Annotated in this window: 61 protein-coding genes (1 of these 61 cut by a window edge); 21 read left to right on the top strand and 40 right to left on the bottom strand. The window is 40.7% G+C overall.

All coding sequences use genetic code 11. The features are described from left to right. Positions 1–411: 411 nt before the first annotated feature. Entirely contained in the window at positions 412–534 is a 123-nt protein-coding gene (locus ACWIUD_RS03720) for a hypothetical protein (RefSeq protein WP_454146833.1), read from the top strand. On the opposite strand, the gene recO is transcribed toward ACWIUD_RS03720, so the two are convergent. After that, a complete protein-coding gene (gene recO, locus ACWIUD_RS03715) occupies positions 517–1,134 on the bottom strand; it encodes a recombination protein RecO (protein ID WP_454146831.1) in 618 nt (205 codons plus the stop codon). The genes ACWIUD_RS03720 and recO overlap by 18 nt on opposite strands. Positions 1,135–1,208: 74 nt before the next feature. On the opposite strand from recO, the gene ACWIUD_RS03710 reads away from it, so the two are divergent. From ACWIUD_RS03710 to ACWIUD_RS03685, 6 genes are read left to right on the top strand one after another with little or no spacing between them, the layout of a single operon-like run. Further along, on the top strand, positions 1,209–1,931 hold the full coding sequence (locus ACWIUD_RS03710; protein ID WP_454146829.1) for an inositol monophosphatase family protein: 723 nt from the start codon (positions 1,209–1,211) through the stop codon (positions 1,929–1,931). Positions 1,932–1,954: 23 nt separating this feature from the next. Beyond that, positions 1,955–2,848, top strand: coding sequence for an acetyl-CoA carboxylase, carboxyltransferase subunit beta (gene accD / locus ACWIUD_RS03705; RefSeq protein WP_454136078.1), 894 nt, complete (start codon positions 1,955–1,957; stop codon positions 2,846–2,848). Next, the gene (locus tag ACWIUD_RS03700) at positions 2,808–3,260 is read left to right on the top strand and encodes a 23S rRNA (pseudouridine(1915)-N(3))-methyltransferase RlmH (protein ID WP_454146827.1); all 453 of its coding nucleotides are present in this window, start codon (positions 2,808–2,810) and stop codon (positions 3,258–3,260) included. Before accD ends, ACWIUD_RS03700 begins: the two co-directional genes overlap by 41 nt. Positions 3,261–3,273: 13 nt before the next feature. After that, the gene (dksA, locus tag ACWIUD_RS03695) at positions 3,274–3,630 is read left to right on the top strand and encodes an RNA polymerase-binding protein DksA (protein ID WP_454146825.1); all 357 of its coding nucleotides are present in this window, start codon (positions 3,274–3,276) and stop codon (positions 3,628–3,630) included. After that, positions 3,627–4,643, top strand: a complete 1,017-nt coding sequence (locus ACWIUD_RS03690) for a hypothetical protein (protein WP_454146823.1) — start codon at positions 3,627–3,629, stop codon at positions 4,641–4,643. The genes dksA and ACWIUD_RS03690 overlap by 4 nt, the downstream gene beginning before the upstream one ends. 11 nt (positions 4,644–4,654) lie before the next feature. Then, the gene (locus ACWIUD_RS03685; protein WP_454146821.1) at positions 4,655–4,831 is read left to right on the top strand and encodes a hypothetical protein; all 177 of its coding nucleotides are present in this window, start codon (positions 4,655–4,657) and stop codon (positions 4,829–4,831) included. Here ACWIUD_RS03685 and ACWIUD_RS03680 read toward each other — a convergent pair. The 4 genes from ACWIUD_RS03680 to ACWIUD_RS03665 are packed head-to-tail and all read right to left on the bottom strand — an operon-like array spanning position 4,792 to position 7,479. Further along, positions 4,792–5,091 (bottom strand): hypothetical protein, encoded by a 300-nt coding sequence (locus tag ACWIUD_RS03680; RefSeq protein ID WP_454146819.1) that lies wholly within the window; start codon positions 5,089–5,091, stop codon positions 4,792–4,794. The genes ACWIUD_RS03685 and ACWIUD_RS03680 overlap by 40 nt on opposite strands. Then, positions 5,088–5,522 (bottom strand): hypothetical protein, encoded by a 435-nt coding sequence (locus tag ACWIUD_RS03675; RefSeq protein WP_454146817.1) that lies wholly within the window; start codon positions 5,520–5,522, stop codon positions 5,088–5,090. Before ACWIUD_RS03675 ends, ACWIUD_RS03680 begins: the two co-directional genes overlap by 4 nt. A gap of 58 nt (positions 5,523–5,580) precedes the next feature. After that, positions 5,581–5,733, bottom strand: coding sequence for a hypothetical protein (locus ACWIUD_RS03670; protein ID WP_454146815.1), 153 nt, complete (start codon positions 5,731–5,733; stop codon positions 5,581–5,583). 9 nt (positions 5,734–5,742) lie between these two features. Then, complete coding sequence (locus ACWIUD_RS03665; RefSeq protein ID WP_454146813.1) at positions 5,743–7,479, bottom strand: ATP-binding protein; 1,737 nt, start codon at positions 7,477–7,479, stop codon at positions 5,743–5,745. A gap of 65 nt (positions 7,480–7,544) precedes the next feature. Here ACWIUD_RS03665 and ACWIUD_RS03660 point away from each other — a divergent pair, with 65 nt between their 5' ends. Beyond that, positions 7,545–8,861, top strand: coding sequence for an aminotransferase class V-fold PLP-dependent enzyme (locus tag ACWIUD_RS03660; protein ID WP_454146811.1), 1,317 nt, complete (start codon positions 7,545–7,547; stop codon positions 8,859–8,861). On the opposite strand, the gene ACWIUD_RS03655 is transcribed toward ACWIUD_RS03660, so the two are convergent. The 3 genes from ACWIUD_RS03655 to ACWIUD_RS03645 are packed head-to-tail and all read right to left on the bottom strand — an operon-like array spanning position 8,842 to position 11,614. Then, positions 8,842–9,300, bottom strand: a complete 459-nt coding sequence (locus ACWIUD_RS03655; protein ID WP_454146809.1) for a hypothetical protein — start codon at positions 9,298–9,300, stop codon at positions 8,842–8,844. The genes ACWIUD_RS03660 and ACWIUD_RS03655 overlap by 20 nt on opposite strands. Before the next feature lie 27 nt (positions 9,301–9,327). Further along, the gene (gene rny, locus ACWIUD_RS03650; RefSeq protein ID WP_454146853.1) at positions 9,328–10,851 is read right to left on the bottom strand and encodes a ribonuclease Y; all 1,524 of its coding nucleotides are present in this window, start codon (positions 10,849–10,851) and stop codon (positions 9,328–9,330) included. After that, the gene (locus ACWIUD_RS03645; RefSeq protein WP_454146807.1) at positions 10,748–11,614 is read right to left on the bottom strand and encodes a 5-formyltetrahydrofolate cyclo-ligase; all 867 of its coding nucleotides are present in this window, start codon (positions 11,612–11,614) and stop codon (positions 10,748–10,750) included. Before ACWIUD_RS03645 ends, rny begins: the two co-directional genes overlap by 104 nt. Before the next feature lie 59 nt (positions 11,615–11,673). Between ACWIUD_RS03645 and ACWIUD_RS03640 the strand changes: the two genes are divergently transcribed. From ACWIUD_RS03640 to ACWIUD_RS03630, 3 genes are all read left to right on the top strand, one after another. Further along, entirely contained in the window at positions 11,674–12,408 is a 735-nt protein-coding gene (locus ACWIUD_RS03640) for a plasminogen-binding N-terminal domain-containing protein (protein ID WP_454146805.1), read from the top strand. Between the two features lie 11 nt (positions 12,409–12,419). Further along, positions 12,420–13,787: an FAD-linked oxidase C-terminal domain-containing protein gene (locus ACWIUD_RS03635; RefSeq protein WP_454146803.1), complete on the top strand. Its 1,368-nt coding sequence runs from the start codon at positions 12,420–12,422 to the stop codon at positions 13,785–13,787. A gap of 67 nt (positions 13,788–13,854) precedes the next feature. Next, the gene (locus tag ACWIUD_RS03630; protein ID WP_454146801.1) at positions 13,855–14,025 is read left to right on the top strand and encodes a hypothetical protein; all 171 of its coding nucleotides are present in this window, start codon (positions 13,855–13,857) and stop codon (positions 14,023–14,025) included. Here the strand turns inward: ACWIUD_RS03630 and ACWIUD_RS03625 are convergent. The 8 genes from ACWIUD_RS03625 to ACWIUD_RS03590 form a co-directional block, all read right to left on the bottom strand. After that, the gene (locus tag ACWIUD_RS03625) at positions 13,961–14,194 is read right to left on the bottom strand and encodes a hypothetical protein (protein ID WP_454146799.1); all 234 of its coding nucleotides are present in this window, start codon (positions 14,192–14,194) and stop codon (positions 13,961–13,963) included. The genes ACWIUD_RS03630 and ACWIUD_RS03625 overlap by 65 nt on opposite strands. A gap of 8 nt (positions 14,195–14,202) precedes the next feature. Continuing rightward, positions 14,203–14,856, bottom strand: coding sequence for a metallophosphoesterase family protein (locus ACWIUD_RS03620; protein ID WP_454146797.1), 654 nt, complete (start codon positions 14,854–14,856; stop codon positions 14,203–14,205). After that, positions 14,841–16,034, bottom strand: a complete 1,194-nt coding sequence (locus ACWIUD_RS03615; RefSeq protein ID WP_454146795.1) for an ATP-binding protein — start codon at positions 16,032–16,034, stop codon at positions 14,841–14,843. Before ACWIUD_RS03615 ends, ACWIUD_RS03620 begins: the two co-directional genes overlap by 16 nt. Positions 16,035–16,060: 26 nt before the next feature. Continuing rightward, positions 16,061–16,837, bottom strand: coding sequence for a 3-methyl-2-oxobutanoate hydroxymethyltransferase (gene panB / locus ACWIUD_RS03610; protein ID WP_454146793.1), 777 nt, complete (start codon positions 16,835–16,837; stop codon positions 16,061–16,063). A gap of 81 nt (positions 16,838–16,918) precedes the next feature. Continuing rightward, positions 16,919–17,749: a hypothetical protein gene (locus ACWIUD_RS03605; RefSeq protein WP_454146791.1), complete on the bottom strand. Its 831-nt coding sequence runs from the start codon at positions 17,747–17,749 to the stop codon at positions 16,919–16,921. A 101-nt stretch (positions 17,750–17,850) separates the two neighbouring features. Further along, positions 17,851–19,203, bottom strand: coding sequence for an NADP-specific glutamate dehydrogenase (gene gdhA / locus ACWIUD_RS03600; RefSeq protein ID WP_454146789.1), 1,353 nt, complete (start codon positions 19,201–19,203; stop codon positions 17,851–17,853). Between the two features lie 121 nt (positions 19,204–19,324). After that, on the bottom strand, positions 19,325–19,495 hold the full coding sequence (locus tag ACWIUD_RS03595) for a hypothetical protein (protein WP_454146787.1): 171 nt from the start codon (positions 19,493–19,495) through the stop codon (positions 19,325–19,327). A gap of 13 nt (positions 19,496–19,508) precedes the next feature. Further along, a complete protein-coding gene (locus ACWIUD_RS03590) occupies positions 19,509–20,534 on the bottom strand; it encodes an SPASM domain-containing protein (protein ID WP_454146785.1) in 1,026 nt (341 codons plus the stop codon). A 126-nt stretch (positions 20,535–20,660) separates the two neighbouring features. Between ACWIUD_RS03590 and ACWIUD_RS03585 the strand changes: the two genes are divergently transcribed. Together ACWIUD_RS03585 and ACWIUD_RS03580 are read left to right on the top strand one after the other, a co-directional pair. Continuing rightward, positions 20,661–21,092, top strand: coding sequence for a helix-turn-helix domain-containing protein (locus ACWIUD_RS03585; protein ID WP_454146783.1), 432 nt, complete (start codon positions 20,661–20,663; stop codon positions 21,090–21,092). 222 nt (positions 21,093–21,314) lie between these two features. Further along, a complete protein-coding gene (locus ACWIUD_RS03580) occupies positions 21,315–21,851 on the top strand; it encodes a 50S ribosomal protein L25/general stress protein Ctc (RefSeq protein ID WP_454146781.1) in 537 nt (178 codons plus the stop codon). Here ACWIUD_RS03580 and ACWIUD_RS03575 read toward each other — a convergent pair. After that, positions 21,838–21,999, bottom strand: a complete 162-nt coding sequence (locus tag ACWIUD_RS03575; RefSeq protein WP_454146779.1) for a hypothetical protein — start codon at positions 21,997–21,999, stop codon at positions 21,838–21,840. The two genes, ACWIUD_RS03580 and ACWIUD_RS03575, sit on opposite strands and share 14 nt — an antisense overlap. 26 nt (positions 22,000–22,025) lie before the next feature. On the opposite strand from ACWIUD_RS03575, the gene pth reads away from it, so the two are divergent. From pth to ACWIUD_RS03560, 3 genes are all read left to right on the top strand, one after another. Next, complete coding sequence (gene pth, locus ACWIUD_RS03570; RefSeq protein ID WP_454146777.1) at positions 22,026–22,679, top strand: aminoacyl-tRNA hydrolase; 654 nt, start codon at positions 22,026–22,028, stop codon at positions 22,677–22,679. 93 nt (positions 22,680–22,772) lie between these two features. Further along, entirely contained in the window at positions 22,773–25,277 is a 2,505-nt protein-coding gene (locus tag ACWIUD_RS03565; RefSeq protein ID WP_454146775.1) for a hypothetical protein, read from the top strand. 30 nt (positions 25,278–25,307) lie between these two features. Then, complete coding sequence (locus ACWIUD_RS03560; RefSeq protein WP_454146773.1) at positions 25,308–25,541, top strand: hypothetical protein; 234 nt, start codon at positions 25,308–25,310, stop codon at positions 25,539–25,541. Here the strand turns inward: ACWIUD_RS03560 and ACWIUD_RS03555 are convergent. The 4 genes from ACWIUD_RS03555 to ACWIUD_RS03540 are packed head-to-tail and all read right to left on the bottom strand — an operon-like array spanning position 25,442 to position 30,885. Further along, on the bottom strand, positions 25,442–26,521 hold the full coding sequence (locus ACWIUD_RS03555; RefSeq protein ID WP_454146771.1) for a cytochrome-c peroxidase: 1,080 nt from the start codon (positions 26,519–26,521) through the stop codon (positions 25,442–25,444). The two genes, ACWIUD_RS03560 and ACWIUD_RS03555, sit on opposite strands and share 100 nt — an antisense overlap. Before the next feature lie 12 nt (positions 26,522–26,533). After that, positions 26,534–27,346 (bottom strand): outer membrane beta-barrel protein, encoded by an 813-nt coding sequence (locus tag ACWIUD_RS03550; RefSeq protein ID WP_454146769.1) that lies wholly within the window; start codon positions 27,344–27,346, stop codon positions 26,534–26,536. Next, on the bottom strand, positions 27,256–27,690 hold the full coding sequence (locus tag ACWIUD_RS03545; protein WP_454146767.1) for a hypothetical protein: 435 nt from the start codon (positions 27,688–27,690) through the stop codon (positions 27,256–27,258). Before ACWIUD_RS03545 ends, ACWIUD_RS03550 begins: the two co-directional genes overlap by 91 nt. A gap of 12 nt (positions 27,691–27,702) precedes the next feature. After that, complete coding sequence (locus tag ACWIUD_RS03540) at positions 27,703–30,885, bottom strand: TonB-dependent receptor plug domain-containing protein (RefSeq protein WP_454146765.1); 3,183 nt, start codon at positions 30,883–30,885, stop codon at positions 27,703–27,705. A gap of 250 nt (positions 30,886–31,135) precedes the next feature. Between ACWIUD_RS03540 and ACWIUD_RS03535 the strand changes: the two genes are divergently transcribed. Further along, the gene (locus ACWIUD_RS03535) at positions 31,136–32,188 is read left to right on the top strand and encodes an LptF/LptG family permease (RefSeq protein WP_454146763.1); all 1,053 of its coding nucleotides are present in this window, start codon (positions 31,136–31,138) and stop codon (positions 32,186–32,188) included. On the opposite strand, the gene ACWIUD_RS03530 is transcribed toward ACWIUD_RS03535, so the two are convergent. Continuing rightward, on the bottom strand, positions 32,157–32,306 hold the full coding sequence (locus ACWIUD_RS03530) for a hypothetical protein (RefSeq protein WP_454146761.1): 150 nt from the start codon (positions 32,304–32,306) through the stop codon (positions 32,157–32,159). The two genes, ACWIUD_RS03535 and ACWIUD_RS03530, sit on opposite strands and share 32 nt — an antisense overlap. Before the next feature lie 3 nt (positions 32,307–32,309). Between ACWIUD_RS03530 and ACWIUD_RS03525 the strand changes: the two genes are divergently transcribed. Next, complete coding sequence (locus ACWIUD_RS03525; protein ID WP_454146759.1) at positions 32,310–32,477, top strand: hypothetical protein; 168 nt, start codon at positions 32,310–32,312, stop codon at positions 32,475–32,477. A gap of 29 nt (positions 32,478–32,506) precedes the next feature. Here ACWIUD_RS03525 and ACWIUD_RS03520 read toward each other — a convergent pair whose 3' ends face one another. Beyond that, positions 32,507–32,725 (bottom strand): hypothetical protein, encoded by a 219-nt coding sequence (locus ACWIUD_RS03520; RefSeq protein ID WP_454146757.1) that lies wholly within the window; start codon positions 32,723–32,725, stop codon positions 32,507–32,509. A gap of 94 nt (positions 32,726–32,819) precedes the next feature. Further along, positions 32,820–33,086: a hypothetical protein gene (locus ACWIUD_RS03515; RefSeq protein ID WP_454146755.1), complete on the bottom strand. Its 267-nt coding sequence runs from the start codon at positions 33,084–33,086 to the stop codon at positions 32,820–32,822. A gap of 11 nt (positions 33,087–33,097) precedes the next feature. Between ACWIUD_RS03515 and ACWIUD_RS03510 the strand changes: the two genes are divergently transcribed. Together ACWIUD_RS03510 and ACWIUD_RS03505 are read left to right on the top strand one after the other, a co-directional pair. Further along, positions 33,098–33,274, top strand: a complete 177-nt coding sequence (locus tag ACWIUD_RS03510) for a hypothetical protein (RefSeq protein WP_454146753.1) — start codon at positions 33,098–33,100, stop codon at positions 33,272–33,274. Beyond that, positions 33,204–33,467: a hypothetical protein gene (locus tag ACWIUD_RS03505; RefSeq protein ID WP_454146751.1), complete on the top strand. Its 264-nt coding sequence runs from the start codon at positions 33,204–33,206 to the stop codon at positions 33,465–33,467. The genes ACWIUD_RS03510 and ACWIUD_RS03505 overlap by 71 nt, the downstream gene beginning before the upstream one ends. A gap of 133 nt (positions 33,468–33,600) precedes the next feature. Here ACWIUD_RS03505 and ACWIUD_RS03500 read toward each other — a convergent pair whose 3' ends face one another. The 13 genes from ACWIUD_RS03500 to ACWIUD_RS03440 form a co-directional block, all read right to left on the bottom strand. Beyond that, complete coding sequence (locus ACWIUD_RS03500; RefSeq protein WP_454146749.1) at positions 33,601–33,975, bottom strand: DUF4156 domain-containing protein; 375 nt, start codon at positions 33,973–33,975, stop codon at positions 33,601–33,603. Positions 33,976–33,991: 16 nt separating this feature from the next. Further along, entirely contained in the window at positions 33,992–34,228 is a 237-nt protein-coding gene (locus ACWIUD_RS03495; protein ID WP_454146747.1) for a YfhL family 4Fe-4S dicluster ferredoxin, read from the bottom strand. A gap of 48 nt (positions 34,229–34,276) precedes the next feature. Next, positions 34,277–34,876: a hypothetical protein gene (locus ACWIUD_RS03490; RefSeq protein WP_454146745.1), complete on the bottom strand. Its 600-nt coding sequence runs from the start codon at positions 34,874–34,876 to the stop codon at positions 34,277–34,279. Then, a complete protein-coding gene (locus ACWIUD_RS03485; protein WP_454146743.1) occupies positions 34,861–36,066 on the bottom strand; it encodes a tetratricopeptide repeat protein in 1,206 nt (401 codons plus the stop codon). Before ACWIUD_RS03485 ends, ACWIUD_RS03490 begins: the two co-directional genes overlap by 16 nt. Next, positions 36,063–36,629 (bottom strand): hypothetical protein, encoded by a 567-nt coding sequence (locus ACWIUD_RS03480; protein ID WP_454146741.1) that lies wholly within the window; start codon positions 36,627–36,629, stop codon positions 36,063–36,065. Before ACWIUD_RS03480 ends, ACWIUD_RS03485 begins: the two co-directional genes overlap by 4 nt. Continuing rightward, entirely contained in the window at positions 36,626–37,294 is a 669-nt protein-coding gene (locus tag ACWIUD_RS03475; protein ID WP_454146739.1) for a hypothetical protein, read from the bottom strand. Before ACWIUD_RS03475 ends, ACWIUD_RS03480 begins: the two co-directional genes overlap by 4 nt. 119 nt (positions 37,295–37,413) lie before the next feature. Continuing rightward, entirely contained in the window at positions 37,414–37,611 is a 198-nt protein-coding gene (locus tag ACWIUD_RS03470; RefSeq protein WP_454136030.1) for a DUF4006 family protein, read from the bottom strand. Between the two features lie 11 nt (positions 37,612–37,622). Further along, the gene (locus tag ACWIUD_RS03465; protein ID WP_454146737.1) at positions 37,623–38,477 is read right to left on the bottom strand and encodes a c-type cytochrome; all 855 of its coding nucleotides are present in this window, start codon (positions 38,475–38,477) and stop codon (positions 37,623–37,625) included. Continuing rightward, positions 38,477–38,683: a cytochrome c oxidase, cbb3-type, CcoQ subunit gene (locus tag ACWIUD_RS03460; RefSeq protein ID WP_454146735.1), complete on the bottom strand. Its 207-nt coding sequence runs from the start codon at positions 38,681–38,683 to the stop codon at positions 38,477–38,479. The genes ACWIUD_RS03465 and ACWIUD_RS03460 overlap by 1 nt, the downstream gene beginning before the upstream one ends. Before the next feature lie 10 nt (positions 38,684–38,693). Further along, positions 38,694–39,404, bottom strand: a complete 711-nt coding sequence (gene ccoO / locus ACWIUD_RS03455; protein WP_454146733.1) for a cytochrome-c oxidase, cbb3-type subunit II — start codon at positions 39,402–39,404, stop codon at positions 38,694–38,696. A 16-nt stretch (positions 39,405–39,420) separates the two neighbouring features. Beyond that, positions 39,421–40,890 (bottom strand): cytochrome-c oxidase, cbb3-type subunit I, encoded by a 1,470-nt coding sequence (gene ccoN, locus ACWIUD_RS03450; protein ID WP_454146731.1) that lies wholly within the window; start codon positions 40,888–40,890, stop codon positions 39,421–39,423. Positions 40,891–41,029: 139 nt separating this feature from the next. Further along, positions 41,030–41,212: a hypothetical protein gene (locus tag ACWIUD_RS03445; protein WP_454146729.1), complete on the bottom strand. Its 183-nt coding sequence runs from the start codon at positions 41,210–41,212 to the stop codon at positions 41,030–41,032. Next, positions 41,161–42,063 carry a response regulator gene (locus ACWIUD_RS03440; RefSeq protein WP_454146727.1) on the bottom strand — a complete coding sequence of 301 codons (903 nt, stop codon included), beginning with the start codon at positions 42,061–42,063 and terminating at the stop codon, positions 41,161–41,163. The genes ACWIUD_RS03445 and ACWIUD_RS03440 overlap by 52 nt, the downstream gene beginning before the upstream one ends. A gap of 94 nt (positions 42,064–42,157) precedes the next feature. On the opposite strand from ACWIUD_RS03440, the gene ACWIUD_RS03435 reads away from it, so the two are divergent. Next, on the top strand, positions 42,158–42,568 hold the full coding sequence (locus tag ACWIUD_RS03435) for a hypothetical protein (protein ID WP_454146725.1): 411 nt from the start codon (positions 42,158–42,160) through the stop codon (positions 42,566–42,568). Here ACWIUD_RS03435 and flgK read toward each other — a convergent pair. The 3 genes from flgK to ACWIUD_RS03420 form a co-directional block, all read right to left on the bottom strand. Next, positions 42,487–44,307, bottom strand: a complete 1,821-nt coding sequence (flgK, locus tag ACWIUD_RS03430) for a flagellar hook-associated protein FlgK (protein ID WP_454146723.1) — start codon at positions 44,305–44,307, stop codon at positions 42,487–42,489. The two genes, ACWIUD_RS03435 and flgK, sit on opposite strands and share 82 nt — an antisense overlap. Position 44,308: 1 nt before the next feature. After that, positions 44,309–44,740, bottom strand: a complete 432-nt coding sequence (locus ACWIUD_RS03425) for a hypothetical protein (protein WP_454146721.1) — start codon at positions 44,738–44,740, stop codon at positions 44,309–44,311. Positions 44,741–44,877: 137 nt separating this feature from the next. Next, positions 44,878–44,910, bottom strand: the 3' end of a protein-coding gene (locus ACWIUD_RS03420; RefSeq protein WP_454146719.1) for a flagellar biosynthesis anti-sigma factor FlgM. The gene runs 195 nt beyond the window's last position; the window shows 33 of its 228 coding nt (coding positions 196–228); its start codon lies beyond the right edge, outside the window — the gene reads right to left on this strand; it ends in the stop codon at positions 44,878–44,880.

The following is a 44,910-nucleotide window of genomic DNA, read 5'->3' as shown; positions in this document are numbered from 1 at the left end:
AAATTATTTTAATATTCCGTCATTGCGAGAAAATGCGTAGCATTTTCGTGGCAATCCACAACAAAATCAATCGTGCGACAGCACCGAATCTCGCCCGCTTCGTGGTGCAAAAAATCGGATTCAAGGTTGCAGTAGTGCAACCGCCGATTTTTTGCTAGAAGCGGAAAAGCGAGGCACTCCCCCTAAAAGCGAAAAGCGGCAGCTTTTGGCGCGTAGGGGGAGCGGGGCGGGGGGTGCAGCCCTTTTGCGAGAAAATAAGAGATTTTAAAGTGGTTTTTGGCGTTAGATTTGTAGAATCTGCGTGTCGATTCTGCGTTTTTCGTATTTTTTATTAAATTCATATATTTTTCGTGCTAATCGCAGAATCTAAAAAGAGATTCTTCGCTCACTGCGTTCGCTCAAAATGACAATTTGATTTGGATTGCCACACTCGCTTCGCTCGTTCGCAATGACGACTTTTTTGGATTGCCACGATTTGACTTCGTCAAATCTCGCAATGACGAAATTCGCAGAATCTCACAGCCCTTGCATTAAAATTGCAATTAGTGATTCGACTTCGCTTTCACTCAAAAACGCGCTTTTGTTATTTGCCAAAAAATCAAAAAATCGCCCCTTTTCTATCTCAAAATCGCCATTTATGCAATATGAATGTGCGCTTAAAAATCCCCGTGCCACGCGGATTTGCTCCCCCAAAGATTCATCGCAAATAAAGCAACTATCATTAAGCCCTTTGCGCCCCTCATTTTCCAAAATAAGCGCGTATAAATCAAGCAATGCGCGGTTTGGGCTTTGACGCGCCATAATCACAAGTGCGCGATTTAGCAGCTCAAAATAAAAATTTGAAATTTCCTCCGTGCCGTTTAAATGCCTATCCAAAAGGCGCATAAAGCCCTGAAAATAGCGCATTTTGTGATAATCATCCTCCCATTCAAAGCCAAGCTGAGTGATTGCGCGGAGGCGAGGCATAAAAATCCCGCTGTAATCGACTTCAAAGTCGATTTTGCGCCCGATTTGAATGATGCTATGCCTAATCCCATAAAATCGATAAAGCGTTAAAAAGTGGCTGTGTGTGATGACATTGACAATAATATCTTCGTTTTTTAGTTTGCGAATCCCGCTGATAAATCCCTGCATTTTGCCCCGAATCTTAAAGATTTTTGATTATAATTGCAAAATTTTAGCTAGATTCACATAAAAAGGTAGGCAAAATGAGAGATTTTATAGAGGCTACGCTAAATGCGGGGCTACAAATCGCGCTAAATCTAAATAGTGGCAAAGCGGAGTTGTTTGCTAAACATTCGCGCGGTGCGGGTGGTGATATAAGCATTGGCGCGGATTTGCTAAGTGAGGGGATTTTGGTTGAGAGTTTGAGTGCGTTTGGCAACATTGATAGCGAGGAAGCGGGATTTATCGACAATAAAAAAGAGCACACAATCATAATCGACCCGCTTGATGGAAGCGATAATTTTCTCTCACAAATCCCATATTACGGCGCAAGTGTGGCAATGCGTGATGAAAATGGCGTAAGCGTGATTGGAATCATTATGAATTTTTGCAATTTAAGCGCGGTGGTGCATTTTAGTGGGCAAAATTTTTACGGAAATTTAGCACATGAATTTGAATCTTTTAGCAAAATAGCCCCAAAAAATCCCGCTAAATGTGGCATTTTTGAGGGCGCATATAGAAATCCGCACATTTGCAAGATTTTAAATGAAAATAATATCAAATTTCGCGCTATTGGCGCACTTGCGCTATCTTTGGGATTAAGCGAAAAAGTAAATTTTGTGCTTTTTGATGGCAAAAAACGGCACTATGACTATGAAGCGGGATTTTTAATCGCTAAAAACCTGCATAAAATTGAAAAGCAAAATTTGGTGCTTATAAGCAAAGATAAACAAATCTTTGATACAATCGCAAAGATTTTTTTCTAAAATTTTGATTTTAGGAGGACAAAATGGCATTTTTCAAGCGTGGCAATAGTGGCAAAGCCACAAAAGATGGCGAAATCAAAGACGCCCCAAAAGACACTCAAACGCAATGGATAAAGTGCAATCTCTGCGGTGCGCTAATGTATTACAAAGAAGTTTTGGCGCAAAATTCTGTGTGTCCAAAATGCAATTATCATTTTCGCATTTCTGCAAATGAGCGAATCAAACTGCTTTTTGATGAAGGTAGCGCGAAAGAATGCGATAGGAATCTCTCTCCCATTGACCCGCTAAATTTCGTAGATAAAAAGAGCTACAAACAGCGCGTGGAGGATTATAGCAAAAAAAGCGGTGGGCGCAAAAGCTCAGCTATCGCATTAGAAGCAAAAATCAACAAAACTCCGATTCAAGCCGTAATCTTTGACTTTGAATTTATGGGCGGGAGTTTGGCAAGTGTGGAGGGCGAAAAAATCACCCGCGCAATAAATCGCGCTATCGAAAAAAATCAAGCCCTAATTATATGTAGCGCAAGTGGCGGGGCGCGAATGCAAGAGAGCACATTTTCGCTAATGCAGATGGCAAAGACAAGCGCGGCTTTGCAAAGATTAGCCGAACACAAACTGCCCTATATCTCCGTGCTAACCGACCCGACAATGGGCGGCGTTAGTGCTAGTTTTGCATTTTTGGGCGATATAATCATAGCTGAGCCCGGTGCTACGATAGGATTCGCAGGGGCGCGAGTGATAAAGCAAACCATTGGCGAGGATTTGCCAAAAGGCTTTCAAACGGCGGAATTTCTGCTTCAACACGGGCTAATTGATATGGTGGTGCATAGGGGCGAGTTGAAAAAAACCATTAGTGATTTGTTAGGAATGCTATTTTATGAAAATAAAAATCTACACGATAAGCAAAAAAGCTCATAACTGCGGGGATTATGAGAAAATGTTAAAATCTTTTGGCGTGGATTTGGAAGTGGTAAATATAATGAATGCAAAAATCTTAAATGCGCAAAAAATCTCCGTAGATTCTGCGAAAGAAGCGTATGGCGTGGAATTTTCAAAATATCTAACCGCAGAATCTGCAAATTTCGCACTTGATACAAAGGGCAAAGAGTTAGATTCTGCGAAATTTAGCGAGATTCTGCAAAATTGTGGGGCGAAGCAAGTGAATTTTTTTGTGGGCGGTGCTTATGGATTCACAAGTGCGTTTTTATCAAAAATAACGAATCTATCGCTAAGCAAACTAACTTTTAGCCACAAAATCGTGCCCTTAATCTTATGTGAGCAGATTTATCGCGCATTTTGCATTATGAATCGCCACCCCTATCACAAATAAAATGGAGCAAATTATGAGCGATATTGAAAAATTTAGAGAAAAATTAGAACATTTAAAAGCGCAAAATATTAGCAACCTCCGCGCCACAAGCGAGAATCTAAACTCACTAAACGCGCTAAATCAAAGCGAGGAAGCAGAGCTAGGAAGCGTGATGAGTATCGCAAAAATCGATGAAAATCTTTTTAGCGCGAGAAATGGCGAGTTAGCTGAAATCAATCACGCATTAGACAAAATCAAACTTGGCACTTATGGGATTTGCGAAATGTGTGGCGAGGCGATTCACAAGGAACGCTTGGAAGTAAAGCCCTTTGCGCGATTTTGCATAAAATGCCGAGAGATTTTTGAAAAACAAAGCAAAAGGAATAAATGATGGTTTTGAAATATTACATTATCACAATGATGATTTTAGGCGCGCTGCTAGGCATTTATGCCTATACTTTGAGTCACGAGACATTTTTGTGGAGCGTGCCTTTTAGCAATGATGCGCTAGATTTGCCTGTGGCGGTGTATATCGCGATGATTTTTTATGGCGTTTTTGCGGTGAGCTTACTTGCGATTATCGCTGATAGAATGGGCTCATTTATCGAGCAAAACGCCCTAAAAACGGATAAAAAAACGCTTATTAAAAAGCTAAAAAATAAAATAATCCACCGAATCGATGATAAATTAAACCTAAAAACAGATATTTTTAAAGATATTGGCAATATCATCGATAGCGTGGAGCTCACACCGCACCCACACGCAACTTGCGCAAATAATGATATTAAGAAGCTTTTGGCAATGTATGAAAACCTGCAAAATGGCGAGGAAATCGATGTGCATAAGTTTAATATCCCGCAAACTAGCCCACTTTTCACGCTAAATGTCAAAAATAGCATTGCAAAAAATTACAAAAACGGACTGCCGATTCTAAAAAACAAAAATTACATTTATGAGCTGAAAAAATGCGCGTTTTTGGCGTTGCTAAACAATGCTGATTCAAAGGAAATCGAAAAATACAAGGATTCGATAAGCTATGATAGAGAGATTAGTTTGGCGGTGTTTGAGGCGTATTTGGCGGGGAAAATCGAGCTAAATTTGAGCGAATTTGCCACTATTTGCAAAAATGCGAAGTTTAGCAAAGATGATTATTTGGCGTGTGCGAAAAATATGAAGCGCAAACATAGCCCAAATGAGTGGATTCGCCTCTTTGAATATTTGGCTGACAATGATGACAGCGCGGAGGAAGCGTATCTTTTTGTGCTTTTGGATTTGGAAATGTTGCAAGAAGCAAAAAATCGCCTAAAAGCGCAACCAAGCTATGAGCATCTCAATGTCCGCGCATATTTGGATTTAAAAAGCGCGGGGAAGTCTTACCCTACGGAGCTGTTTTTTAAAAGTTAAGCGGGGGCAATTTGTTCTGGGGTAATCATTTCGCAGATTTGGCGAATCGCCACAAGGCACGGACGCAAAGTCCGCTATCCTTGTGTCGATTCGCCAAAAACTACGAAAGCACCACCGCCATTACTTCGATTGTGATTTGCGTTGCAAATCAAATCATAAAATTCCCGTCATTGCGAGGGCTTTTGTAAAAAGCCCGAAGCAATCCATATTTTTGTAATTTTGAGCGAGTGAAACGAGCAAAAAACTCTTTTTGGATTCTGCGATTTGCTACCTGCGGAGGATTTTCCATTTGTTTTCCCCCTCCCTTGCGGAGGGGGATTAAGGGGGTGGGTAAAAAATCATAGATTCTGCGAATCGCACGAATTGTAAATGTTTCGTCATTGCGAGGCGAATCGTATATTTGCCGAAGCAATCCAAAAACCAAAGCGAATCGCACCCCGCCCGTCATTGCGAGACTTGCTTACAAGCCCTGCAAATGCGTAGGATTTTCGTGGCAATTCGTAGAATTGAATAAAGAAACTCGGCTTCGCCTTGTTTTGCGAACGCAGTGAAGCAACCATCCAAATCACGCGAATTTAAAAGATAAATAAAAATCAATGTCCCAAAAGCGAATCGATAAATTATTGCATTTAGATTCGCCTTAAAGTCCGCGATTCTCGCAAGTTTCACAAGTCCTAAATGAATTGCTTCGTTGTTTTCGCTTCGCTCAAACTGCCTCGCAATGACGAAGTTGCGCACTAGATTCTGCAATTCGCAGAATCTTTTTTTGCTTTTGAGATTTTTCGCTTCGCTCAATCCGTAGGATTTGCGAGCGTAGCGAAGCAACCAAATGACAATTTTGTTTGGATTGCCACGACTTGCCTTTGGCAAGTCTCGCAATGACGGCGTAATAATTTCGCAGAATCTAGGGCAAAAAAATATTAGATTCTGCGTTTCCCTAAAACAATCTCAGATTCTGCGTTTTTGGGGAATTTTCAGATTCTGCGAATTTCGTTACTTTTCGCAAAATCTCGCGCATTAGCAGAATCTTGGATTGCTTCGTTGCACTCGCTTCGCTCTGTGCGCCTCGCAATGACAAAAAAGCACGCATTCGCAGAATCTAGCTCAAAAACCCAAGCGATTTTGCGCCATCAAAGCTTGAATTTAGCTCTTTTTTGATTTCAGCGACAAAGTCCGATTCGCTAAAAACGGGCTTTGATTTTGTGGCGACTTTGTAGGCGGTATTTTTAATCACAATCTTTATTTGTCCGCCTGTGAGCGCGTATTTTGCCAAATTTTTCACGCTAAATCCGCTTTCATAAATGGCACTTGAATCCCCCGCACATTTAAGATTTTTTGGCGATTTTTTTGGCAAAAGTTTATTCCAAATCCGCACCCTTTGCGCAAAATCTGGCTTTAAAAATTCGATTTTATAGTTAAATCGCCTAGAAAACGCCGCGTCAATGTTATCGATAAGATTTGTCGTGGCAATCAAAATGCCATCAAATTTCTCAAGTTGCTCCAAAAAAATATTTTGCATTTGATTATACATTTTATCCACGCTACTGCCACCTGCACCGCGTTGCCCCAAAAATTGGTCGGCTTCATCAAGCAACAAAATCGCATCTTTTTTCAAATCCCGCGTGATATTATTAAAGCTATCAAAGATTTTTCGCACATTTTTTTCGCTCTCGCCCACATACATTGATAGAATTTTAGAGCAATCCAAACTCAAAATGGGCTTTTTTAGCGCGTTGCCTAGCGCGTAAGCCGTAATCGTTTTGCCCGTGCCAGAGTGCCCATAAAAGATAATCTTTGCGTCAATCCCCCGCGCCCTGTCCTTTATGCCCCAGCTTTTTAGCAGATTTATCACACGCGAATCAAGCTGTTGAATGAGTAGATTTAACCGCTCTTGCGTTTGATTTGGCAAAATGATATTTTTTAAGTCGATTTTTTTATCCACCAGCTCAAAAATCTCTTGATTTTTTAGCGCAGAATCTAGCGGGATTGATTGTAGATTCTGCGGAGAGACAATGCTTGAAAACACATCAGGCGGGATAAAAAAGCTCTTTTTAAACGAGCTAAAAAAGTCATCATAGTCAATTAGCCCATTTTGCAAGAGCGTCCCGCCATCATCAAAAATACATTTATTGCGAATCTTACTCATCTCATCTTCGCTTATTAGCTCCAAAAGTGCGTCCATCTCGCGGATTTTCTCATTTTCGGCGTGGTATTCTTCTTTTGCGAGTGCGAAAAATATAATTTTTTCATTCTCATTTAGCGCGTTTGCTCTTATGAAATCTACCACATTTAGCTTTTTGCGAGTTAGCTTTAATCGCTTTTTGATTCGCACTACAAGAGCATTTAGCTGATTTTTATTTTCTTTGTAAATATTTGTATTTTGCTTTTTGATTCTGCGTAAAAATGCAAGTTTTTTTAGAATCTCAATGCGACTAAATTCATCTTTCAAATACGCAAAATCATCGCTATACGCGCTTAATTTTGGCATTTTAAAGTCGCTTTTGCCATTTTCTAGCATTTTTAAAAAGTAAGGCGATAGCGCAATATAGCTATTTAGAAGCTCTAAAAGCGTGATTTCGCCACTTTCATTGATTAAATAAACTAGCTCCAAATTTAGAAGCGATTTGATATGGCAAATGTAGTTTGTCGCCTCCACGCCCTTTTTGCCAAAGACGCTCTCAATCACGCCTGCCACCAAAAAATTATTTTGATTTTCTAGCAATTCTTTTGCCAAAAATTGCAAGATTCTGCCCTGCGGTAGGGAGCAATCAAGCGTTTTAAAAAAGCGATTTTGGGAGAGATTTTTTGCATTTATAAAAGTCGTGTAATTTTTCATTTGGCGCACTCTTTTTTGAAATTTAGATAAAATTTTAGCAAAATTTAAATTTATTAAGGACTTAAATGGACTTTTTTGCCCCGCTTGTGCAAAGCGATGAGTTAGAGTGGATTCGCAATGATATGATTTTAGATAGAGATAGCTTGTATTTTGATTTTAGCGCGAGTGGTTTAGAATCGCGTGTGGTGGCGAATCGTATGCAAAGCATTTTGGGGCGATATGCAAACACACATTCGGCAAATTCGCGCAATGCAAATTTTATCAGCGAACTTTACAAAAGCGCGAAGATTCGCCTAAAAGAGCTTTTGGGTTTGGGGGAGGATTTTTTTGTTATCCCAAGTGGATATGGCGCAAGTGGCGCGATGAAAAAATATCAAGAAATAAAAGGGCTTTATTTATCACCAAAATTACGCACGATTTTAGGCGAATCTCTTAATCGTGCGCCAAAAAAGCGCGTGTTAGTGGGCGGATATGAGCATCATTCAAATGATATTTCTTTGCGTGAGGCGTTTTGTGAAATAGTGCGAATCCCGCTTGAAAATGGCTTAATGTCGGTAGATTCGATTGAATCGCTTTTAGATTCAGGGCAAATTGACTTTGCGTCCATAAATATCGCTTCAAATGTCAGCGGAATCATCGCACCTTACGCGCAAATCGCTGATTTACTTCGCGCTAAAAATATCGACATTGCCTTTGATTTGGCAGCTCTATCTCCGCATAGCAATGTGGATTGTAGCCTTTTTGATAGCGCGTTTTTATCGCCACACAAGCTAATAGGCGGAATCGGCAGTTGCGGAATCCTTTGCATTCGCAAAAATAGCTTTGAATCATCGCTCCCACCGACATTTAGCGGGGGCGGAAGTGTGAAATATGTGAGCGCAAATTCACATTATTATATCGATGATATTGAAGAGCGCGAAGATTCGGGCACACCGCCGATTTTGCCACTATTAAAGGCGGTTTTGGCATATCAATATCGCAATGAAATGGGATTAGATTTTATCAAAAAGCGCGAAAAAGTGCTGTATAATTTGCTTTTAAATGAGCTAAAACAAATTGACGAAATCACGCTCTATGGCGCAGATTTGGGGGCGGAATATATCCCCATTTTGAGTTTTAATATAGAAGGCGTCTCGCCCTATGATTTATCGTGGGAGCTATCGCATAACTATGGCATAGAAACCCGTGCTGGGTGCAGTTGCGCTGGGGTTTATGGGCATTATTTGATGGGCGCGGAGGAAATCAAAAATATCGCGCTTTTAGATTCAGGCGAAGCGATGAAACCAGCTTGGCTACGCATTTCGCTACATTATAGCCACAATATGAATGACATTGAGATTTTCATAAACGCGCTAAAAAAGATTATAAAACGCAGAATCTAGCGGATTTTGCGATTTTTGCACTTAGTTTCTGCGATTTTGGGGCAAAATTTAGGATAGAATTTATAGTAGATTCTGCGAATCGCAGAATCTCGCACAAAAAATCCCAAAATTTTCGCAGAATCTGATTTTGGATTGCTTCGATTCGGCGTTGCCAAATCTCGCAATGACGATTTTTTTGGATTGCTTCGCCCTTGCCTTTGGCAAGGACTCGCAATGACGAAAAAATTGCACGAGATTCTGCGATTCGCAGAATCTCAATTCGCAGAATTGGATAAAGAAACTTCGGCTTTGCCTTGTTTTGCGAACGAAGTGAAGCAACAATCGAAGTAATGGCGGTAGTGCTTTGCGTTGTTTTGGCGCGAAATGAGCGAAATAGAACTTGGGGAACACCCGAGCGAAATTTTGTGTCAAAACAAACGCAAATGATTGCCAAAGACACAAATTGCCACCCCGCCTACATAAAAACTCACTTCGCCCATTCTGTGGCGCGTGTCTCGCGAATCACACTTACCTTTATTTCGCCCGGATATTGCAAAGTCGCCTCGATTTCTTTTGCGATATTTCGCGCGATGATTATTGCCTCTTTGTCATTTATCTTTTCACTCTCCGCGATGATGCGAATCTCCCGCCCTGCGTTAATCGCATAAGCTTGTTTTACGCCAAATTCATTTAGTGCGATTTTTTCTAGCTCTTGCACTCGCTTTAAGAAATTTTCTAGCACTTCTCGCCTTGCCCCCGGTCGCGCACTTGATATGGCGTCTGCCGCGCAAACTGCCGCTGCTTCGATGGTTTTTGCCTCTTCGTTGCCGTGATGCGCTAAAATCGCATTTATCACCACAGGATGCTCTTTAAACTTTTTCGCCAAATCATACCCAAGCGAAATGTGATTACCGCCCATCTCTTGCGTTAGCGACTTGCCGATGTCGTGTAAAAGCCCCGCCCTTTTGGCGAGTGCCGAGTCGCCATCCAACTCACTTGCGATTAGCCCCGATAAATGCGCGACTTCGATAGAGTGCAAAAGCGCATTTTGCCCAAAACTCGCGCGGTATTTCATCTTGCCAATTAGCTTTTTTAGCTCTACATTCATATATCCTAGCCCTAAATCAAGCACCACGCTCTCGCCCTCGCTTAAAATCGTCTGCTCCATTTCGCTCTCGCATTTTTTATAAACCTCTTCGATTTTTGCGGGGTGGATACGCCCATCTTCAATCAGCACATTTATCGTTTTTAGCGCGATGGCACGGCGATAGAGATTGAAACTACTTAAAACTATCGTATTTGGCGTATCATCAATCAGCACATCAACGCCCGTAATCATTTCAAGCGAGCGGATATTGCGCCCGTCTTTGCCGATGATTCGCCCTTTCATCTCGTCATCGGGCAAATGCACGACATTTATGAGATTTTCCGCGCTATACTCCCCTGCGTAGCGCGAAGTGGCAAGTGCGATGATATAATTTGCCCTGCGCTTGGCGTCCTCTTTTGCCTCTTGCTCATATCGGCGAATCAAATTTGCCTTTTCTTTTTTGAGATTTTCCTCCAATTCATTTAGCAAAATCGCCTTTGCCTCGTCCTTTGAGAGTGCCGTGTAGTTTGAGAGCGTGTCAATTAACTCATTTTGCTTCTCAAATAACCGCTCTTTTGCTGAATCTAAAAAGATTTGCGATTGCAAGATTGCGTTTTTTTGCGCATTTAGCGCGTTTCGCTCATCATCTAACCTGCTTATTTTCTGCGCTAAAAATAGCTCCCTTTTCTCTAAATCAAGCGACTTTTCTTGCAAATCTCTTTTTAGCTTTTTGCTTTCATTTTCATACTTTCGTAGCAACTCGATTTCTTGCTCTTTTAGCTTTATTTGCCCGTTGTTGAAGTTGATTTCCGCTTCTTTTTCAATCGCATTTGCTTTGATTTTTGCCTGTTCTATGGCGAGATTCTGCGATTTTGTGTAGAATCTTTTTGTTAGATAAAACGACAGGGCGACTGAAACGCCCACGCAAAGTCCAATTATCAAAAAAATCATATTTTTTACCTTTACTTGCGATGATAAAATCGCCTTTAATATCGTGCCACTCGCTAATTTTGGCATTTGATAAATGTAAGATTCTGCTTACAAAAATTATATTTTTTGGATTGTATTTAGCGCAGAATCTATCATACATTCCTTTGCCAAATCCAATGCGTCCTCTCTCGCAATCTGCGCCCAAAATCGGGATAATCGCAATGTCAATTTTTCGCGCAAAATGCGAATTTCTAGCTTCTAAAATATTAAATTTATTTCTCGCCAAAGGCAAGCGAAACGGCACTATTTTAAAAATCTTATTTGCATTTTTGCCATTTTGCAAAATAAATGGCAGAAATATTTTAATATTTTTTTGCTTTTTTAAATCAAAAATGAGCGAAAAAATATTTGCCTCCAAATCTAGTGGCGCGTAAAGTAGGATATTTTTGGGCTTTTTGGGAGTTTTTAAAAAATATTTTGAATCGCAGAATCTATTAGAATTTATGAAATTTTTTGCGAGATTTTGCGGATTTTTTAGATTGGATGAAACATTTGCCGTGCGAGATTGCGCGAATCGCGCCGAAATTGCGCGAGATTCAGCGATATTTAACGAATCGCGCCTAGATTCAGCATTCAAAAGCGCGATTATGATATTTTTTAAAATCATATTTATTTTTTTATCCGCAAACATTTTATTTGCGCAGTGCGCGAGATTGCGCCGTGATAATGTGCGAAAAGATTTTTTTAACTCACTCATTTTGCAAATCCAAAAATTTTATTTGCTATAATAGCGACTTTATTTTTAAGGATTGATAAATGAAAAAACTTCTATTTCTACTCGCATTTGTCGGCGTGGCGCAAATCTCCGCCTTTGAAGTGCCAAATATTCTATCGCTCACCATTTCAAAACAAGCGGATTTTGGGGCAGATTCAGCACTTAAAATCCCCGCGATGGATTTGAAAGTGGGCGAGAGTGGTATCATCACTCGTGAAATAAATGGCAATGAGTTCATCATCGCAAATGCCCTTGTTAGCGAGATAAAAGATGGATTTGCGATTGTTGGCGTTAGTGAATTTACCCAAATGCGCGAAAAATACCTGCCAAAACCGCGTGGCAAGGTGAGTGAAGGCGATAAAATCACATTTCGCATTTTCTATGATAAAGCACTTTTGATTGCGCCAAATCAAAATGCCTACCAAGAAATCAGCGAAAAATTTAGCGAAATTGACTTTTTGCATAGCGATATTTTTGCGACATTTTTGGCAAAAGAGGGTAAAAATATGCCAGATTCTGCGGACTTTGCGAAGTTTTGCGCGAAGTTTGATTTGGGACTTGTGTTTGTGGCGTTGCAAAATCGCGTGGAGATTTTGAACTGCCAAAGTTTTAAAATGCTAGATTCTGCGCCATTTCGCCTAAAAGATAGAAGTGCCAAACAGCCCTTTTTTACCCGCATAAGCGATGAAGGTATCAATGAAATTTTTAATACAAAAAAGTTAGAGAATTATTTTACGCACTTTAATCAATTAAGCGCAGAATCTAGCGCAAAATAGGGAGTTTGCAAATGTATAAAAAACTAAAAAATATCGTGGGGGATGGCAATTATTTTGACGATGCGCCACATTTGAACGCCTACTGCTATGACGCCACAAGAGAGCGATATAAACCCGATTGTGTCGTGTATCCGCGCGATGAAGCAATGGTTAGCAAAATCCTAAAATTTTGCAATGAGCATAAAATCGCCGTTACGCCAAGAGGCGCGGGGAGCGGATTTACAGGCGGTGCGCTACCAAAAAATGGTGGCGTAATAATGGCAATGGAAAAATATTTCAATCAAATTTTAGAAATCGACAAAAAAAATATGTGCGCCCGCGTCCAACCGGCAGTCATAAACAAACATTTGCAAGACGCAGTAGAAGCGGAGGGATTATTTTATCCGCCAGACCCTGCAAGTGAGAGTTATAGCACCATAGGTGGCAATGTCAGCGAAAACGCAGGGGGAATGCGCGCCGCAAAATACGGCATTACCAAAGATTTTGTCCTTGCACTTCGCGCTGTGCTCCCAAATGGCGACATTATCCGCGCAGGAAAAAAGACGATAAAAGATGTCGCGGGATTTAATGTCGCAGGGATTTTAATCGCAAGTGAGGGCAGTTTGGCGGTGATTACCGAAATCACGCTAAAATTGCTCTCCAAACCAAAACTCAAAAAAACCGCGCTTGGCATTTTTGGCGACATAAATAGCGCGATGGAGGCGGTTTATCAAACGATGTCAAGCGGGATTCAACCCGTTGCAATGGAATTTTTGGATAATCTAAGCATTCGCGCAGTGGAGGAAAAGTTTAAAAAAGGGCTACCCATCGATGCGGGGGCGATTCTTATCACGCAAGTAGATGGCGCATTAGACGCAGAAATCGCCTATCAGTTAGATGGCATTGAGCGCGTATTTCGCCAAAATGGTTGTATGGAGTTTAAAATCGCGCAAGATGAAGCGCAGGAAGCGGATTTGTGGTTTGCTAGGCGCAATGTTAGCCAAAGTATCAACATTTATGGCACAAAAAAGCTAAATGAAGACATTACGGTGCCACGAAGTGCGTTGCCTGAGCTACTAGCGCGAATCGGCGATATTTCTAAAAAATATGGCGTTACAACGCCTTGCTTTGGGCACACGGGGGATGGCAATGTGCATACAAATGTAATGGTAAATGGCGCAGATGAAAATGAAGTGAAAAAAGGCTATGAGGCGATTACAGAGATTTTCAAAGTGGCAGTGGAGCTAGGTGGGACGCTTAGCGGAGAGCACGGAATCGGCATATCCAAAGCTCCGTTTATGAAACTTGCATTTAGCGAAGCGGAGATGAATCTCTTTCGTGCAATAAAAAGGGCGTTTGACCCGAATAATATTCTAAATCCAAACAAAATGGGGTTATAGTTGCGTTGTTTAGATTAGCGACTATACAATTTGTATTTGGGTAATCATTCCGCAGATTTGCTAATTTTTGGGAGGCTCACAGACTTCAAGTCTAGCTTCGCTCCCAAAAATTAGCAAAAACTACGAAAGCACTACCGCAACTACTTCGATTGTTTTTCATACGATTCGGCAATTCAGCGCAAATCTAAAAAATCCGTCATTGCGAGACTTGCCAAAGGCAAGTCGTGGCAATCCATAGGATTTGCGAGTGAAGCGAAAAATCTCAAAAACAAAAAAAGATTCTGCGAATCGCAGAATCTAGCGAAAAAAAACGCAGAATCTAATATAATTTTTGCAGAATCTCGTGCGAAAAAAATCGCAGAATCTGCCCCAAAACGCAGAATCTCATTCCAAAATCCGCGCCACATTTCGCGACTTACTTCGCCATTTTTATCGCTTCTTTTAGCGTGAGCGGGGCGAGTAGCGTTTGCTCGCACGAGAGATTTACGCAAAATCGTTGCGAGGTTATGCGCGAGTGCGTGTGCCCGTGGATATTTAGCGAGCATTCGCAAAATCGATAATAATCGTCCAAAACATCCCGCACAGCGCAGAATCTGTCTTTTTTCTTTCTGTCAAACACGGGGAAATGCGAAAACATTATCCGCTCCCCCGCGACATCGCACACAAGGGCGTTTAGGTAGATTTTGCCTTCAATCTTTTTGTATTTTTGGGCGATTTTTTGGCGGATAAATTTTTTTTGCGGGATTTGCAAAATGACTTTATTTTTCGCCATCCACCCTAGCGCACGAAGTTTTTCAAATCTTTTAATGTCGTTATTGCCGATGATTAGGCGTTTTTTGCCGTTTAGTTTTTTGATATATTTTAGTCCGTTACCAAAATACACATCGCCCAAATGCAGCACCAAATCATCCCGCAAAATCCGCGCATTCCAATTATCCACGAGCAAATCAAAGTGATTTTTGTAACCCAAATGCGCCGCGATTTGCGAGCGGATTTTCTCCCGCGAGATGACGGACTTTTGCCCGAAATGCGTGTCTGAAATAAGAAATGTATCTAGCGAAATTTGCATAAATTATCCTTTGTAAAATCTAAATTTTTCGCAGAATCCATCGCATTTTTTAGCGAATCTAGCGTGGTTTCATCGACAAATGGGCGAATCTTTGGCGGGATTTTGGCGATTCGCATTTTTTCTCTAAACTTTTTGTCGCATTTATGGGCGTTTGTCAAATCATTTGCGCACATAAAAATAAAATTTTGATTTGAATCAATGATGATTTTACCCGCCACCACGCACGAAAAATTGCTTTTTGCAATCTCATCTCGCTGATTTTTGCTAATGACATAGCCCAATTTTTTAGCAACGCTATCGATTTGTGCCAAAAGTTGCAGTGGCAAAAAATCAGCGCGTGGGATTAAAAAAATATGCTTTATTTGCAAAACTTGCGATTTCCCATACAGCGCGACAAAATCCGCACTCAAATACCGAAACGACTTCACAATCCCGCGCCCAAATTTTTTTACAAGTTTATTGCCAAAATTTTTGCGAAAATAGTTGCGCTTAAATTTTGCATTTTCATTGCTGCTATCCACAAAAAATTTGATTTTATGCTTTTTTAAAAATGCCACAATTTCAAAGCGCGAAATCTCGCTCATCGGGCGAATAATGCGATAATTTTGACGCGAATCTAGTGGCGAATCCAAATGCGAATCTAATCGCGAATCCAAATGCGAATCATATAAATTTTTGTCATTTTGAGCAAACTTTGTTTGCGAAAAATCTCTATTATGAGATTCTTCGCTTCGCTCAGAATGACAAAAACAAAACGAAGATTCGACATTGCTACTAAATCCAAGTAGCGAATTTAGCCCACAGCCCTTTGTTAGCTGCATTAAAAGCCACTCAAATCTATCATTTAGCTGGTGGGCTAAAATGAGATTTTCATAGCCCCCCGATAAAATCACACGCTCAAAAAACGCATATCTTACGCGCCTAGCTTCGCCCTCAAAATTGCGCTTGATTTTTGGCGACTTAAAAATGTAGATTTTTTTGTGATATTGTTTTGCAAGTTTTTTGCCATATTTTAGCTCATCTTTTGCACTTTTGCGGACACCATAATCCACCATTGCCAAATCAAAGTCGATATTTTGGCGCATTAGCGCGAAAAATAGCGCAGTTGAATCCACGCCACCGCTAAAAGCAAGTAGATTTTTGCGCCCTTTTAGCGCGTCTAAATGCTTCAATCGCATTTTTTAGCCTTCGCGCCTACAAAAGCCTAATAACTCTCATTTTCGTTTGGAAAATCGCCGTTTTTAATATCTGCGACATAGTGGCGAATCGCCTCTTTTAGCAAGGATTCGCCATCCATATATTTGCGGACAAATTTTGGCGTGAATTTGCTAAAAAAGCCAAAAGCATCGCTCCACACGAGAATCTGCCCATCCACCCCACTGCCACTGCCAATGCCGATTGTGGGGACTTTCAGCGAATGCGAAATTTTTGTGGCAATATCAGCCTTTGTGCCCTCTAATAGCACACCAAAACAGCCCACGCTTTCAAGCGCACACGCCAAATCTAACAGCGCGTTTTTTTCATCATCGCTTTTGCCACTCACTTTATAGCCCTCAGCGCGAAAAAATTGCGGTTTTAGCCCGATATGCGCCATAACGGCGATTCCGTTATCCACTAGCTCTTTTACAAGTGCGATTTTATCCGCACCGACTTCGAGTTTCAGCGCGTCTGCGCCCGTTTCTTTGTATAGGCGAATCGCATTTTTTAGCGCAGTTTTTGCATTTGAATAAGTGCCAAAAGGCATATCTGCGATTAAAAGCGAGTTTTTCACAGCTTTTCGCACGGCTTTTGTGTGGTAAATCATATCACGCAAAGTCAGCGGGAGCGTGTCATCATTGCCACCAAAGCTCATCGACAAACTATCGCCTACCAAAATCATATCCACTTCTCCATCAAAAATCCCACCCATAAGTGCGTCATAAGCGGTAATCGATGAGATTTTGCGCATCCCTTTTAGCTTTTGAAATTGCGAAATTGTCATTTTTGCCACCTTAAAAAATATAATTTTTTTGAATTTTGCACCTTTAAAATTTTGCGCTAAAAATCCACGCGAATCTAAAATCTACTTAAAATCTTTTTGCAATTTTAGCGGGATTTTATAGGGCAAATCGCCTAATTGCAGATTCGCGTTAATATCCACGCCTGTGGATTTCACGCTATCTTTTGGGAGCGAAAAATTAAAATTATCCATAATAATATCAACGCTCTCATCGCTTTGCTTTGCGCTTTTTGCATCGCCATTAAAGTCTAATCCCGCAAGGCGCAATTTATATGAGATATTTTCTAGCGAAAATTTTGCCTTTGTGTTATTTTTGACATTGACAACGACTTTTGCGCCATCAATACCGAGATTTGCCTCTTTTAGGGAGATTTTGGGGTTTATGGTGGGGATTTCTATCTCAAATCGCTCTTTTAGATTATACTCAAATAGCGTGTCGCTTTGTGTGATTTCGCTTAACACTTTTGCATTATTTGAGACAAAAATCGTTGTTGCCACCTCCACCTTAAAGGGCAGTGAATCGCGCGTGGTGTAGTCTTTTATCATCTTTACCAAATCATTTATGCGAATATCTGAATCCAAATTGATATTGCTTTTGGAGCGCGATTGGAGCTGCGTTTTGTCGCTGATTTTGTAAGAATTTATAATTTTATCTTCATAGTAAATATTTATCATCGCGTCCTTGATATTCACGCTAAGTGGGAGAAAATTATCGATTGTGATATTTGATTCAAGCACTAGCGAATCTAAATTTATGGATTTTAGTTTCACAGAATTTATGCTGATTTTTGGTTTGAATCGAATGTCCTCAAACACCGACTTTGTGCTAACCTCAGCACACGCGCTAAAAAATATCGCCACAAAAATGCCAAATGTCATAAAAATCTTTTGCAAAACTAAATCCTTTTTATTTTTTTGCGCGATTCGCACCGAAATCGCGCTAGATTCGCGCTAGATTCGGGCGAATCAAGCCACGAATCTAAAAGCGCAATTTTTTACAAAATGCCCTGCTCTATCATCGCATCTGCCACTTTACGGAATCCTGCGATATTCGCACCAGCCACGAGATTCCCCGCTAGTCCAAACTCTTTTGCAGTCTCATTTGCATTATGGAAAATGCTCTCCATTATGCCGTGCAATCGCTTGTCAGCCACCTCAAAACTCCAAGGCGTCATACTTGCATTTTGCGCCATTTCTAGTCCGCTAACTGCCACGCCACCAGCATTTGCCGCTTTGCCCGGACCATAGGCGATTTTTGCTTTGATAAACTCGTGCACCGCTTCCATAGTCGAAGGCATATTTGCGCCCTCGCTCACGCACTCACAGCCATTTTTAAGCAATGCTTTTGCGTCCGCCAAATTAAGCTCATTTTGCGTAGCACTTGGGAATGCTGCAAAGCAAGGGATATGCCACACGGGATTTTCGCCTTTTTTGTATTTGCTAACAGGCGTGTATTCCGCGCTTTTTCGTGCTTTGGCGTATTCCTCCAAACTTGCGCGTTTGACTTCTTTGATTTCTTTTAGCAATTTTAAGTCAATGCCATCTTTGTCATAAATCATTCCGCGTGAATCGCTTACCGTTACGGGCTTTGCGCCTAATTGCTGTAATTTTTCAACGGTGTAAATCGCCACATTTCCACTGCCTGAAACGGTGCAGATTTTGCCTTTTAAATCTTTTTTACGCGCTTTTAGCATTTCTTGCGCGAAATATACGCAACCATAGCCTGTGGCTTCGGTGCGCACCAAACTTCCGCCCCATTTCAAATCTTTGCCTGTCAAAACGCCATCAAAGCGATTTTCTAACTTGCGATATTGCCCAAAAAGATAGCCGATTTCGCGTCCGCCCACGCCAATGTCTCCCGCTGGGACATCGGTGTGTGCGCCAATGTGTCGGCGAAGCTCTGTCATAAACGCTTGACAAAAGCGCATAACTTCGCCATTGCTCTTGCCTTTGGGGTCAAAATCGCTTCCGCCCTTGCCTCCACCCATCGCAAGTGTGGTTAGTGAATTTTTGAAAATCTGCTCAAATCCCAAAAATTTTATCGTCCCCGAAGTTACGCTCGGGTGAAAGCGCAAACCTCCCTTGTATGGTCCAATCGCGGAGTTAAACTCAACTCGCATAGCGCGATTAACTTGCACTTTGCCTTTGTCATCAACCCAAGTTACGCGAAAATGAATCTCTCTATCAGGGATTACAAGTCGCTCTAAAATGGCGTGCTGCTCGTATTTCTTCTCTTTTTTTAGTAGCGGTTCTAGCGATTCTAGCACTTCTTGCACCGCTTGATGAAACTCGCCCTGCGCTGGATACTTGTCCTTAACTAACTTTATCGTGCTTTTGATGTAACTCATTTTCTGTCCTTTATGAAGTAATTTACGCGATTTTTAAAAATGTGCGGTTAGATTCTGCGAATTTATGCAATTTTTAAAAATCACGGATTGTAATTGTATAAAAATTTTGCTTTGATTTTTTTTAAATGTGATAGATTTTGTGAAGTAGATTCTGCGAGATTCTGCGATTTATGGCGAATTTCGCAGAATCTATAATGATTTTAGCGTAGATTCTAAGATTCTGCGAATCGCAGAATCTGCATAAAAAATCTATATAAAAAAAGCGGTGCTTTGATTTGCGATTAGTTTGCAAACATTACAAAATCTTATATATTTGGCTTATAGTAGCAATACTCGCAAGGTGCGTATTTGGGCACATTGCTCATCAAATCCTTGCGGATTTTGATAAAGTTTTCATTCATAAACAGCGCAAATAAGTCGCTTTTGCTAACATCGCCTAGCACAAAGTCTTTGTGTGCCTCCACATCGCTACGCATATTACAGCAGGGCATCACAAGCCCATTGTAGTCGATAAAAATCTCGCGCAGTGGGTAGTAGCAGGGAAAATCGCGCTTCTTTTTTGTAATGCGCTCATCTGTGATTGACCCAGCGCGATTACCGCCTACTATGCGTGGATTCCAGCATTGATAGACAAAATAAATGCCTTCATAAAGTAATCGTAATTCATATTGCTCAATGTCGTTTCTTATAACTTTATAGTTTAACGATAATTTTTTTGCCTTTGATTGCATTGCGGATTTTATAGATTCTGCGTCAAATTCGCTATTTTTATCAAAATAATACGACATTATTATAAGTGTGATTCCAGCTTTTCTCAAATCATCTAAATAATCCCTATCCAAATAATCACCATTTGTAAAAATACCAAGTTGTGCGTTTGGCAGTGCATTTCGCGCCTGGCTTATGCGCTTTAAGATTAAATCTTTATTTGCCAAAGGCTCATTAAATCTATGAAAATTTAACAAACCACTATAATCAATCTCTGCTAAATTATTGATAATCTGTAAATATAGTTGCTCGGGCAATTCGATACTTTGCGACTTTCTATCCACAAACGAATTAGGGCAAAACCAGCATTTACGATTGCAAAATGACGCGATTTCTATCTCTACCAAACGAACACTTTGCTTTAAGATTTGCTTTTGCTTTTCTCTGTCATTTGTGGGTGTGATTAGCTCTGCGTATTGCTCCAAAATGTCGTTTTTAGCCGATGATAGCGATACTTCTAATGCGCTAAAAAATTTATTTTTAATCTTATGGCGCAGATTTTTAATTGGGATAATTTGCGAAAATCTTTCAATCCACTTTCGTTCAAATTCAATCAAATCCATAAATTGTCCTTTTTTTGAAAATTTTAATCCAAAATTATATTTTAACTATAATTAAATTATCTTTAATCGCTAATTTTAGATTCTATAATCACATTTTTATAGCAAATCACAAAAAAAGGCAAAGTTATGACAATTTTAGAGCGAATAAATGCCACATTAAAGGTAAAAAATATGACAAAGCGCGAACTTGCAAATCGCATTATCGCACTTGGATACCGCGCCAATAAAACGGGCGAGATTCCTAGCGAATCAAGCATTTACGCCTATCTAAATGGTAGCATTGAGCTAAAGGCGGATTTGCTCCCATATATCGCAGAAGCACTCAATATCTACGAGCAAGAGCTATTTTCTAGCGAATCTAAAAGTCAAAAGATTTTGCAAAAACTTTATTGCAATGATATAGAAAAATACGCTGAAATTATTGATTTACTAGAATATGTGTCGCCCAAAACTTTGGAGACTTTGGAGGCGATTTTGAAAAAGGCAAAGGCGGACAATCAATCGCTAAATGCGGCGTTAAATAATTTCATAAACCAAAACGGGGGGGGGCAGAAGTAAAATGAGTCTAAATACAATGATTGCTTAGATTCTGCGAATTTGGTGTGGGTTTTATAAATCGCAGAATCTGGCGTGAAAACATATTTAGATTCTGCGAATTTTGGACTTTTTGCGCTAAAATTTAGTTAGATTCTGCGTTTCACATAAATTCGCAGAATCTAATAAAACTTTAAATTTTCTATGCTATAATTCGCACTTTTATTTTTCAAAAAAGGATTAGAAATGTTAGAAGGGATTATTAGAGAGAGTATTTCAAAGTCCGCAAACAGGGCTTTACGAAACGATGGCTATCTAATAGCAAATATCTACGGCAAGGGCGCGACAAACATCCACTGCGCCTTCAAAGAAAATGACTTCATCCGCGCGATTAAGGCAAAAAAGGGTGTAAATTTTGATGTAAAAATTGGCAGCGAAGTCCATAATGTCGTGGTGCAAGAGTATCAAAGCGACCCTGTCACTTCAAAAATATTGCATATCGACTTGCTTCTTGCGCAAAAGGGCGTTGTGGCAAAGTATAAAATCCCAGTATTGCTTGAAGGCTCGGCGGTTGGCGTGAAAAATAAGGGCGTGTTGCTATTTAGCAAAAAGCGCATAAGCGTGAAATGCAAGGCGGAGGATTTGGTAGAGCATATCAAAGTCGATGTAAGTGCGCTAGATGTGGGCGATGCGGTGCTCGTGCGAGACTTGCCAGAAGTGCCGAATATAAAGATTTTGGATAAGCCTGATGTCGCTGTGGTGGGCGCGATTAAGGCGAAGTGATTTTAGATTCGGCGGGGTTTTTTGGCGAGATTCGGTGGGGTTTTTTGGATTCGGCGACTCGTTTGTGAGATTTTGGCGGGATTTTTTTGGCGATGAGATTCGGCGAATCTAGCGCATTTTTTGCGTGAATCTTATGAATCTTACGCAAAATGCGCGAATCTTTAAGGCAAATCTATGAAACTAATCGTAGCACTTGGCAATCCCACGCCAAAATACGCCAAAACCCGCCACAATGCGGGATTTATGGCGTTGGATTTTTTTATCTCACAGCTTAAAGATTTGGCAATAGATTCGCCAAATCGTCCGCGAGATTCTACGCTCTTTTTGCATTTGAAATCGCCGAATCTTGCGATAGATTTTTCGATTAGCGCGAAATTTAACGCTGAAATTTTAAAGTGCGAAAATGTCATTTTTGCCAAACCGCAGTCGTTTATGAACGCCTCCGGCGAAGCGATTAAAAAAATCGCTGATTTTTACAAAATCAACATCGCCGATATTGCCGTGCTACACGATGATTTGGACTTGAATTTGGGGGCGGTGCGCTTTAAGATTGGCGGGGGCGATGCGGGGCATAATGGGCTAAAATCCATTGACGCGCTAGTGGGTAGAGAATACTTGCGGATTCGCATAGGCATTGGCAAACCGCAAAAGTATAGCCAAAACGCCGTGCTTGACTTTGTGCTAGGCGATTTTGAGCCTTATGAAATAAAGACTTTGCGCCCCGTGTTTGAAAATGTCGCAAACGCGCTTTTTGCGCTGATAGATGGCGCGAATCTAAATGATTTGCAAAATAAATTTACAAAGAAAATTAGCGCAAATGGCGCGTAATTTTATGCTACAATCACAAAATTTTTTATAAATTCTCGCGGATTTTAAAGCGGATTTTAGATTCGCGCAAAATTCGCACAAAAAAGGGCAACAATGTTTGACTTAACCACGCCAGAAGAAGAGCTTAAAAACAAAGTCGCAATGGAGTTTTTCGCGCCTTTTAACGCAACAGCGCGATTTAATAATGTCGATTTTGTGATTGCGCCGATGATTCAAGCCACACGCGAATCGCAATATTTTCTTTGGGCGGAGGCAAAACGGGGCAAAAGCGACATTATCGAATCTTTTATCCAGCTGATTTTAACCATCGGCAAGGCAAAATTGCAAGATTCGCTTATCCCGCCGTATTTTTTGGGCGCATTTGATGCTGAAAAATTCGCATTTGTGGAATTTAGCGAAATCGCGCATATTTTTAGCCAAAATGATTTTAATTGGAATATCACGCCTAGCAACCACGAATCAAAGGAATTTAAACAGCTTTATAAACTTTTATGCGAGATTTTGGGGCGCAAAAATATTTGCTTTGATTTTGTGCGTGATAGCGCGGATTTGAGAGAATTTATAAAGGCAAATTTTACGCAAGAATTTTTAGGCATTCATAAAATTCAAGTCAAAGAGCACAATCTAAAATATATTTACATAAAGTGGCTAAACGCCGTAAAGCCTAGCATTAGCATTGATTGGGACGCTGTGAAACCAGCGATTATGGACGCAGATTTTTTCTTAGCGGACTTGCTAAGTCGCAATAATTCTACAAGCGAAATCATCGACAATCTCCGCATTTTGCTAGAAAATGACATTTACAAAGTGCGATTAGACAAGATTCAAATAAATGCGCAAATCATCGACACTTGGACGCATTTTAGCTTTAAGGACGCGCAAAAGGCGCACACGGCGTTTTGGAATACTTATGAACGCCCGCCAAAAGAGGAACTTTGGAATAAATTTATAAATCGCCGTGATTTGCTTGTGCCAGAAGATATACGAGAGCGCAAGGGGGCGTTTTTTACCCCGCAAATTTGGACGCAAAAAGCGCAAGATTATTTGGCGCAAACTTTGGGTGAGAATTGGCAAGAGCAATATTACATTTGGGATTGTGCGGCGGGGACTGGCAATCTTTTGGCAAATCTTAAAAATCCGCGCAATATCTATGCCTCCACGCTTGATAGCGCAGATGTGGATATTATCAAAGAGCTATCGCGCACAAATGAAAAATCTATCGCACTAAATTTGTTAGAAAATCATATTTTTCAATTTGATTTTTTGAATGATGATTTTTTTGACAAAGTGGATAAAAAAAGTGGCAAGATTTTAGTAAAATCAAAACTCCCTGAATCCTTGCAAGAGATTTTGAGAGATGAATCTAAAAGGCAAAAATTAGTGATTTTTATAAATCCGCCGTATAAAGAAGCAACTTCGGCTAGGACAATCACAAACACGGGGCAAAATGCTATCGGTGTTTCAAATACCACAGCGATTCACGAGCGATATAAAGGCGAACTTAAAAAGGCTATTCGCGAGCTTTTTGCGCAATTTTTTATGCGAATCTATAAAGAAATCCCAAATTGCATTTTGGGGAGCTTTGGGACGCTAAAATATGTAAATGCCACGAATTTCATACATTTTCGCCAAACTTTTAAGGCAAAATTTTTGAAAGGATTTATGATACCCGCATATTCGTTTGATAATGTCCATGGCGCATTCCCCATCGGCTTTTTGGTGTGGGATTTGGGCGAAAAAAAAGACATTAAAAAAGTCAAAGTAGATATTTTTAATGAACATAACAAGCGCATCGGCAAAAAGAATTTTTATGCGAATAAAAAAACCATAAATGATTGGATAAAAGAATTTTTAAGCGATAACCGCGAAAACGAGCTTTGCGCGATTTGCACAAAAGGGACAGACTTTCAGCAAAATAAATTTTGTAATATAAATTTTTGGGATACCATCAAAGGCGTAGGCAATGCAAAGGGCATTTCAAAATTTAGCATAAATAAATATAATTTTGTCCCTGTGTGCGTATATTTTGCCGTGCGACAGGCGATAAAAGCATCGTGGATAAATGATAGAGACCAATTTTTATATCCAAATAAAAAATGGCGAAGTGATAGCGAATTTCACAATGATTGCTTGGCATTTGCCATATTTGATGAAGGGCAAAATAAAATTTCTAGCAAAGATGGCATAAATCACTTTATCCCATTTAGCGAATCGCAAGTGGGCGCAAAAGAAGCATTTAAAAGCGATTTTATGGTGCAATTTATAAATGGCAAAATAACAAACGGCGAATTAGATGATTGCTTTATCCCTGAATCGCCACTAATTTTTAGCGCAGAAGCAAAGGCAGTTTTTGACGCAGGATTAGAACTTTGGCGATATTATCATAAATGCGCCAAAAGTGGCGAAACTTACCTAAATGACGCTTCGCTTTATGATATAAAAGAGTTTTTTCAAGGACGCAACGAAAATAAAAAGATGAACGCAAAAAGCACCGATTCGCACTACAACGATTTAATCGCAAATTTACGAATCGCCCTAAACGCCCTTGCCACCAAAATAGAGCCAAAGATTTATGAATACGAATTTTTGATGGAGTGAATCTTTGCAAAATTTTAGATAAAAAGTGGATTGCCACACTCGCTTCGCTCATTCGCAATGACGAAGCGATTCGCAGAATCTACGCTAGATTCTGCGAATCAAAACCCAAGATTCTGCGAATTTTGCGTGCGAGATTCTGCGATTCACAAAACTCATCTCAACCCTCACAGAACCCGCAAAAACGCCTCCAATGCCTCTATTTCATCTTTGCTTAAATTTAGCGGACGCAAAATCTCATCACTTTTGGGAAATGGCGGATTGTAGATTCTGCCCTCTTTTGGCGTGGGATTTGCCATACCAAAATTATATGCGTTGATTACGCCCCGTAAATGCGGAAAAAGCCCATTATGCATATAGGGCGCAGTTTTTGCCACGCCACGCAAGGATGGCGTTTTAAACGCCCCCACATCAGCAGGATTTTTGGTAACCTCATATCGCCCTAAATCCTCGTATTTTTCGCGCCCATAGAAATGCAAACCCAAATTATGATATTTGCCATCGCTAAATTCTACGCCATTGTGGCAGTTTATACACCGCGCCTTCGTGCGAAAAAGGTGCATTCCATAGATTTCCTTCTCATTCATCGCGCTTTTATCGCCTCTCATAAATCTATCAAAGCGCGTGGGGCGCATAGTCCCGCGCTCATAAGTCGCTATCGCCTTGCCTAGCAGCTCTGCGGTGATTTCGCTAGTGCCAAACGCGCCCCTAAATTGCTCTCTATACTCGGCGATTTGATTTAGCTTTTTTGCAGCTTTATCGGCATTATACGCCATTTCTAGCGGGTCGGCAATCGGCATAATCGCCTGTGCCTCCAAATCTTTTGCCCGTCCGTCCCAAAATTTCTCCACGCCAAAGGCACTCATCGTAATGCTAGGCGCATTTCTGCGCCCCTTTTGCCTATCGTGTCCGTAGCTCACACTGCGCCCATCGGCAAATCCAAGCTCTTCATCGTGGCAGTTCGCACAGGCGATTTGATTTGATAGCGACAAGCGCGGGTCGTTAAATAGCTTTTTGCCTAACTCGTGCTTTTCTTTGGAGTATGGATTGTGCGTGGGATATGGTGGCGTCTTTGGCAGTGCTTCTATTTCTCTAAATTCCACGCCCTCGCTTAAATGTGGCTTTATCCAAAGGTGCGAATCTAATTTATAAGATTCGATGATTTCCTTTTCTGTAAGCTCATTTGCGCCACTTGCATTCATTAAATTCATCGCACTTATCATTACCAAAACTAAAATTTTTTTCATAATATCCTCCCTTTAAAAATGATAAATAATTCGCCCATTTAGCGAATAGTTTTGCGATAGTTTTCTAGTTTGCGAATCTAACTTGCCATCACCTGCATTTAAAAAACAATGCGCCAAAAGCGGTATTTTTGCTACAAACTCAACGCCGATTTTATTTATCGCAACGATTTGAAATCCCAAATTTATACTAACATTTGGGCTAGAAAGATTTGCACTATGTTCGCCGATAGTCTCACGCACTCGTTTCAAACCATCGCCATCAAAAATATCACCCCCAAAGCCAAGCCCCACAATCGCACCAAAATCAACGCTTTGCGAAGCATAAAAGTTCAGCAAAAAGTCCGCATTTATGCCAACATTTAGCATTTTTAGCTCACCAAAGCCATTTGCTTTGTCATAGTTATAATTTAGATTTGCATATCCGCGAATCCCCACACTATCATTAAAAAAGTAGCGATAACCAGCGATAATCCCAGCATTAAATGCACCATTACTAGATGGATTTAAAAGTGCATTTGTGCCGATAACTCCGCTCTCTGCATAATCAAATCGCATATAACCTAACTCAATCCCAGCAAAAAATGCGTTGCGATTTATACTTGATTCGGGGGATTTTTGGATTGCTTCGGCATTTTCAATGCCTCGCAATGACGGAGTGGTGTGGATTGCTTCACTAGATTCGCCCTCCATTGCGAGAGATTCGCCCTTTTGTTCCCCCTCCCTTGCGGAGGGGGCTAGGGGGTGGGTAGAATCGTTGCTATCAAATTCAGCATTATTAGAATCTTTGGTGTTTTTATACCCACCCCCTGTATCCCCCGCACGCATTTGGGAGGGGGAGGATTTGCGAGTATCCCCGTGCGCATTTGGGAGGGGGAGGATTCAGATTCGCCACTTTGCAATGATGATTTTGGCGATTCAAGCGATTTACCACTCGCAAGGGATGGCAAATCAAAAGAAGCCCCTCCCCTTGCGGGAGGGGTTTGGGGTGGGGTATTTGCCAAATCATTGTTTGTTTCACTAGATTTGCTATCTTGCAATGATGATTCTGGTGATTTTTGGATTGTTTCACTAGATTCGCCCCCTTGCGATGGCTCATTTGACTCAAAACCATATCTTAACAACAGCAACGCCACAAAGCCCAAAATTATCCCAAATATTACTTTTCTCATAATTTCGCCTCCCTAAAATTTATAGCCAACTTGTAGCCAAAATTGTCGCCCGACTTCATACACGGGGATTGCAGTTGCACCCGCATTATCCGCATAAGTCGCCGAAGCGATTATAAGATTTTTATTATTTAGCACATTTAAAATATCCAAATTCACATACAGCGTATTGCCTTTGTAAATATCCACTTCAAAGCCCACGCGCATATCCCACGAAAAGCTAAAAGGCACACGATATTTTTCAAATGCAGCGGTAATCTCAGGGTATTGCGCCTTTAAATCCTTAAATTTCTGTGTGCTTTCCCTTATATTTGCCATCGCATAATATGGGCTTTTCCAGCTAAAAAAGTTATTCCAAAGCCACTTTGTGCTTTTTATAGGAAAAGTCGTAGTGGTATTTAGGCGAAAAGTGTATGGTTGTGCGAAATTTGTAGCAGGTTTGTTTGCATAGCTCACAACTTGTCCGCCATACCAAATCATCTCATTATTTAGCTCATCGGCTGTCATACTTGTATCGTAATCATCATAATTTCTGCGCACATTAGTCCAATCAAATGCAAGTGAAATATTATTTTTCACATCGCCAAAGTCCAATCCGCCATTATTTGAAATGCTAAGTGAGACTATATCACTTGCACTGCGCCCTTCGTTTGTATAAACGAAGCGCAAATCACGCGTATTGATTAAGCCTTCAATATAAACATTACTCGTGCAATTCATTGAGCTTATACTTCCATCGGGAGCTTGGCACATTCTGCGAATCTCATCTTTTCCTGCGCGATAAATGTATTTTGCGCTGATGACAAACATATAGATTCTTTGCGTGATTCCGCCCATTAGCTCATCGCTATAAGGGACGCGAATCTTTTTGAAATTTGTGTCGTTTTTGTTTTGCGTAGTTGTGGCATTATCCCACGAAATATATGAATTGCGTTGCAAAGTATATTGCAAAGCCGAACGCGAATCCATTAGCTTATATGCAAAAAGATTGCGCCCGTAGTAGCGATTCGCCCCAAAGGTTAGTTGCGTAGCAAAGTCCCTGCCACTCTCCCATTTACTATAAGGCAAAATATAATTTAGCGAAAATCTAGGCGCGATTGTCGCCTTACTCATCAAAGTATCATAATCCAATCGCAAACCGATTCGCGCATTCATATCGCCACCATTGCCAAAATCTAACTTCATATCATCTTCTACCCAAGCACCAATGGCGTGATTATCAAGGTTGATTTTCCCAGCTTTGTAAAAACTCGTGCGATAGGCGTATTGTCCGTTATTATTTGCCCAATTTTGCCCTCCGCTTGTGCCTGTAAAATACACAGGCGAATTGCTACACGCTATATCACCCTCCAAGCAAGTCTGCCCAGCTTGAAGTGGGCGCATAAATGCAGAGCCAAAAAACCACATATCCTCCATTCGCTCATAATAGGCATTTGTGTAGATATATTCCGCGCCTACATTAAAGGTATTTTTCCAAATATCAAGTGTGAGTGGCTCAAATTCTTGTGCGATTTTAAGTGTGGCATTTAGTTGCTTTGTATTGACATTGCCATAGCTACCCTCGCTAACCGTGCCATTTGTTAAATCGCTAGTCCAATTTTTCTCCGCACTTGCTCTCCACCCCATCATATTTGGAGCGGAATTTACCCTAGAACTATCCATATAATTCACATTTGTTTGCGCGGTAAAAAAGCCCACTCCATTATCCCAAGAAGCCTTTAATCCGCCTTGATGCCCACCAGATAAAAAATCAAATGCGGAATCTTTGGCATTGTAAATAAAATAGTTATTGTATTGTGGCATATAGGCGTATTGCGCTTCTAATGAAAGCGAATCTATCGGGTCATAATGCGCTTTTAAAAAAAGATTGTAACTTTGGCGTTTTTGCGTCTTTCGCGTATCATCAAGCGTATTTGCCAAATAAGTGGCAGAGCCAGAATTTAGCGGGATAAAGCTCTGAATCGTAGAAAAACTAGCCACAATCCCGGCTTGTTCGTGGAATTTGGACTCTACACTTGCGCGAATCGAATGCTTTGTAAATTCAGGCTGATTTCCTGCCGAACTAGAATTTAGAAAATTTTGATAAGTTGTATCGGTGCGCTCATAAATATGATATTGTGTCATCGAATGTTTGGTGGGATTTGCGTTGCCTTGTGAGATTTGATAGCTAAGATTCGCACCAAATTTTTTAGTCGCCTTTTTGGTAGTCGCCTCTACCACACCACCGCTAAATCCACCATAACTCGCACTTACATTGCTATCTAACACCGTTATCGAATCAACAAGACTTGAATCGATATTTAGCCCTTGCGAACGCCCGGGAAGCGCGGTAGTTTCCGTGTAACTACTGCCATTTGCGGGGTCTAAATCATTATTCATATTAAAACCATCAAGCAAAAAACTATTTTGATAATAAAGTCCGCCACTAATAGAAATGTCCGCAGGGTCAATCTCACCGGGCGTAGAGCTAGAATTTTGCTGTTTTGAAAACTGCACATTTGGGAGGATTTTTAAAATGCTTGTAATGTCGCCATTGGCATTTGGGCTCGAATCCAAAGTATCTTTGCTAACGCTACTGCCACTTTGATAGACTTCATATTCTGCCTTTGCGCGAATCGTAGAAGTGCCTATATCTACGACTTCGTAGTCATCGTGCGATTCGTATGAATCTTGCGAATCTTGCGTAGATTCGGCATTTGAATTGCTATTTGAATCAACTTGTGCGATTCGTAAAAATCGCTCTTGGGGGGGGGCAAAAGTAGAATTGCTTGAATCAGCATTTGATTTAAGTGAATCTAACCCACCCCCTTTGTCCCCCTCCGCAAGGGAGGGGGATAGTTTGCGTGAATCCCCCGCTCGCATTTGGGAGGGGGAGTTAAAATAAGCCCCTCCCCTTGCGGGAGGGGTTTGGGGTGGGGTATTTTTTGCATTTTTAGATTCACGCAAATTTTTATTTGAATCGCTTAAATCTTGCCTTTGATTCGCGCCAAAATCTTGAATTTTATTCACATTCGAATCGCGCGAATCTACCTCCACTTTGTCATTCTGAGCGAGTGAAACGAGCGAAGAATCTATTTGAATATTTTTGAGATTTTTCGCTTCGCTCAAAATGACAAAGTTAAAGCGAGACTCAGAATCTGCCACACCTTGCACCGCAAAAATCGCCCACAGCGTTAAAAAATACAAACTTCGTTTCATTATTTTGCCTTTATAATTCAAGTAATATGAGAATAACAATCATTTTAAAATTCGCAATAATACACACAAATCCTTAACCAAAACTTAAATCTACGATTTGCAAAAATCACAAATTTTGCTTTGATTTTGTGGTAAGATTCGCGCACGAAAAAATCGCAAAAATAAAAAAGCGCAAAATCAAAAAAGCGCAAAATCAAAAAGGCGCAAAAATCGCGCAAAATCGCAAAAAACAAAAGCAAAAAAGGTAATTATGTTATTTCGCTTCATCGCTTCGCTGTATCTTAAACTCATCTTTACAATCTGCCTGTCCTTGCAGTTTTTCTTTATGTGCGTTGAGATTGTGAAATACGCCGATGATATGCCCGATTCTGCGAATCTTGTGGTGCTACTTTTTGCGTGGATATTTTCGTATGCGCTAAATTTCACCTTGCCAATCGCCCTTATTTTGGCGTCTGTGGCGAGTTACATTATACTTTTACGCACAAATAATCTAACGGCGATTTTATCCATTGGATACTCCAAAAAGCAAGTTTTCGCCCCGCTAATCATCATCGCCACGCTGTTTAGTGCCGCGTATGTCACGCTATTTGCCACGCCATTTGTCTATGCAGAAGAAAATATCCAAAATATCATCTACCGAAACAGCGCAAATGACGCAAAAAGCGACCTTTTGGTAAAGCATAATGAGAACTATGTCTATATGCAAAAGGTTTTCCCCTTGCTTCAAAAAGCGCAAAATATTAAGGTTTTTGAGATTGGGGACTTTGCGATTAGGACTTTTATCGAAGCAAAAGATGCGAGATTTGATGGCGAGTGGTGGATTTTAGATTCGGCAAATATTACGCAAATACCGAGTGATTTTAATTTTAGCGATTCAAAGCTCACCACGCAGATAATGCAAAATTACAAGATTTTGCAAAATTTCAAACCCAAAATTTTGGATACGATTTATCAAAATCGCACAAACATTTCGATTGTAGACGCCTTTACCGCGCTAAATTTATTGCATTCGCAAAACAGCAACACAGAGAAAATCCGCGCGATTTTGTATGGATTTTTCGCTATACCGCTTGCTATCCCGCTTGTGATTATGATTATGGCGCATTTTGTCCCGCCACTAGCGCGATATACGAATCTCGCCAAACTTGGATTTATTTTCACGCTGTTTTGTTTGATTGTTTGGGGCGTGTTTTTTATGCTGACAAAACTCGCACTCGGCGGACTTATCCAACCTGAATTTGGCATTTTAGCACCACTTGCGATGCTTATGATTACGGCATTTTGGTGGTATCAAAAAGTGTAAATTTTGTGAAAATATTTAGATTCTGCGAAATTTGTGTGAGAATCGCAGAATCTCGCACGAAAAAACGCAGAATCTGCTCTAAATTCGTCATTGTGAGCGAGCAAAGCGAGCGTGGCAATCTATGCTAGATTCTGCGAATTCGCAGAATCTCGCGGTAGATTCTGCGAAAATATTTAGATTCTGCGTTTTTTTCACGCTAGATTCTGCGCCTAAATTGTCATTGCGAGACTTGCGAATGCAAGTCGTGGCAATCCATAGAATCCAAATTTGTCCCCCTCCCTTGCGTTAGGGTGGCGCAGGGGTGGGTATTTTTTCGCATTAGATTCTGCGATTTTTGTATAATTCGCAGAACTGATTTAATTTTGTCATATTGAGCGAAGCGAAATGTCTCATTTTGCGAATCTCATAAATTTCGCAGAATGCGGAATGTGACGCAGAATCTAAATTGTCGTTGCGAGATTCTGCGATTCTGCACGAAATCGCAGAATCTACCCCCGCTTTGTCATTGCGAGTCCTTGCGATAGCAAGGCGAAGCAATCTATTTTCGCGAATCTTGAATCTTGCGCGAAACTCTTACTTTGAGCGAATCTAAATGCAAATAATTTATTGATTTTCTTTTGGGACTTTTGTTTTATTTTTCTTTTAAATTTGTGTGATTTGGATGATTGCTTCGCTTCGTGTGCAAAATTTTTGGATTGCTTCGTTGCACTCGCTTCGCTTCGTGCGCCTCGCAATGACGAAAAACACTAGATTCTGCGATAAAATCGCCGTTTTTTAGATTAAATTCGCTTTCTTTTTCGCAAAAGGGCTGCACCCCCCTCCCCGCTCCCCCTACGCGCCAAAAAGCAGCCGCTTTTTCGCTTTTAGGGGGAGAGCCTCGCTTTTCCGCTTCTAGCAAAAAATCGGCGGTTGCACTACTGCAACCTTCAATCCGATTTTTTGCACCACGAAGCGGGCGAGTTTTTGGTGCTTCGCACGATTGATTTTACAGATTCTGCATTCGCAGAATCTAACAATGGATTGCCACGACTCGCCTTTGGCAAGTCTCGCAATGACGAAAAAAATCAATTTTACCCACCCCCTTAATCCCCCTCCGCAAGGGAGGGGGAAATGCAGATTCTGCGAATTTTTGTGTTTTTTTCGTGCTAGATTCTGCAAATTTCGTTTAATTCGCAGAATCTGCGATATTTTCGCTGTTTTTTTATTAGATTCTGCGATTCGCAGAATCTCAATCGAAGTAGTTGCGATTTTTGCGTTAGCAAAAATAAAAAATAATTAGCGTCCCGCGCGGAAGTATTTTGGATGAGAAATCGGGGTTGCGAAGCCACGAGCGAGGAAATAGAACTAATGGTTCATTGACGAAGCGAGTGGCGAGTCTCCCCGATTTATCGCCAAAAGACAAACGCGCTTTTTTAATTTCCTCGACAGCGATACACTAACGCCGTAATATTCACTTCATTACTCGCCTTCAAACTATCATCCAAAATAATGCTATTGCCCGATGAGCGGACGCTAAACTTGTTTTGATTGGTTAAAAAGAAAATTGTATCGCCACCGAGTTGATGTGCTTTGTTTTTCGTGTCGTTGATTGCGCCTTCATTTAGCTCGGACTCGCTAAAAAAGCCGTTGTTTGTTTGCGTCCCATACACTTCGCCCAAATATTGGCAATCTGGCGTAGGCTCATTTGTGGTGATGCGGACAACTCGCGCATCGGAGTTCAAAATATTTATCGTGCTACTGCACCCCGCCAAAAACGCCACGCCAATCGCTAAAACTACTCTTTTCATATTCACTCTCCATTATTTAATTTTTGAAACTTAACCGCAACTCATCGATATTCTCCATATTATCGGGGTCTGGGATAATCGCATCCACAGGGCACACCAAAACGCAGTTTGGCTCATCGTAATGCCCCACGCACTCCGTGCATTTATCAGGGTCAATAATATAGATTGGGTCATTATCGTCAATCGCTTCATTTGGGCACTCTTCCCTGCACGCATCACAAGCGATACATTCATCATTTATCATCAACGCCATTTTGTATCCCTTTTTTAAAATTTTAAAATTGCATTTATAGCATAAAATTTATTTGAAATCTATAATATTTTGCAAAAAAATCAAAGATTTATTTGGCGCAGAATCTGCCAAAATTTTTGGTGCGATAAAAATATTTGCTTTTAGCGCGAAATGCTCCCTTGTCCGCGCCAAAATCGCCACTTCCATCCCCAAATGATACGCATACTCTTGCAATGCCAAAAGTGAGGATTTTGGCAAAATCATAGGCGATAAAATCACGCCATCTGCGCCAAATACGAGTGCTTCCAAAATCTGATATTTGGAGATGAAAATGTCGCTTTGCAAAATCAAAAATGGCGTATATTTTCTAATATCCGCCACTAGCGAAATGTCCTTTTGCAGGGTGGTATTTGCGATGATTGCGGTAGATTCTGCGATTTTTGACAAAGATTGCGCTTCTTTTAGGGATTTTATGGATTTGATTTCTGCGTTTTTTAGAGTGCTAAAATCGCGTGGTGGCAGTTGATTTAGGCATAAAGAACGCCCAAGCACGCCGAACTCCACTTCATCCATCCGCTTCTCAATAATGCTTTTTGCCCGTGAGATGGCGGACTGCAAGTAGATTTTATGGAAAATATTACTGCAAAAAAGATTTATTTTGTCAAGCATTTTTCTATCATCTCTAAATGTGTTTTGATTTCTGCTTCGCCTTCGATGACTTCGCGCGGAATGTCATCCATCACCGCTTTTGCCTTGCTGCACTCGCCATTTTTAAAATGTCCCCACGCAAGGGAGTCTAAATACGCGGGATTTTTCGCATCCGTTTTTAGTGCGCGTTTCACATAGGAAATCCCCTGCGCTATGTCGATTTCATAGTCAATTAGCAAATATCCCAAATAATTTTCAAAAATGTGATTTGATTTGTCTTTTAAAGCAAGGGCTAGATTCTGCGTCACCTGCGGAATTACGGCATTTTTATCATCCGCACTTTCAAACTTTATAATCCCCAAAATGCCTAAATAATGATTGTTTTTCGTATCATCAAATGCCCTCTGTGCTATGCTTTTAGCGCGCACATAGTCCTTTTTACTCAAATAAATATCGATGGCAAAGTCCGCTTCTAGCGCGTTTTCAAGTTCTACGATTTTATCAAAGCGATTTTGCAAAAAATATAATTTTGCCAAATTTTTGGCATTTGTCTGTGAGCTTTTACGCGCATAAAAGTCCGCAAACAGCGCGTCTAACTTATCTAGCGCATTTGAGTTTGCGCCAAGCTCTAATAAAACCTGCGCAAAACCCTCCCCTATCTCATCGCCAAAATGCTCCCTAAATAACGCAGAATCTACCTCTCCACTTTGCAAATCAATGCTTGTTATAAACAGCAAAATGCTTTCATTTTTTTTGTCATTATAGGCGTTTAGTAAATGCTCTCTTGCGCGCTTTGCGTCATTTTTCTGTATATATAAATTTGCAAGGGCGATATTATTTATCTCGCTATTTTCAAGTGCCGCCACTTTTTGCAAAATCTCAATCGCGCAATCTATATCATCCCTTAATAGAAATGCTTTGATTTTTAGGACTTCCAAATTATTTGGAGCGATTTTCAAAAAAGTCTCCGCAGAATCTAGCGCGTCTTTGTGCTCTTTTAGGCGCATTAGCGCGAAAATCTTTTCTTTTAAATATTCGATTTTTTGCGTATTTTTATACAAAGTCTCATAAATCTCAATCGCCCTTTTATCCTCGCCCAAATCCACCGCATCTAGCGCGTCTAAAATGTATTTATCCTCGTCAAATTTCGCGCTAGATTCTGCGAAAACTTGCGAAAAAAGTAAGATTAGCGTTAAAAAAAGTGCTTTCATTTCGCAGAATCTGCCTTTTTCGCAGAATCTAGGGCAGATTCTGCGCCTTCAACTAAAATGCGTTGCGAAAAATACGCCTTTTTACCCTCAATCTCAAACTCCACCAAAACCTTCCAATCGCCCTTTTTTAGGGATAATTCCTTTGAAACTAACTCGCCATTTTTTATTTGCAACTCGCCTAAATCCAAATTCGCACTTGAATCCGCAAAGCGAGTAATAAAAACCTTGCTATTTTGCGGGATTACGCGATTTTTTGTAGAATCTAAAATCTCATACCGCAGCGCATTTGGCGCAAGAAGCGGGGGCGATTTGCGAGTGACACTGCGCGCAAGTGGGACTTTCTCCGCCCCATTTAGCGCAAAAAACTGATATTTTGCCTCTAACTCATTTTGCGCCCTTAAAATCATATTGATATTCCTATCGACTTCCTGCTTCGTGGAAAAATACGCATTGTCATAATCGGGCTTGTATTTTAGCGAAATGTAAATTGTCGCTAATATCCCGCAACACATAATCCCAAAAAATATCGCAATGCCAAGCGGATAGTAGTTTTTATCTTTCATTTTGAAGTCCTTTTAAAAAAATAAACAAAGGCAAAAAGCCCAAGTAGTGAAAATAGCATTAGATACAAAATGCCCTGTGCCACGAGCTTCGCGCCCTTTTCGTTTTTGGCGACATTATGCTTTATCTCCACGCCAAAATTTTGCGCGATTAAATCCACCGCCTCCACATAGCCATTGAAAACAACGGCTGATAGCGCACCTGCTTCGCTGTCCTTTTGTGGCAAAAGCGGCACCATATATTCCCAATAAATCTTTTTTTTGTCATCTTTTGTGAGAATGGATTCATCGCTTGTGATTATATCGATTTTTTTTTGATTTTTTATCGCTATAATCGCCACAAACGGCGTTTGCAAATCTTTCATCAAATAGCCCTTAAAATTATCATAAATTTCAAAAACTTTGCCATTTTTGCTAGGCGAATCGATTGCCACTACATAAAGATTCACATTTGTTTTGTTAAAAAGCTCTAATGAAGTTTTGTTGATAAAATCGATGGTTTTGTCATTTAAAATCGATGGTTGTAAAACAAAAGGCTGTGGCGCAGAATCTGTGGTTTTTGCGCTAGATTCTGCGATTTGTGAGTTTTTCGCAGAATCTATAGATTCTGCAAAAATGATATTAAATAACAGGATTCCGCGCAGAATCCACTTGCAAAAAACACCCAAATTATACCAAAAACAAAAACATATTTGGGATAAACGCAATCACAATCGAAGCGAGTGCCAAAATCACTAGCAACCCAAAAAGTGCCTTTTCTACGACATTATAATCCATTTCGCACCCCCTATTTTTGCTTGTAATGCTCTGCATTCGCAGAATCTATCATCGTTGCTTTTTGTGCGTCAATGCTGTAATAATTTGTCGCTTCCGCCTTTTGGACGCCCACAGCGATAAATCCTAAAATCCCCACAATCGCCAAAAGTAGCACGACTGCGAGAAAAAATCCGCTCAATCCATTTAAACTAAAATATCCGCCATTCATCTTTCACCTCCCTAAAAATCCGACAAAATAAAGTTATTCAACGCTTTCTTTTGATGCTCGCTAAAATTCGCATAATCAAATGACGGCATTTTGCCAATCGCCCCTGCCTTGCCTCTTTTTAGCACTTCATCTAAAAATACAAAAGTCCCATAGGTGCTCAAATCAGGCGCGAATCCCTCAACCAATCCTTTGCCATCTTCGCCGTGACAAGCCACGCAATGAGTGGCGTATAATGTGCGCCCTTGCGCGATAGATTCTGCGTTTGCGGGGATTTTGGCGGTAGAGATTTCAGCCATCACAAAATCCGCGATATTTCGCGCCTCTACATCGCTCATTTCAATTGGCACCATCATCACGCCTGTGTAACCCAAACCTTCGCTACCTTCTTTGATGACTTTTACAATCTGCTCTTTTCTGCCCCATTTATTCAAATCCGCTGCTTTGCCACCAATCCCGCTTTTGTCAAAGCCGTGGCATTGTGAGCACTGCACTTGAAAGATATTATCGCCCATTGTGGTTAGCTCACTATCGCTCAAAGACGCCCATTTTGCTTGATATTTTGCATTGTAGTTTGCCACTTCGCGGTTATACTCGCCGATTTGCGAATACGCATTTAGCGGGTAGCCCACGAAAATATACCACAATCCCCAAATAATAATACACAAAAATGACGCCGCCCAGCCGATAGGCAAGTCGTTTTTAAACTCTTTGATACCATCCCAATCCTCATCGGTTAGCTCACCATCGTTGCTACTATTTTTGATTTTATTAAAATAAGTAGCTGTGATAAACGCCACCAAAACTAATATGACAAGCGCGCCCACAAGCGCAAGTATCGTCATATTGTCGCTTAATAAATTTTGCATTATTGTTTCCTCCCTATTTCCCTAGATTCTAATGGCGTATCTGTGATATTATCATCTAACGCCAAACGCGCATATTTTTCGTAGTCCTTTGCGCCCGTGCGCTGTGCTTTATACATATAGAAAATATATGAATACAAAAACGCAACCAACGCAATAGTCGCCAAAAAATACGCCCACCCACGAAACTCAACTAACAACTCCAACATCGCCACACCTCTAATTTGCTTCTTGTGTGGTTGTGCCACCTGTGCGCCTTGCTTGACTCAAACTCTTCATATACGCAATAAGCGCGACAATCTCCCTAACCTCGCCATTTTTATAGGCGTCCTCAATGTCTTTATTTTTCATTTCAAGGACAATCGCTTCTGCCTCGCGCATAAATTCCGCTTCGGCTTCTTTTAAAGTGCCTAATTTTGGATTATTTGGAGCGTCATAAGGCACACCAAATACGACTTTTTGCGTATAAGCGTCCGCGTATGCAGTTTCAAAATCTACCTTTTTAAAGAAATTATGCTGATAGTTTGGCATAATGCTTCCGGGCACGACACTTGCAGGGTCCCACATATGATTTGAATGCCAATCCGCTGCGTTTCGGCTATCCCCTACCCTATGCAAGTCAGGTCCGATTCGCTTTGAGCCCCACAAAAATGGTCTATCATAAGCATACTCGCCACTTAAACTATATGCGCCATATCTATCTGTCTCTGCCTTAAATGGGCGGATTAGCTGTGAGTGGCAGTTGTAGCAACCCTCTTTCATATACACTTGCCTACCTGCGACTTCCAACACACTATAAGGTTTTAGTCCCTCTAATGGGCGCGAAGTTTTCGCAAAGTTTGGCAAAATCTCTACTAGCCCAGCTATTGAAAACACTAGCAAAAACGCCACCGTGAAAAAGAATGGATTTCTCTCTAACCAATTAAACATATCCTTTTTCCTCCCCTTAATTTTCTTGCATAGGTGTCGCAAATGCGGGTTCTTTGTCAATCTCTTTGGAGGCTACGATTGTCATAATGATATTATAAACAAACATAAAGAATCCAAGTAAATAAAGCACCCCAGCGACTGAGCGAATCACATAATACAAATGCAAACTCGTAACCGTGTCAATAAAGCTATAAAGCGGACTACCAAATTCATCAGTCGCACGCCACATCATACCTTGCGAAATCCCTGCAATCCACATACTTGAAAAATACAAGATGATTCCAAGCGTCATAATCCAAAATTGCATATCCATAACTTTTTTGGAGTAAATTTCGCGCTTAAAGATTCGCGGTGTGATATGATAACAAGCCGCAATGATTGTAAATCCTACCCAGCCCAAAACGCCATCGTGGACATGCCCTACAATCCAATCTGTAAAGTGCGCAAGAGCATTTACGGAGCGAATGGACTGAATCGGACCTTCGAGCGTTGATAACATATAAAAAGTCGAAGCCAACACCAAAAATTTAATGAGTGGCGATTCGCGTAATTGATGCCATTGTCCGCGCATTGTTAGAAGCATATTGATTGCTGTCCCCCAAGAAGGCAAAATCAAAATCACGCTAAACACAGAGCCAAGCGTTTGCACCCAATCAGGCGTTGTGGAGTAAATAAGATGATGTCCTCCCGCCCAAATATACACAAACATCAAACTCCAAAAGCTAAAAAGTGTCAGTTTGTATGAGAAAATGGGCTGTCCAGACTCTTTTGGCAAGAAATAATACATAACGCCGATGATTGCGGAGGTAAAGACAAATGCCACCGCATTGTGTCCCCACCACCATTGCACCATAGCATCATTTGTCCCTGCATAAAGCGATACAGAATGCCAAATACTCCCCACATTAGCCACTAGCCAAGTAGGAATCGCAAGGTTGTTAAAAATATAAAGCGCACTCACCGCCACAAAACTAGCGATAAAATACCAAAGGCTAATGTATAGCGTTTGTTCGCGCCTAACAGCCATAGAGCCAAAAAGGCTAACGCCCCAAAGCACCCACACCACGACAACAACCAAATCCAAAATCCAAGGCAACTCTGCGTATTCTTTGGATTGCGTGATGCCTAAAAGCAAGGTAACAACCGCAAGTGCGATTAAAACCAAATAAATCCAAAAATGCAAAATCCCTATGATTTTCAAAAATGGGTGCTGATTGTAAGTGATTTTTAGCACTCTCTGCCCCAAATAATACCACGCAGCCCAAATCCCACTAAGCGTAAATCCGTAGATTACGGCATTTGTGTGGAGCGGACGCAATCGCCCAAACAATCCATACTCACCAGCGATATGATTAAGTGCTGGATATGCCATTTGAAAAGCGATGATGACGCCTACAAGCATACCAACTACACCAAAAGCCAAAGTCGTCCAAAGAAACAGCTTTGCTATGGAATAATCATACTCCAATACATTCTCTGTATTCATATTTCCTCCTAACTTTAAAAGATAAATGCGATTATACTAAATAAATGCCTTAAAGTTATATTAAAATGTCAATTTTTTGTGAATATTTTTTGCAGAATCGCAGAATCTTGCGTAGATTCTGCACTTTTTTGATATAAATTTATATTTTAGATTCTGCGTTTTTGCTAAAAATTTTTAAAAAATCGCACAAATTTCCGCAGAATCTCCCCACGAATTTCGCAGAATCTCGCCCAAAATTTCCGCAGAATCTCCCCCAAAAATCCGCAGAATCTACTTCGTCTTTTTTGCTCGCTCTATGCCGTATCGCTTGCGTTTTTCCCACAAGCTTTTGCGCGAAATGCCTAGTTTCTTCGCCAAATCGATATCCGAGTAAATATTCTCATATTTTGAAATCACCATTTTTTCATACTCTTTGATACTCAAAATATCCCCGCCGAAATCCACGCCCGGACCGGAGCTTGTGATATCTGCGATATTATTAAACGCCAATTCTTCTTTTGAGATAAAGGACATCAAAATGCGGTGTTTGTTTAGTTTCCCCAAAAAGTCATTTCGCTCGCTTTTCCTAAGTCGCTCTAATCCCGTTAAATAAGTGATTGTGTTTTGATTGTTGCTTTTGCTTAAAAGTTCCTTGCAGTCGATATCTGTGATGGTTTTAAACTCAAATTTGATTTGTTTCAATCTTGCATATCGCATCGCATAAATATCCGCACTGCGCTGTGAATTGCTGCGAATGATAAATGGGAGATTGTAAGTAAAAGGTATCGGCGTATCCAAAATACTCTCAACAAACTCAAAATAGTTTTTATAAAACACCACTTCTTGTTTTAGTGCGCTGTAATGCTTGTAATGCTCGATTTTCCGCACTAGTTCATCAATCATAAATGGTTTTATAATATAGTCATAAACGCCCGCTTGAAGCATTTTTGTCGCGCTCTCATCGGCGATATAAGTTAGCATCATAATCACAACGCTATTTGGGAATAATTTTACGATATTCACGCAGTTTGTCGTGCATACATCGTAACTCATAAGCACCACATCAAAATGCGCATTTTTGTCAAATTTGAAATTCGCATCCTTTGCGATAACGCACTCATAACCCTTCTCTACGAGTTTATTGCTGATACTTTGCGCCAAATAAGTGTCATTTTCCATAATCAAAGTTTTCATTTTCGAGTCCTTTGCGTTACAAAATTACAAGATTTGAAAAATAAAAGCGAAATATTAGCATAAAAACTTAAATCTACAACAGATTCTGCGTTTTTTGTCATTACAAGGCAAATCGCAGAATCTCGCACCAAAAATCGCAGAATCTGCCACCACTTCGTCATTGCGAGGCAGTTTGAGCGAAGCGAAAACAACGAAGCAATCCACAAAAAATAATCATATGGATTGCCACGATTCTGCTTCGCAAAATCTCGCAATGACGGGATTTTTTCGCACTAGATTCTGTGTTTCTCACACATTTCGCAGAATCTCGCGTGTTTTTCGTCATTGCGAGGCGCACGAAGCGAAGCGAGTGCAACGAAGCAATCCAAGATTCTGCGAATTCGCAGAATCTTACCAAAAATCGCAGAATCTCTACAAATCCCCTCACTGCTTTATCGTTAGCAAAGTCTCTATCATTCTATCGATTGTCGTGATAACTTTGGCATTTGCCGCATATCCGCTTTGAAATTTGATGAGATTTACCATCTCTTCATCAATGCTTACTTGACTAATCGCCAAATGCTCTTTTTTCACCGCCGCAAGGACGCTTTGCTTGGTATCAAGCAGAGTACTGACTTCATTTGTATCAGTCGCCACTTTGCCTGTTAGGAATTGAAAATATTCAGGCACACTCATCTCTTGCTTTTTCCCGCGCACGGGGTAAAATTCGCTATTTTTATATTGCAGTTCTAGCATCATCGTGGCAATCTCAAAGTTCCCGCCCACAGGTGCCTTCCATTGGCGAATCAAAGTCGGGTCTTTTTCATACTCCGCTTTTAGCGCGATATCATTTGCATTTCTCCCCTCCAAAAAGCGATTTATGCCAATCGCCCCGACAAAATTACTGCCTTTATCCTCGATACTTACGCTAAATCCAAGCGATGGATTTTTCGCCAAAATGCGAAACTGCCTCGCTTCATTATCATAATGCGCGGTGAAATAGTCATCAAAGTCATTTAGCGGATTATTATCGGCGTTGTCATCATCGCTGTGATTTAGCGCATCGACAATGTCCTCCATCGTGGTAATGCCATCGATTTTTACATTTTTTCGCAGAATCTCATCGCCCTTTGCGTTGTAAATAATCACATCAAATCCGCCGTTTTTGATATTATAAATGGAGTTTGAAAGCACTTGATTTTTGTCAATCGCTAGTTCATCGCTTAATATTTCATTTGTCGCACTTTGGGCATAAACGCCATTTGTCGCTTCGATAAATCCTTGCGCGAAAGTATCCAAAAGATTGATATAATCTTGCAATTTGCCAATTTTCCCGCCATTTTTACCATAACTCACCAAGTCAAGCAACGCACCCGCTTTTCCGCCTACGATTTTATCCGTGATATCCGTGTGCTTATGGTCAAATCCCTTAAAATAAATCGTATATAATCCATCGTCATTATCGCTATTATCCGCCACGAGCGGGTGATGATGGACGCCATCTACGATATTAAATCCACCTGCGATATTTAGCGTGTATCCATAATCAAAGTCGGCATTTTTGGAGTTTAGGCGGGATTGACTTTTTATCTTGTCTTTAAAAACGCTAGAACCGATGAGTTTTGAGAGATTGAACTCTAACTCATCTCGCCTATCGCGGAGTTCATTTGCCTGTTTTAACTCATTTGCATCTTCCATCTCTGCTAATTTGCGGTTAATCTCTGCGATTTGCTTTGCGATGGCATTGATTTCCTCAATCGTCACGCGCAATTCCTCGCTATGCTTTAATTGCAAATTAAATAGGCGATTTCGCGTGTCTTTGACATTTGTGATAAGCGTTTGCGTTTTTTGCGCCAAAACCTGCTTTTGCGCAGAATCTGATGGATTTTTCTCCACATCCTTCCACGCATTGAAATATGCTTCGATATCATTATAAATCCCCACGCCATCGACTTCGGGGAAAAATGCACTCGCCTCACGCAACGCGCTAAATTGCGTGTCGTAGTTTTGCGCATCGCTTGCTGCCTTGCGGTAGCGCGAAAAGGTGAATTCATCGTGGATTCGCTGAATTGTCTCCACATCCACGCCCCGCCCCAAATTATATTTTTGAAAATAAAGCGGAGTTTCAGGCGAAATCACCACCCTTTGGCGCGAGTAAAACTCATCGCTAGCATTTGCGATATTATTGCCCGTCACATCTACCATTAGTTGATGTGCGTGTAATCCCGTGCTAGAAGTGTTTAGCGATGATAGAATGCCACCCATTTTATGCCTCACATCTTATAAAATCCGCGTGATTTGCGCTAATATTGCCATATTTTTGCCCGACTTGATTTGGCATAATCGCCCCCACTAGCGAGTTATAAAACTCACTCACCGCAATGACACTTTTTGCATACGCCTTATTCAAAACCCGCAGTTCCTTTAAACTCGTCCGCATTTCATCGATGATTTTCATCGCATTTTCATCCAAAAGTTCATCAATGCCCTTGTTTGGGTGCTTTGCCATCATCTCACGCATCGCAGAATCTGCCTTTGATTTGTTTATTTTAAAAGATTCAATAAGATTATTTTTTGCGTCTAATCGCGAGAAAATCGCCTCGTGCTTTGCTTTTTTAATATCCTCCATATCCAAAATGCTAATTTCAATAAGTGCCACTAAATCGCTCACTGCGTTTTGCAAATATGAATGTAACATTTTCGTCCTTTTTGGATTCTGCGATTTTGGTGCAGATTCTGCGATTTTCGTGCAGATTCTGCGATAGATTCTGCGTTTTTTGTGCAGATTCTGCGATAGATTCTGCGATTTTCGTGCGATTCGCAGAATCTGATAATTTATCTATAAACCTTCATATCCAAAAGCAAATC

The organism is Helicobacter sp. 23-1044, assembly GCF_053654695.1.
Note: the sequence above shows the minus strand (reverse complement) of the source record. Positions and strands in the feature narration are given on the sequence as shown.

Coding starts and splice junctions, on each gene's coding strand:
- ACWIUD_RS03495 (WP_454146747.1), bottom strand. CDS start 34,228: ATGGCGTTGATGATAAATGATGAATGTATCGCTTGTGATGCGTGCAGG.
- ACWIUD_RS03665 (WP_454146813.1), bottom strand. CDS start 7,479: ATGAAAAATTACACGACTTTTATAAATGCAAAAAATCTCTCCCAAAAT.
- ACWIUD_RS03505 (WP_454146751.1), top strand. CDS start 33,204: ATGGATTGCCACGACTCGCCTTTGGCAAGTCTCGCAATGACGAAAAAA.
- ACWIUD_RS03700 (WP_454146827.1), top strand. CDS start 2,808: ATGAAAATAAAAATCTACACGATAAGCAAAAAAGCTCATAACTGCGGG.
- ACWIUD_RS03620 (WP_454146797.1), bottom strand. CDS start 14,856: ATGCAAATTTCGCTAGATACATTTCTTATTTCAGACACGCATTTCGGG.
- ACWIUD_RS03540 (WP_454146765.1), bottom strand. CDS start 30,885: ATGAAACGAAGTTTGTATTTTTTAACGCTGTGGGCGATTTTTGCGGTG.
- ACWIUD_RS03550 (WP_454146769.1), bottom strand. CDS start 27,346: ATGCGTGCGGGGGATACAGGGGGTGGGTATAAAAACACCAAAGATTCT.
- gdhA (WP_454146789.1), bottom strand. CDS start 19,203: ATGAGTTACATCAAAAGCACGATAAAGTTAGTTAAGGACAAGTATCCA.
- ACWIUD_RS03690 (WP_454146823.1), top strand. CDS start 3,627: ATGATGGTTTTGAAATATTACATTATCACAATGATGATTTTAGGCGCG.
- ACWIUD_RS03625 (WP_454146799.1), bottom strand. CDS start 14,194: ATGTGGCGCGGATTTTGGAATGAGATTCTGCGTTTTGGGGCAGATTCT.
- ACWIUD_RS03635 (WP_454146803.1), top strand. CDS start 12,420: ATGTATAAAAAACTAAAAAATATCGTGGGGGATGGCAATTATTTTGAC.
- ACWIUD_RS03525 (WP_454146759.1), top strand. CDS start 32,310: ATGCTAGATTCTGCGAATTCGCAGAATCTCGCGGTAGATTCTGCGAAA.
- ACWIUD_RS03535 (WP_454146763.1), top strand. CDS start 31,136: ATGTTATTTCGCTTCATCGCTTCGCTGTATCTTAAACTCATCTTTACA.
- ACWIUD_RS03640 (WP_454146805.1), top strand. CDS start 11,674: ATGAAAAAACTTCTATTTCTACTCGCATTTGTCGGCGTGGCGCAAATC.
- ACWIUD_RS03645 (WP_454146807.1), bottom strand. CDS start 11,614: ATGAGTGAGTTAAAAAAATCTTTTCGCACATTATCACGGCGCAATCTC.
- ccoN (WP_454146731.1), bottom strand. CDS start 40,890: ATGAATACAGAGAATGTATTGGAGTATGATTATTCCATAGCAAAGCTG.
- ACWIUD_RS03485 (WP_454146743.1), bottom strand. CDS start 36,066: ATGAAAGCACTTTTTTTAACGCTAATCTTACTTTTTTCGCAAGTTTTC.
- ACWIUD_RS03470 (WP_454136030.1), bottom strand. CDS start 37,611: ATGAATGGCGGATATTTTAGTTTAAATGGATTGAGCGGATTTTTTCTC.
- flgK (WP_454146723.1), bottom strand. CDS start 44,307: ATGGGTGGCATTCTATCATCGCTAAACACTTCTAGCACGGGATTACAC.
- ACWIUD_RS03670 (WP_454146815.1), bottom strand. CDS start 5,733: ATGCGTGCTTTTTTGTCATTGCGAGGCGCACAGAGCGAAGCGAGTGCA.
- dksA (WP_454146825.1), top strand. CDS start 3,274: ATGAGCGATATTGAAAAATTTAGAGAAAAATTAGAACATTTAAAAGCG.
- recO (WP_454146831.1), bottom strand. CDS start 1,134: ATGCAGGGATTTATCAGCGGGATTCGCAAACTAAAAAACGAAGATATT.
- panB (WP_454146793.1), bottom strand. CDS start 16,837: ATGACAATTTCGCAATTTCAAAAGCTAAAAGGGATGCGCAAAATCTCA.
- ACWIUD_RS03465 (WP_454146737.1), bottom strand. CDS start 38,477: ATGCAAAATTTATTAAGCGACAATATGACGATACTTGCGCTTGTGGGC.
- ACWIUD_RS03500 (WP_454146749.1), bottom strand. CDS start 33,975: ATGAAAAGAGTAGTTTTAGCGATTGGCGTGGCGTTTTTGGCGGGGTGC.
- ACWIUD_RS03660 (WP_454146811.1), top strand. CDS start 7,545: ATGGACTTTTTTGCCCCGCTTGTGCAAAGCGATGAGTTAGAGTGGATT.
- pth (WP_454146777.1), top strand. CDS start 22,026: ATGAAACTAATCGTAGCACTTGGCAATCCCACGCCAAAATACGCCAAA.
- ACWIUD_RS03590 (WP_454146785.1), bottom strand. CDS start 20,534: ATGGATTTGATTGAATTTGAACGAAAGTGGATTGAAAGATTTTCGCAA.
- ACWIUD_RS03680 (WP_454146819.1), bottom strand. CDS start 5,091: ATGACGGGCGGGGTGCGATTCGCTTTGGTTTTTGGATTGCTTCGGCAA.
- ACWIUD_RS03440 (WP_454146727.1), bottom strand. CDS start 42,063: ATGAAAACTTTGATTATGGAAAATGACACTTATTTGGCGCAAAGTATC.
- ACWIUD_RS03710 (WP_454146829.1), top strand. CDS start 1,209: ATGAGAGATTTTATAGAGGCTACGCTAAATGCGGGGCTACAAATCGCG.
- ACWIUD_RS03555 (WP_454146771.1), bottom strand. CDS start 26,521: ATGAAAAAAATTTTAGTTTTGGTAATGATAAGTGCGATGAATTTAATG.
- ACWIUD_RS03460 (WP_454146735.1), bottom strand. CDS start 38,683: ATGTTGGAGTTGTTAGTTGAGTTTCGTGGGTGGGCGTATTTTTTGGCG.
- ACWIUD_RS03585 (WP_454146783.1), top strand. CDS start 20,661: ATGACAATTTTAGAGCGAATAAATGCCACATTAAAGGTAAAAAATATG.
- ACWIUD_RS03545 (WP_454146767.1), bottom strand. CDS start 27,690: ATGAGAAAAGTAATATTTGGGATAATTTTGGGCTTTGTGGCGTTGCTG.
- ACWIUD_RS03480 (WP_454146741.1), bottom strand. CDS start 36,629: ATGAAAGATAAAAACTACTATCCGCTTGGCATTGCGATATTTTTTGGG.
- ACWIUD_RS03580 (WP_454146781.1), top strand. CDS start 21,315: ATGTTAGAAGGGATTATTAGAGAGAGTATTTCAAAGTCCGCAAACAGG.
- ACWIUD_RS03565 (WP_454146775.1), top strand. CDS start 22,773: ATGTTTGACTTAACCACGCCAGAAGAAGAGCTTAAAAACAAAGTCGCA.
- ccoO (WP_454146733.1), bottom strand. CDS start 39,404: ATGTTTAATTGGTTAGAGAGAAATCCATTCTTTTTCACGGTGGCGTTT.
- ACWIUD_RS03490 (WP_454146745.1), bottom strand. CDS start 34,876: ATGCTTGACAAAATAAATCTTTTTTGCAGTAATATTTTCCATAAAATC.
- ACWIUD_RS03425 (WP_454146721.1), bottom strand. CDS start 44,740: ATGTTACATTCATATTTGCAAAACGCAGTGAGCGATTTAGTGGCACTT.
- accD (WP_454136078.1), top strand. CDS start 1,955: ATGGCATTTTTCAAGCGTGGCAATAGTGGCAAAGCCACAAAAGATGGC.
- ACWIUD_RS03615 (WP_454146795.1), bottom strand. CDS start 16,034: ATGCGATTGAAGCATTTAGACGCGCTAAAAGGGCGCAAAAATCTACTT.